The 57,671-nt window shown below is 41.0% G+C and carries 59 protein-coding genes and 1 riboswitch; of the genes, 20 read left to right on the plus strand and 39 right to left on the minus strand.

Annotated features, from left to right (window positions below; all coding sequences use genetic code 11):
- Together FQ085_RS18225 and FQ085_RS16195 are read right to left on the minus strand one after the other, a co-directional pair.
- The coding region (locus tag FQ085_RS18225) for a hypothetical protein (protein WP_223145210.1) at positions 1–205 on the minus strand (205 nt) is incomplete at its 3' end.
- Positions 206–690: 485 nt separating this feature from the next.
- Positions 691–1,557: a nucleotidyltransferase-like protein gene (locus FQ085_RS16195; protein ID WP_149457160.1), complete on the minus strand. Its 867-nt coding sequence runs from the start codon at positions 1,555–1,557 to the stop codon at positions 691–693.
- A gap of 263 nt (positions 1,558–1,820) precedes the next feature.
- On the opposite strand from FQ085_RS16195, the gene FQ085_RS16200 reads away from it, so the two are divergent.
- Positions 1,821–2,174, plus strand: coding sequence for a YgzB family protein (locus FQ085_RS16200; protein WP_058385990.1), 354 nt, complete (start codon positions 1,821–1,823; stop codon positions 2,172–2,174).
- Positions 2,175–2,270: 96 nt separating this feature from the next.
- On the opposite strand, the gene perR is transcribed toward FQ085_RS16200, so the two are convergent.
- The 4 genes from perR to bcp form a co-directional block, all read right to left on the minus strand.
- Positions 2,271–2,714 (minus strand): peroxide-responsive transcriptional repressor PerR, encoded by a 444-nt coding sequence (perR, locus tag FQ085_RS16205; protein ID WP_058385991.1) that lies wholly within the window; start codon positions 2,712–2,714, stop codon positions 2,271–2,273.
- A gap of 121 nt (positions 2,715–2,835) precedes the next feature.
- Positions 2,836–3,387 carry a cob(I)yrinic acid a,c-diamide adenosyltransferase gene (locus FQ085_RS16210; protein WP_058385992.1) on the minus strand — a complete coding sequence of 184 codons (552 nt, stop codon included), beginning with the start codon at positions 3,385–3,387 and terminating at the stop codon, positions 2,836–2,838.
- Between the two features lie 2 nt (positions 3,388–3,389).
- Positions 3,390–4,331 (minus strand): D-2-hydroxyacid dehydrogenase, encoded by a 942-nt coding sequence (locus FQ085_RS16215; RefSeq protein ID WP_149457161.1) that lies wholly within the window; start codon positions 4,329–4,331, stop codon positions 3,390–3,392.
- Positions 4,332–4,343: 12 nt separating this feature from the next.
- The gene (bcp, locus tag FQ085_RS16220; RefSeq protein ID WP_058385994.1) at positions 4,344–4,820 is read right to left on the minus strand and encodes a thioredoxin-dependent thiol peroxidase; all 477 of its coding nucleotides are present in this window, start codon (positions 4,818–4,820) and stop codon (positions 4,344–4,346) included.
- A 125-nt stretch (positions 4,821–4,945) separates the two neighbouring features.
- Here bcp and FQ085_RS16225 point away from each other — a divergent pair, with 125 nt between their 5' ends.
- Both FQ085_RS16225 and FQ085_RS16230 read left to right on the plus strand, forming a co-directional pair.
- Positions 4,946–6,232: a glutamate-1-semialdehyde 2,1-aminomutase gene (locus tag FQ085_RS16225; protein ID WP_058385995.1), complete on the plus strand. Its 1,287-nt coding sequence runs from the start codon at positions 4,946–4,948 to the stop codon at positions 6,230–6,232.
- 40 nt (positions 6,233–6,272) lie between these two features.
- Positions 6,273–7,361, plus strand: coding sequence for an FUSC family protein (locus FQ085_RS16230; protein ID WP_149457162.1), 1,089 nt, complete (start codon positions 6,273–6,275; stop codon positions 7,359–7,361).
- 34 nt (positions 7,362–7,395) lie between these two features.
- Here the strand turns inward: FQ085_RS16230 and nikC are convergent, their stop codons facing one another.
- The 9 genes from nikC to mutY form a co-directional block, all read right to left on the minus strand.
- A complete protein-coding gene (nikC, locus tag FQ085_RS16235; protein WP_058385997.1) occupies positions 7,396–8,283 on the minus strand; it encodes a nickel transporter permease in 888 nt (295 codons plus the stop codon).
- 17 nt (positions 8,284–8,300) lie between these two features.
- On the minus strand, positions 8,301–9,305 hold the full coding sequence (locus FQ085_RS16240) for an ABC transporter permease (RefSeq protein WP_058385998.1): 1,005 nt from the start codon (positions 9,303–9,305) through the stop codon (positions 8,301–8,303).
- Positions 9,306–9,396: 91 nt separating this feature from the next.
- Complete coding sequence (locus FQ085_RS16245) at positions 9,397–11,001, minus strand: ABC transporter substrate-binding protein (RefSeq protein WP_058385999.1); 1,605 nt, start codon at positions 10,999–11,001, stop codon at positions 9,397–9,399.
- Positions 11,002–11,030: 29 nt separating this feature from the next.
- On the minus strand, positions 11,031–12,014 hold the full coding sequence (locus FQ085_RS16250; RefSeq protein ID WP_058386000.1) for an ABC transporter ATP-binding protein: 984 nt from the start codon (positions 12,012–12,014) through the stop codon (positions 11,031–11,033).
- Entirely contained in the window at positions 11,989–13,008 is a 1,020-nt protein-coding gene (locus FQ085_RS16255; RefSeq protein WP_058386001.1) for an ABC transporter ATP-binding protein, read from the minus strand. The genes FQ085_RS16250 and FQ085_RS16255 overlap by 26 nt, the downstream gene beginning before the upstream one ends.
- 153 nt (positions 13,009–13,161) lie before the next feature.
- Positions 13,162–14,907 (minus strand): ABC transporter ATP-binding protein, encoded by a 1,746-nt coding sequence (locus FQ085_RS16260; RefSeq protein WP_149457163.1) that lies wholly within the window; start codon positions 14,905–14,907, stop codon positions 13,162–13,164.
- Between the two features lie 59 nt (positions 14,908–14,966).
- The gene (gene ntdP, locus FQ085_RS16265) at positions 14,967–15,512 is read right to left on the minus strand and encodes a nucleoside tri-diphosphate phosphatase (protein ID WP_058386003.1); all 546 of its coding nucleotides are present in this window, start codon (positions 15,510–15,512) and stop codon (positions 14,967–14,969) included.
- A gap of 103 nt (positions 15,513–15,615) precedes the next feature.
- On the minus strand, positions 15,616–16,362 hold the full coding sequence (gene fabL / locus FQ085_RS16270; protein WP_149457164.1) for an enoyl-[acyl-carrier-protein] reductase FabL: 747 nt from the start codon (positions 16,360–16,362) through the stop codon (positions 15,616–15,618).
- 2 nt (positions 16,363–16,364) lie between these two features.
- Positions 16,365–17,363: an A/G-specific adenine glycosylase gene (gene mutY, locus FQ085_RS16275; RefSeq protein WP_410477415.1), complete on the minus strand. Its 999-nt coding sequence runs from the start codon at positions 17,361–17,363 to the stop codon at positions 16,365–16,367.
- 197 nt (positions 17,364–17,560) lie between these two features.
- Here mutY and FQ085_RS16280 point away from each other — a divergent pair, with 197 nt between their 5' ends.
- Positions 17,561–18,541: a metal-dependent hydrolase gene (locus tag FQ085_RS16280; RefSeq protein ID WP_149457166.1), complete on the plus strand. Its 981-nt coding sequence runs from the start codon at positions 17,561–17,563 to the stop codon at positions 18,539–18,541.
- 447 nt (positions 18,542–18,988) lie between these two features.
- On the opposite strand, the gene FQ085_RS16285 is transcribed toward FQ085_RS16280, so the two are convergent.
- Genes FQ085_RS16285 through recX form a run of 3 tightly spaced genes read right to left on the minus strand, consistent with a single transcriptional unit; the run spans position 18,989 to position 20,375 of the window.
- Entirely contained in the window at positions 18,989–19,240 is a 252-nt protein-coding gene (locus FQ085_RS16285; RefSeq protein WP_058386008.1) for a YfhJ family protein, read from the minus strand.
- Between the two features lie 3 nt (positions 19,241–19,243).
- Positions 19,244–19,576 carry a YfhH family protein gene (locus FQ085_RS16290; protein ID WP_149457167.1) on the minus strand — a complete coding sequence of 111 codons (333 nt, stop codon included), beginning with the start codon at positions 19,574–19,576 and terminating at the stop codon, positions 19,244–19,246.
- Positions 19,569–20,375, minus strand: a complete 807-nt coding sequence (recX, locus tag FQ085_RS16295) for a recombination regulator RecX (RefSeq protein WP_149457168.1) — start codon at positions 20,373–20,375, stop codon at positions 19,569–19,571. Before recX ends, FQ085_RS16290 begins: the two co-directional genes overlap by 8 nt.
- Before the next feature lie 104 nt (positions 20,376–20,479).
- Here recX and FQ085_RS16300 point away from each other — a divergent pair, with 104 nt between their 5' ends.
- Together FQ085_RS16300 and rlmD (FQ085_RS16305) are read left to right on the plus strand one after the other, a co-directional pair.
- Positions 20,480–21,379: a TIGR01777 family oxidoreductase gene (locus FQ085_RS16300; RefSeq protein ID WP_149457169.1), complete on the plus strand. Its 900-nt coding sequence runs from the start codon at positions 20,480–20,482 to the stop codon at positions 21,377–21,379.
- A 41-nt stretch (positions 21,380–21,420) separates the two neighbouring features.
- The gene (rlmD, locus tag FQ085_RS16305; RefSeq protein WP_149457170.1) at positions 21,421–22,785 is read left to right on the plus strand and encodes a 23S rRNA (uracil(1939)-C(5))-methyltransferase RlmD; all 1,365 of its coding nucleotides are present in this window, start codon (positions 21,421–21,423) and stop codon (positions 22,783–22,785) included.
- Positions 22,786–22,831: 46 nt separating this feature from the next.
- Here the strand turns inward: rlmD (FQ085_RS16305) and FQ085_RS16310 are convergent, their stop codons facing one another.
- A complete protein-coding gene (locus FQ085_RS16310) occupies positions 22,832–24,007 on the minus strand; it encodes an MFS transporter (RefSeq protein ID WP_149457171.1) in 1,176 nt (391 codons plus the stop codon).
- A 79-nt stretch (positions 24,008–24,086) separates the two neighbouring features.
- Between FQ085_RS16310 and FQ085_RS16315 the strand changes: the two genes are divergently transcribed.
- From FQ085_RS16315 to FQ085_RS16325, 3 genes are all read left to right on the plus strand, one after another.
- Entirely contained in the window at positions 24,087–24,473 is a 387-nt protein-coding gene (locus tag FQ085_RS16315) for an OsmC family protein (RefSeq protein ID WP_058386014.1), read from the plus strand.
- A 328-nt stretch (positions 24,474–24,801) separates the two neighbouring features.
- Positions 24,802–24,996 carry an SE1561 family protein gene (locus tag FQ085_RS16320; RefSeq protein WP_058386015.1) on the plus strand — a complete coding sequence of 65 codons (195 nt, stop codon included), beginning with the start codon at positions 24,802–24,804 and terminating at the stop codon, positions 24,994–24,996.
- 183 nt (positions 24,997–25,179) lie between these two features.
- Positions 25,180–27,048: a heavy metal translocating P-type ATPase gene (locus tag FQ085_RS16325; protein WP_149457172.1), complete on the plus strand. Its 1,869-nt coding sequence runs from the start codon at positions 25,180–25,182 to the stop codon at positions 27,046–27,048.
- 28 nt (positions 27,049–27,076) lie between these two features.
- Here FQ085_RS16325 and FQ085_RS16330 read toward each other — a convergent pair whose 3' ends face one another.
- Positions 27,077–27,973, minus strand: coding sequence for a YihY/virulence factor BrkB family protein (locus tag FQ085_RS16330; RefSeq protein WP_058386942.1), 897 nt, complete (start codon positions 27,971–27,973; stop codon positions 27,077–27,079).
- A 13-nt stretch (positions 27,974–27,986) separates the two neighbouring features.
- Positions 27,987–28,475 (minus strand): YtxH domain-containing protein, encoded by a 489-nt coding sequence (locus FQ085_RS16335; RefSeq protein ID WP_058386017.1) that lies wholly within the window; start codon positions 28,473–28,475, stop codon positions 27,987–27,989.
- Between the two features lie 188 nt (positions 28,476–28,663).
- Between FQ085_RS16335 and FQ085_RS16340 the strand changes: the two genes are divergently transcribed.
- Positions 28,664–30,025, plus strand: a complete 1,362-nt coding sequence (locus tag FQ085_RS16340) for an alanine/glycine:cation symporter family protein (protein WP_058386018.1) — start codon at positions 28,664–28,666, stop codon at positions 30,023–30,025.
- 58 nt (positions 30,026–30,083) lie between these two features.
- The gene (locus tag FQ085_RS16345) at positions 30,084–30,305 is read left to right on the plus strand and encodes a DUF1128 domain-containing protein (RefSeq protein WP_058386019.1); all 222 of its coding nucleotides are present in this window, start codon (positions 30,084–30,086) and stop codon (positions 30,303–30,305) included.
- A 582-nt stretch (positions 30,306–30,887) separates the two neighbouring features.
- Here FQ085_RS16345 and FQ085_RS16350 read toward each other — a convergent pair.
- The 4 genes from FQ085_RS16350 to FQ085_RS16365 form a co-directional block, all read right to left on the minus strand.
- Positions 30,888–31,874: a class I SAM-dependent methyltransferase gene (locus tag FQ085_RS16350; protein WP_058386020.1), complete on the minus strand. Its 987-nt coding sequence runs from the start codon at positions 31,872–31,874 to the stop codon at positions 30,888–30,890.
- Positions 31,871–33,178 carry an FAD-dependent oxidoreductase gene (locus FQ085_RS16355; RefSeq protein WP_082707495.1) on the minus strand — a complete coding sequence of 436 codons (1,308 nt, stop codon included), beginning with the start codon at positions 33,176–33,178 and terminating at the stop codon, positions 31,871–31,873. Before FQ085_RS16355 ends, FQ085_RS16350 begins: the two co-directional genes overlap by 4 nt.
- A gap of 111 nt (positions 33,179–33,289) precedes the next feature.
- On the minus strand, positions 33,290–34,201 hold the full coding sequence (locus tag FQ085_RS16360; protein WP_058386021.1) for a pseudouridine-5'-phosphate glycosidase: 912 nt from the start codon (positions 34,199–34,201) through the stop codon (positions 33,290–33,292).
- Complete coding sequence (locus FQ085_RS16365; protein WP_058386022.1) at positions 34,198–35,292, minus strand: carbohydrate kinase; 1,095 nt, start codon at positions 35,290–35,292, stop codon at positions 34,198–34,200. The genes FQ085_RS16360 and FQ085_RS16365 overlap by 4 nt, the downstream gene beginning before the upstream one ends.
- A 149-nt stretch (positions 35,293–35,441) precedes the next feature.
- Here FQ085_RS16365 and FQ085_RS16370 point away from each other — a divergent pair, with 149 nt between their 5' ends.
- The 4 genes from FQ085_RS16370 to FQ085_RS16380 all read left to right on the plus strand — a co-directional run bounded on the left by FQ085_RS16370 (position 35,442) and on the right by FQ085_RS16380 (position 39,209).
- Positions 35,442–36,674: an aminopeptidase gene (locus FQ085_RS16370; protein WP_149457173.1), complete on the plus strand. Its 1,233-nt coding sequence runs from the start codon at positions 35,442–35,444 to the stop codon at positions 36,672–36,674.
- A gap of 85 nt (positions 36,675–36,759) precedes the next feature.
- Complete coding sequence (locus FQ085_RS18170; protein WP_169793158.1) at positions 36,760–36,900, plus strand: hypothetical protein; 141 nt, start codon at positions 36,760–36,762, stop codon at positions 36,898–36,900.
- Between the two features lie 258 nt (positions 36,901–37,158).
- Entirely contained in the window at positions 37,159–38,166 is a 1,008-nt protein-coding gene (gene mreBH, locus FQ085_RS16375) for a rod-share determining protein MreBH (RefSeq protein WP_058386024.1), read from the plus strand.
- Positions 38,167–38,642: 476 nt separating this feature from the next.
- A complete protein-coding gene (locus FQ085_RS16380; protein ID WP_058386025.1) occupies positions 38,643–39,209 on the plus strand; it encodes a beta-class carbonic anhydrase in 567 nt (188 codons plus the stop codon).
- A 7-nt stretch (positions 39,210–39,216) separates the two neighbouring features.
- Here FQ085_RS16380 and FQ085_RS16385 read toward each other — a convergent pair whose 3' ends face one another.
- The 3 genes from FQ085_RS16385 to FQ085_RS16395 form a co-directional block, all read right to left on the minus strand.
- Complete coding sequence (locus FQ085_RS16385; RefSeq protein WP_058386026.1) at positions 39,217–39,699, minus strand: DinB family protein; 483 nt, start codon at positions 39,697–39,699, stop codon at positions 39,217–39,219.
- Between the two features lie 85 nt (positions 39,700–39,784).
- Positions 39,785–40,333, minus strand: a complete 549-nt coding sequence (locus FQ085_RS16390) for a GNAT family N-acetyltransferase (RefSeq protein ID WP_058386027.1) — start codon at positions 40,331–40,333, stop codon at positions 39,785–39,787.
- Between the two features lies 1 nt (position 40,334).
- Positions 40,335–42,134 carry a M3 family oligoendopeptidase gene (locus tag FQ085_RS16395; RefSeq protein ID WP_149457174.1) on the minus strand — a complete coding sequence of 600 codons (1,800 nt, stop codon included), beginning with the start codon at positions 42,132–42,134 and terminating at the stop codon, positions 40,335–40,337.
- Positions 42,135–42,328: 194 nt separating this feature from the next.
- On the opposite strand from FQ085_RS16395, the gene FQ085_RS16400 reads away from it, so the two are divergent.
- Positions 42,329–43,060: a TspO/MBR family protein gene (locus tag FQ085_RS16400; protein WP_078080210.1), complete on the plus strand. Its 732-nt coding sequence runs from the start codon at positions 42,329–42,331 to the stop codon at positions 43,058–43,060.
- Between the two features lie 107 nt (positions 43,061–43,167).
- Here FQ085_RS16400 and map read toward each other — a convergent pair whose 3' ends face one another.
- Together map and thiT are read right to left on the minus strand one after the other, a co-directional pair.
- Positions 43,168–43,920: a type I methionyl aminopeptidase gene (gene map, locus FQ085_RS16405; RefSeq protein ID WP_058386030.1), complete on the minus strand. Its 753-nt coding sequence runs from the start codon at positions 43,918–43,920 to the stop codon at positions 43,168–43,170.
- A 134-nt stretch (positions 43,921–44,054) separates the two neighbouring features.
- Positions 44,055–44,630 (minus strand): energy-coupled thiamine transporter ThiT, encoded by a 576-nt coding sequence (gene thiT / locus FQ085_RS16410; RefSeq protein WP_058386031.1) that lies wholly within the window; start codon positions 44,628–44,630, stop codon positions 44,055–44,057.
- Between the two features lie 96 nt (positions 44,631–44,726).
- Positions 44,727–44,824: riboswitch (TPP riboswitch) on the minus strand.
- A 148-nt stretch (positions 44,825–44,972) separates the two neighbouring features.
- Between thiT and FQ085_RS16415 the strand changes: the two genes are divergently transcribed.
- Both FQ085_RS16415 and FQ085_RS18175 read left to right on the plus strand, forming a co-directional pair.
- Positions 44,973–46,046 carry a M20 family metallopeptidase gene (locus tag FQ085_RS16415; protein ID WP_149457175.1) on the plus strand — a complete coding sequence of 358 codons (1,074 nt, stop codon included), beginning with the start codon at positions 44,973–44,975 and terminating at the stop codon, positions 46,044–46,046.
- Between the two features lie 65 nt (positions 46,047–46,111).
- Positions 46,112–46,249 (plus strand): hypothetical protein, encoded by a 138-nt coding sequence (locus FQ085_RS18175; RefSeq protein ID WP_169793159.1) that lies wholly within the window; start codon positions 46,112–46,114, stop codon positions 46,247–46,249.
- A 122-nt stretch (positions 46,250–46,371) separates the two neighbouring features.
- Here the strand turns inward: FQ085_RS18175 and FQ085_RS16420 are convergent, their stop codons facing one another.
- The 4 genes from FQ085_RS16420 to FQ085_RS16435 form a co-directional block, all read right to left on the minus strand.
- Positions 46,372–47,283, minus strand: coding sequence for an SGNH/GDSL hydrolase family protein (locus tag FQ085_RS16420; protein WP_149457176.1), 912 nt, complete (start codon positions 47,281–47,283; stop codon positions 46,372–46,374).
- Positions 47,284–47,295: 12 nt separating this feature from the next.
- Complete coding sequence (locus tag FQ085_RS16425; RefSeq protein ID WP_071153266.1) at positions 47,296–48,525, minus strand: aminopeptidase; 1,230 nt, start codon at positions 48,523–48,525, stop codon at positions 47,296–47,298.
- Entirely contained in the window at positions 48,522–49,682 is a 1,161-nt protein-coding gene (locus FQ085_RS16430) for a DEAD/DEAH box helicase (protein WP_149457177.1), read from the minus strand. Before FQ085_RS16430 ends, FQ085_RS16425 begins: the two co-directional genes overlap by 4 nt.
- A 173-nt stretch (positions 49,683–49,855) precedes the next feature.
- Positions 49,856–51,325, minus strand: coding sequence for an MDR family MFS transporter (locus FQ085_RS16435; RefSeq protein ID WP_149457178.1), 1,470 nt, complete (start codon positions 51,323–51,325; stop codon positions 49,856–49,858).
- 168 nt (positions 51,326–51,493) lie between these two features.
- On the opposite strand from FQ085_RS16435, the gene FQ085_RS16440 reads away from it, so the two are divergent.
- Positions 51,494–52,354, plus strand: a complete 861-nt coding sequence (locus FQ085_RS16440; RefSeq protein ID WP_149457179.1) for a TetR/AcrR family transcriptional regulator — start codon at positions 51,494–51,496, stop codon at positions 52,352–52,354.
- Positions 52,355–52,643: 289 nt separating this feature from the next.
- On the opposite strand, the gene fbpA is transcribed toward FQ085_RS16440, so the two are convergent.
- From fbpA to FQ085_RS16460, 5 genes are all read right to left on the minus strand, one after another.
- Positions 52,644–52,808, minus strand: coding sequence for a Fur-regulated basic protein FbpA (gene fbpA, locus FQ085_RS16445; protein WP_143039503.1), 165 nt, complete (start codon positions 52,806–52,808; stop codon positions 52,644–52,646).
- A 133-nt stretch (positions 52,809–52,941) separates the two neighbouring features.
- On the minus strand, positions 52,942–54,306 hold the full coding sequence (rlmD, locus tag FQ085_RS16450) for a 23S rRNA (uracil(1939)-C(5))-methyltransferase RlmD (protein ID WP_058386038.1): 1,365 nt from the start codon (positions 54,304–54,306) through the stop codon (positions 52,942–52,944).
- Between the two features lie 73 nt (positions 54,307–54,379).
- The gene (gene cydS / locus FQ085_RS18505) at positions 54,380–54,490 is read right to left on the minus strand and encodes a cytochrome bd oxidase small subunit CydS family protein (RefSeq protein WP_410477416.1); all 111 of its coding nucleotides are present in this window, start codon (positions 54,488–54,490) and stop codon (positions 54,380–54,382) included.
- A 15-nt stretch (positions 54,491–54,505) separates the two neighbouring features.
- The gene (locus FQ085_RS16455) at positions 54,506–55,534 is read right to left on the minus strand and encodes a cytochrome d ubiquinol oxidase subunit II (RefSeq protein WP_058386039.1); all 1,029 of its coding nucleotides are present in this window, start codon (positions 55,532–55,534) and stop codon (positions 54,506–54,508) included.
- Positions 55,531–56,877 (minus strand): cytochrome ubiquinol oxidase subunit I, encoded by a 1,347-nt coding sequence (locus FQ085_RS16460; protein WP_058386040.1) that lies wholly within the window; start codon positions 56,875–56,877, stop codon positions 55,531–55,533. The genes FQ085_RS16455 and FQ085_RS16460 overlap by 4 nt, the downstream gene beginning before the upstream one ends.
- A 203-nt stretch (positions 56,878–57,080) precedes the next feature.
- Here FQ085_RS16460 and FQ085_RS16465 point away from each other — a divergent pair, with 203 nt between their 5' ends.
- Entirely contained in the window at positions 57,081–57,509 is a 429-nt protein-coding gene (locus tag FQ085_RS16465; protein WP_058386041.1) for an NUDIX hydrolase, read from the plus strand.
- Positions 57,510–57,671 lie beyond the last annotated feature (162 nt).

Consider the following 57,671-nt stretch of genomic DNA (forward strand, 5'->3'; position numbering starts at 1 on the left):
AGCGTTCGTCCTGAGCCAGGATCAAACTCTCCATTATAGAGTAGTGTTGATTGCTCAATACTGCTGGCGTATCGCCGTCCGAAGACGCACGATTCGCTTTGATCTGCGTGATGCTGATCAGTAAGTTGTAGTCACGAACACCGAGAAGGAAAACAACTTTGCTCTGATTGCCATAAGGCAAACTTCGCAAAAGCCGTTCTCGCACCGAAGTGCTCGTGACGTCTTTCGTTGACGTTTTGCTGTTCAGTTTTCAAGGTTCAATGTGTTCGTTCTGTAAAAGCAACTTCTCTAATTTAACATTGTCTTCCGAGAGAGTCAAGCTTTTTTATTATTGTAAAAAACTTAATTTCTCTTAGCGACGTGTATTATCATAATACAGATCCACTTAATATGTCAACGGTTAAAGCAAAATAATTTCAAAAATATTACTCGTCTTAATAAATAAGCTGTTAAATCATTATTCTTTAGTGAATTCTAGCAAAAAAAAGCTGTCACTAAAGTCCAAATATCCGACTTTCAGTAACAGCTATCAATTCAATTCAGTTCTTGGCACTTATTTTGTCTCTACATATCTTTGTAATCCCCTTAACTGCTCCAGTCTTCCTAACTTTATCGCTAAGGGAAAAGCGCAACAACGCGCATTTCATTTTTCTATCATTCGAAAGAGCATTCACTTCTCTAAATCACCCTTTATTTTTTTACGTAATAATACCTGTGGAAAATCCCTTCACTCTTGGTCGTTACCCCGTTAATAAAAATCAATTCTTTGTCTACTAAATATTCGATGAACACTTCAAGATCAGAAGAATAGTTTTTCAATTCTTCTTGCTCGTGTAACTCCTGTATCGTCCAGCTACTTTGTTTCTCCATAACTTCTCTTATATGAAGAGCACCGTCTTGTGTCCGCGAATGAATATAAAATTCACTCGCTAAAAATAACAATTCTAGCCGTTTATCAATAGGCTCATCACTCGAAATCAATTCTTCGTAGAGTTTGTAGATGGCGGGTTCCATTTGTTTAACTTGCGACCAAACAGTCACTTCTGGAGGCAAACCATTTTCTAGCACTGCCAATCGCGCTAAATGATGTAGCGACTCAACCATATGATTATAGGCATCCATGTAGTTCTTTTCTTCAAAAAACACTTTTCCTTCCATATAACGACGAATGAGTTTTGCAAATTCCATACCCATCTTGATTTTCCGTCCATAGAAAGGATAGTCTTTTAGCTCGGTCTTTAACTTTTCCATGAATTCGTTCCGGTCGTAGATTACGCGACCATAAAACAACCAGTCAACAATTTTTCGATTTGTCCCTAGCAGCAGCCATTTATGTAATTGCTTTTCGGTAACGATGTGCATTGCTGCTTTTTTAGCTAGATACGTATAATGTTTTGTAAATACGGGTGTCTCGTTTTCCTTGGTGATAATTAACAAGATCGAATCGAACGTATCTGTAATCTGACTTAGCTTTTCTCTTTTTTCAACTAAGATCACGCCAAGTGTACTTTCTTGGCTGGCACGTTCTTGATAAATAGGTCGTAGTATTTGTTCCATTTGTTTTCACTCCTTGCTGTCTCTATCGCATTCTGCTATAAAGCTGAACAGAGTCGTTAGTTATAAACTACAGCTTGTTTTCATTTCCCCATCGTCTGCTAGACTTTGCCATTCTCTTTTTCTCAAACCTTACTGTCACTTTCATTGATTCCTACCCTTCTTTATTTCGACATATTTATTACGGATTCCTTCATTTGAAAACCGATATCACTTTTTAAGAACATTTATGATATAGTATGATGGATGCAAGGAGGAAATAAATCATGAAACCTTATAAAAATAAAATCAATCGCATTCGGACGTTTGCGTTAGCGCTAATCTTCATTGGTATCGTCATTATGTATGTCGGCATCTATTTTAGAAATCACCCTATTGTCATGGTGATTTTCATGTTGCTTGGTGTTGTAGCGATTATTGGCAGTACAGGTGTCTATGCTTGGATTGGGTTGCTGTCTATGAAAACCGTACCCGTGGAATGTCCTAACTGTGGAAAACATACAAAAATGCTGGGTCGCGTAGATATTTGCATGCATTGTAACGAGCCATTGACAATGGATCGCTCTCTTGAAGGAAAAGAGTTTGATCAAGACTACAATAAAAAAAGTTCACAACATTAAAAACAACCAGCGAATGAACATTTCGCTGGTTGTTTTTCACTGCATAAAAAAGAGCTTACCGCTAATTGCAATAAGCTCTTTTTACTTTTTAGAAATTTATTGGGCTTTTGCCGTTTCGCTTAAGCAATTCTGGCATGTTCCATAAATTTCGAGACGGTGATAATCCACTTGGAATCCAGTCACGTGAGAAGCTAGATGTTCAACCTCATCAAGTCCGGGATAATGGAAATCAACAATCTTTCCGCAATCATTGCAGATAATATGGTAATGATCATGTGTCACAAAGTCGAAACGGCTTGAAGAATCTCCATAAGTCAGCTCTTTTACCAATCCCGCTTTTCTGAACACCCGTAAATTATTATAAACAGTTGCAACACTCATATTAGGAAACGTTTTTTCAAGCGCGCGATAAATGTCATCCGCTGTTGGGTGTGTTGTCGAGTGAATCATGTACTCCAAAATCGCATGGCGTTGGGGCGTGATTCTTACACCTGTTGACTTCAAAGCATCAAGCGCGTCTTTTAATTGTACTTCAGACATCGCCGTGCACCTCACTTCATAGATATTCTTACATTATAATCGTTATAAACAGTGTACCTAATGAAAGTGCTAGATGTCAAGAAATCACTATATGCCCACCGGTCGCTACGCATCTCTTACTTTATTTTTCATGTAGTCCTTTTTCTTTACGGCCAAGGCGCTGGTTAACAAGGCGTGCTGCAACAAACAAAAAGTCGGATAAGCGATTTAAATACGCCAAAACTAGTGGAGAAACGTCCGTTCCGGTGGATAAAACCGTCCGTTCCGCTCTTCTGACGACAGTCCTAGCCACATGAAGTGTCGCACCCGACGGATGTCCTCCTGGCAAAATAAAGTTAGTAAGTGAAGAAACTTTTGCATCGTAGTGGTCCACCCATTGTTCTAGCTTTGAAATATCTTGTTCTGTTAGTTTCCATTTTACTTGTTTGCCTTTTGGCGTAGCGAGTTCAGCCCCTACATGGAATAAGGTCGTTTGGATTTCATGGAAAACTTCACATAGTGCTTCTTTTTCTTCAAAAAACTCCGTAGTCATATGCCCTACCGATAAACCGATCAAGGAGTTTGCTTCATCACAAGTTCCATATGCTTCAACTATCGCATCATTTTTCGCCACTCGCACTCCATAAACTAACGAAGTAGTCCCGTTATCCCCCGTCTTCGTATAAATTTTCATGCTCAATACCCCTTTTCCATGTCAACCAGATTAGTTGGAACGGTTCTATTGACGAGCCATTTTTTGAGATTCGGTATAAATATATCTAAGGTACGCTCTACATACTTGCTAGATTTACTTGAGATGTGAGGTGACACGACGACATTATCCATTGTCCAGTAAAGATGATCCTCCGGAAGCGGTTCCTGCTCAAAGACATCTAAAACCGCAGAAGCAATCTCTTCTTTTTGCAGTGCATTCAAAAGAACTGCATCAGCGACTAAATCGCCTCTTCCGAAATTCATAAAGATGGCTGTTTTTTTCATTGCTTTGAAATGCTCTTCCTTTAATAGATATTTTGTTTCAGTTGTACTCGGCAAAATTGATATCACATAATCTGCCTGCGATAGTTTTTCAAGAATTGCTTCGAATGAGATCATTTCATCCATATGAGGTGCCTGTGTTCCTGAACGGTTGCAACCAATCGTTTTGACACCAAACGCCTGCAGCAATCGACCGATTTCTGAACCAATCGCGCCCGGTCCAAGGATCAACGCTGTCGAATCTTTCAATTCAACAGAACCTACTCTTCTATTCCAATCTTGGTTGCGCTGATTTTGATAAATTAACGGCAACGAGCGCTCGAGAGATAAAAGATGAGCCAGAACAGATTCAGCCATAGGGATTTTGTGAATGCCTTTAACGTTAGACACCGTAATGTCACGATTCTTAATAGCTTGATGAGGCAGTTTTTCGATACCGGCACTAGCTACCATAAGCCACTGCACATTTTTAGCAGCGTCAATATCTTCTGCCGTTAAATCTTCTCCATAAGTGACGATAACGTCTGCAGACGCTAAACGTGTTTTATCTTTATAGAGAAAATAGAACTCAATTTTGGGGAATTCAGCTTTCAACCTCTGTTGTTGATCTTCTTTTGGAACGAATGTAAACAGAATCTCCATAACTCTCTCTCCTTATTGATCGCTAATTGTTTTCAAGGTTTCTAAAACGTCTTGGATATGATTGGGTACTTTAACTTTGCGCCACACGTTAACGATTGTTCCTGTCGGATCGATTAAATAAGTCGCGCGTTCAATGCCCATAAACTTTTTCCCGTACATATTTTTTTCTACCCAAACCCCATACTCTTCTGAAACTTGATGATCTTCGTCGACCAACAATGAAAATGGCAAACCATGTTTTTCGATGAATTTATTGTGGAGATCTTCTGAATCTGCACTGACCCCGAGAATCACAGCGTTGAGTGCTGAAAAATCAGCTTGCGAATCGCGGAAGTCACAAGCTTGCGTTGTACAACCGGGCGTCATATCTTTCGGATAAAAATAAAGAACCACATATTTACTACCAGAAAAATCCTTTAGAGAAACAGTCTCTCCCGCTTCGTTTTTTAACGAAAAGTCTGGTGCTTGCACACCGGTTACTGCTGACATCTTCATCACTCCTTTTCTTTTCCTTATCGTACCGAACCCAAGCGCTAGTTTCAATTTCTTTGGCGTTTATGCACAAGATTGTCTACAATAAAGAATAGACTAACCAATAGGAGGCAATTCACCCAATGAATCATTCAACTTCAGAAAAGCTTCACGCAGAGGCATTACAGCACATTGTGGGTGGCGTCAACAGCCCATCAAGATCCTTTAAAGCAGTAGGTGGCGGATCTCCCGTCGCGATGGAACGTGGCAAAGGCGCTTATTTTTGGGACGTCGATGGCAATAAGTACATAGATTATTTAGCGGCATATGGCCCTATCATCACAGGACATGCACATCCGCACATTACGCAAGCAATTACGCGTGCAGCGGAATCCGGACTGCTTTACGGAACTCCAACGCGCCACGAAATTACATTTGCTAAAATGTTAAAAGAAGCGATGCCGAACATGGACAGAGTACGTTTCGTTAATAGCGGAACTGAAGCTGTCATGACAACAATTCGCGTTTCACGCGCATACACCGGACGAACAAAGATCATGAAGTTTGCTGGGTGCTATCATGGCCACTCTGACTTAGTACTAGTTGCTGCAGGATCTGGTCCGGCAACACTAGGCACTCCTGATTCAGCAGGTGTTCCAAAATCAATCGCAGAAGAAGTTATCACAATTCCTTTCAATGATATTGAAGCATTTTCAGAAGCCATGGACCGCTGGGGCGAAGAAATAGCTTGTCTTTTAGTCGAACCGATTGTCGGTAATTTCGGAATCGTTGAACCAAAAGAAGGCTACCTGAAAGAAGTTCATCGCATCGCTCACGAAAAAGGTGCGTTAATTGTCTATGACGAAGTCATTACAGCTTTCCGCTTCCACTACGGCGGTGCACAAGACATGCTCGGCTTAGTCCCAGACCTGACAGCACTCGGTAAAATCATCGGTGGCGGACTGCCAATTGGTGCTTATGGTGGAAAAAAAGAAATTATGGAAACGGTCGCTCCTTTAGGTCCCGCCTATCAAGCTGGAACAATGGCTGGAAATCCTGCTTCGATTCAAGCTGGGATTGCTTGTTTAGAAGTACTTGGCGAAGACGGAGTGTATGAAAAAATGGATCAACTGGGTGCACAGCTTGAACAAGGTATTTTGTCAGCTGCTGAAGAATTTGGTGTAACCATTACCGTTAATCGCTTGAAAGGTGCATTAACTATTTACTTTACGGATGTAACAGTGGAAAACTACGAACAAGCTGAAAAATCGGATGGTGAAATTTTTGGTCGCTTTTTTAAATTGATGCTCGCTCAAGGTATTAATCTAGCTCCATCAAAATATGAAGCTTGGTTTTTAACTACTGAACATACAGAAGAAGATGTAGAATTTTCTATCCAAGCAGTACGTGAGGCGTTTAAACAGTTATAATTAATGAAAATCATTTTTTAAGGAAGGAGTCCTTAAGTACATGAAATTAGGCGCACGTATTTTTAAAACTGGCGTGGCCATTTCTATGGCCCTGTATCTGGCCAATTTACTTGGATTGCCTTCCCCTGTTTTCGCAGGAGTGGCAGCGATTTTCGCTATCCAGCCATCTATTTACCGTTCTTACTTAACATTACTCGATCAAATTTATGGAAATTTGATTGGTGCAGCAATAGCCATTGTTTTTGTATTAACAATTGGCAGTAATTACTTCACTATTGGTGCGGCAGCGATTTTAGCAATTATTGTTATGTTGAAATTAAAGTTGGACAAACCTGTTCCGTTAACTTTAGTGACAATCATTATTATCATGGATTCTTCTCACTCCACCGACTTTTTAACTTTTGCTTCTTTACGATTTGGTACTGTGCTTCTTGGAATTATATCTGCCTTTATCGTGAACATGATATTTTTGCCACCTAAATACGAAACCCGTTTGTTTACGTCTATCCATTCGGTTAGTGAAGAAGTGATTCGATGGATTCGCGTTTCCATTCGTCATGCATCGGACCACGTATCTGTTAAAGAAGATATTGAGAAACTGACAGAGAACCTAGTACAAGTTGATCAATGGTATTCGTTTTACAAAGAAGAACGAAGCTATACTAAAAAGCAACAGTATGCGAAAGCACGAAAACTGGTGCTTTACCGTCAAATGATTGCTACATCGAAAAAAAGCCTCGAAGTATTAAAGCGACTCAATCGCTTTGAAAACGAATTGATGGAGCTTCCTCGACATTTTCATATGATGATACAAGAACGATTAGAAAGTTTAGCCAGTTACCATGAACAACTTTACATGAAGTATGTTGGCAAACTACGCCCTGAGCATAGCGAAGGTTCAGGCAAAGATGCCATTATAAAACGGACTGAAGTGATGACAATTTTTATAAAAGAAATAAACTTAGCACACGAAGAACAGGATGATGAATTTTCGGTTTATCATTTAATGCATGTGTTATCAGCTATTTTGGATTACGAAGAACAATTAGAGCATTTGGATTTGCTCATTATTGCGTATTTAAATTACCATTCCGAAGAAGTAGACAGCAATCTTGAAAACTCCATATAAAAAAAGTGTGAGGCAAAGTTGCCTCACACTTTTTTTATGATTTCATTCGTGGATCTAATGCATCACGCAAACCGTCACCCATCAAGTTAAAGCCAAGTACAGTTAGCATAATCGCAACACCCGGGAAAATCATTGTCCAAGGGGCATTCGTTAAATACGAACGTGAGTCTGCCAGCATTTTGCCCCATTCTGGAGAAGGAGCTTGTGCACCTAATCCTAAGAAACCTAGTGCTGCTGCTTCAATAATCGCAGTTGCAATTGCTAATGTTCCTTGAACAATAACAGGTGCCATGGAATTTGGTAAAATATGCGAAATAAGAATACGGTTATCTTTCATACCAATCGCTTTCGCAGACATAATGTATTCATCTTCTTTAATACTTAATACTTTCGAGCGAATCAAACGACCAAAGTTTGGCACGTTAATAATAGCGATGGCTATAAGTGCATTACGTAAAGACGGTCCAAGAACCGAAACAACTGCAATGGCCAATAAAATACTCGGAAACGCTAACATAATATCAAAGATACGTGAAATAATTGTATCTACCCAACGTCCGTAATATCCTGCTAAAATCCCTAAAATACTGCCTACAATGACGGAGCCAATAACTGCTAAAAAGCCAACCCATAACGAAATTCGGGCACCATAGACAACTCGCGATAAAATATCTCTTCCAAAATCGTCCGTCCCCATCCAATGCGCGGAAGAAGGGGGCAGAAGCCGTTGAGACAGATTTTGCTCATTGATGCCTTGCGATGTTAGAAGCGGCCCAAAAATTGCTAGCAGGATAAAGAAGATAACAATTCCCATTCCAATAACCGCAACTTTACTTTTACGGAAACCGCGCCAAGCCTCTTTCCAAGGGCCAGCAACTTTTTGCATTTTTACTTGATCTTGTTTGTCTACTGTTTCAGCCATAATACGTCTCCCCCTTCCTAGTCATATTTAATGCGTGGATCAACCAAACCGTAAAGCAGATCGACAAACAAATTAATCATAACGAAAATAAATGCAACGATTAATATACCTGACTGGATAACCGGATAATCACGGAAGCCAATCGCTTCGTAAATATAACGTCCGATTCCAGGCCAGCCGAAAATGGTTTCTGTCAAAATAGCACCACCAAGTAGCAATCCCATTTGAAGTCCAATAATTGTCAATACAGGAATAATCGCATTTTTAAGCGCGTGTTTGTAAACTACCCAAAACATTGACAAACCTTTCGACCGAGCTGTTCTGACGTAATCCGAACGCATTACTTCTAGCATGCTCGACCGAGTCATTCTAGCAATAATTGCCATTGGTATCGTCGCTAATGCGGTCCCCGGCAATACAAGATGTTTTAACACAGTCGATAATTGATTAAAATCTCCCGCAAGCAATGTGTCAATGACGTAAAAACCAGTCATAACATCCACAGGATCTCGAACATTTTCACGCCCTGTTGTTGGAAGAATTCCAAGTTCAATTGAGAAGATCCATTGGTTCATTAAACCCAACCAGAAGATTGGCATCGATACTCCGATTAACGCAATAATCATTGCTAAATAATCGAACCATGAATTTTGAAACCAGGCTGAAATAATGCCGGCATTGATTCCGATAATAACGGCAATGATAATAGCAAATAAAGAAAGTTCGATTGTTGCAGCCAAATATGGCCATACTTCATCTACAACAGGCGTTCGTGTACGAAGCGATTCTCCCAAATCACCAGTAACTAATCCTTTTAAATAATCAAAGTACTGAATATACCAAGGATTATCCAACCCCAAATTTGTTCGTAATGCCTTTATTGCTTCTTCGGATGCTTGCTGACCAAGAATAACTTGTGCAGGGTCACCAGGAATGGCACGGATGATCATAAAGACGATAAATGTCATACCGAGTAACACTGGGATCAACTGTAGAAGCCGTCTTCCGATATAGTGAAGCATCTTCTTCACCTCTCCATCTCTAACAATATGCAATATGTATAGCAGTAAAAAAAACGAGAGGAAATCATTCCGACTTCCTCCCTTGAATTGCCTACTCTAAATCTACTCCAGCCAACTTGTCAGAACCTGTTGGATGCGCTTTAAAATCAATTACGTTTTTCCCACCAGCTAATAGCGGTGTAGAATGTGCAAGTGGAACCCAAGGAGCATCATCATGGATGATTTCTTGAGCTTGCATGTATAATTCATTTCTCTTATCTTCCTCAACTTCTGATTGTGCTTGAATTAAGATATCGTGCAATTCCTGATTTTCATAGTACGTGTAATTGTTAGTACCAACATTGTCTTGGTCAAGTAATGCATACAAGAAGTTATCTGCATCGCCGTTATCGCCAGTCCATCCAAGTAAGAATGCATCAGCTTCTCCGTTTGCAGCTTTCTCTAGATAAGTAGCCCATTCAAATGACACGATTTTAGCAGTTACGCCAACGTCAGCCAAGTTCTTTTGAATCGCCTCAGCTACTTTTTGACCATCCGGCATATATGGACGGGGAACTGGCATTGCATAAAGTTCCATTTCAAATCCATCTGGAAGACCCGCTTCGGCTAATAATTCTTTTGCTTTTTCAGGGCTGTATTCGTAATCTTCAATACTGTCGTTATATCCACTAATAACTGGTGGAATCGGGTTTTTCGCTACTTCTGCACGTCCTTCAAAAAATGCGTCTACAATCGCTTGTTTATCGATTGCATGGTTGATCGCTTGGCGTACTTTTGGATCATCAAATGGTTCACGTGTTACAGTCATTCCAAGGTAGCCAACGTTCATAGATGGGCGTTCATACAATTGAAGATCTGCATTTCCTTCAATTGTTTTACCATCAGACGGTGTAATGCCGTCTGCCAAATCAATTTCACCTGACAGTAAAGCGTTTAAACGAGCTGAGTTATCTGGAATCGCGCGGAATACCACTTGATCTAGTTTCGGCTCGCCATCTACCCAATAATCATCAAATTTTTCGATTGTAATTGTATCATTGCGTTTCCATTCAACAAATTTGAATGGACCAGTTCCGACCGGATTGTCACCGAAAGAATCCCCTGCTTCTTCAAATGCAGTTGGCGATGCAATCGCGAACGGGCTCATTGCTAGGTTTTTAAGGAATGGTGCTTGTGGACGATTTAATGTGAAAACAACTTCATAATCGCCAGTTGCTTCAACAGATTTGATAACATGTCCTTCCTCATCACCATAACCACCGAACATAGAACCGTAATATGGGAATTTCTCGCCGTCACCAGCTGCCCAACGTTCAAAGTTTTTCACAACAGCTTCTGCATTAAAATCAGTGCCATCATGGAATTTAACGCCTTCTTCTAATGTGAACGTATATGACAATCCATCTTCAGAAGGTTCCCATTTAGATGCTAACGCTCCTTCGATTTCTGTGTCCTGTTCACCAAAATTCACTAATGTATCAAAAATGTTTTTTGTAACTTTAAAAGATTCCCCATCTGTTACAGTAATTGGATCAAGTGACACCGAGTCGCCTCCGCGTCCAAAGATCAATTGCTTCTCTTCAGCAGAGCCACCTCCGTCTTCTTTTGAACCTTCATCAGAACTACAGCCATAAAGAGCTGTTGAAACTAACAAAAGCAATAAAAATGTCCACGACAAGAACTTTTTCTTCCCCAAATTAACCCCTCCGTTTTTTCTATTTATTATCATTGCGGCCTGGATTCTTCGTAAAGATGACAGGCAACAGAATGACCTTTTTCAACTTCCGCAAAAATCGGTACGACTTGTGAGCAAATGTCCATTTTGAACGGACAGCGCGTATGAAATCTACAGCCACTTGGCGGATTTGCTGGACTTGGAACATCTCCAGTAATAACGACTTCTTCCCGGACAAATGCGGGATCTGGTACCGGTACTGCAGCCAATAGAGCTTGCGTATACGGATGCAATGGTTTTTCGTATAAATCTTCAGTATTGGCAAGTTCCGCCATTTGCCCGAGATACATAACACCTACGCGGTCACTAATATGGCGAACTACTCCTAAATCATGAGCAATAAAAATATAAGTCAGCTTCAGCTCTTTTTGTAGATCTTGCATCAAGTTTAATACTTGTGCTTGAATTGATACGTCAAGTGCCGAAACGGGTTCATCTGCAATAATCAGTTTTGGATTTGTCATTAAGGCGCGTGCAATCCCGATGCGTTGCCTTTGACCACCACTAAATTGATGCGGATAACGTTTAGCGTGGTAACTACTCAATCCGACAATTTCCAAAAATTCGTGCACTTTTCTTTTCCGTTCTTTTGGATCGCCTATATTATGAACATTAAGCGGTTCCATTAAAATCTTCTCAATGGTATGACGTGGATTTAATGAAGCGTAGGGATCTTGAAAGACCATTTGAATATCGCGACGGGCTTTGCGCATGTCGTGATTTGATAAACTGGTCAATTCCTGTCCATCAAATGTCACAGTGCCTTCTGTTGGTTCCAAAAGACGCATCAACATGCGACCTGTTGTGGACTTTCCACAACCTGATTCACCAACGATTCCCAGTGTCTCCCCTTCTTGAACTGTAAACGACACATCATCTACAGCTTTTACATGATTGCTAACTTTCCCTAAAATTCCCGATTTAATCGGGAAATACTTTTTTAATCCTTCAACTTTTAACAACGGTTCTGTCATGAGACTGTACCTCCTTCGGATCGAATAGGAAACAGCGTGTTTGATGATCTTCCGCTGTTTGGTACAGCTCTGGATTTTCTACGGTGCAGCGATCAAAAGCAAATTCACAACGTGCTGCGAATTTGCAGCCTGTTTTTATCGCTCCCGGTTTGGGAACGTTCCCAGGAATCGAATACAATCGCTCTTTTTTAAAACGCATATCTGGAACTGATTCAAGTAAGCCTTTTGTGTAGGGATGTTGTGGGTCGTTAAAAATCGTGTGGACCGGACCTTCTTCGACTACTTTTCCGGCATACATAACGACTACCCGCTCACAAGTTTCAGCTACTACACCTAAATCATGAGTAATTAATAGCACTGCTGTATTTAACCGTTCGTTAAGATTTTTGATCAATTTCAGAATTTGAGACTGAATCGTTACGTCAAGCGCTGTTGTCGGTTCGTCTGCAATCAATACTTTCGGATCACATAACAAAGCCATTGCAATCATGACTCGTTGACGCATTCCGCCTGATAATTGATGTGGATATTCTTTCATCAACCCTTCAGGTCGAGGCAAGCCTACCAAATTCATCATTTCAATTGCTCTTTCTTGCACCTGTTTTTTTGACCAATCTTTTTTATGAATTTTAATCGCTTCACGAAGCTGATTGCCAATTGTAAACAACGGGTTTAACGACGTCATCGGTTCCTGAAAAATCATTGCGATATCATTTCCTCGGATTCCTCGCATTTCTTTCTCGGATAATTTCGTTAAATCTTTATCCTGAAATAAAATTTCGCCGTTCGTAATTTTCCCAGGAGGACTTGGAACTAATCCCATTATGGAAAGTGACGTCACACTTTTACCACATCCGGATTCCCCAACAATTCCAAGCACTTCCCCTTCTCGTATATGAAAATCTACATTATCTACTGCTGGTATCTCTCCATCGTCTGTGAAAAAGGTTGTTTGTAATCCTTTAACGTCTAAGATGGTTTTGCGTTCATTCATGATGCTCCCCCTTTTACACAAAAATGATTCAGAACATTCTCCTTCTTTTAATTATACGTAATATTATTATTAATGCAATATCTTATTTGTATTTGCTGGAAGTCGAAGACATCACAAAAGAGCCTCCAAAATAATGGAGGCTCTTCGTGTCAATCAATTAAAATGTTGAACTTGGAATAAGTTGTAATATACTCCTTGCTGTTTCATCAGTTCTGCATGCGTACCATTTTCAGCAAGTTTACCATGATCGATGACCAAAATTTGGTCTGCATGAGTAATTGTTGAAAGGCGATGTGCAACAATTAAGGTTGTGCGGTCATGTGCCAAACGTTCTAGTGAATCTTGAATCAATGCTTCACTTTCAAGGTCTAGTGCTGAAGTGGCTTCGTCTAAAATAAGAATCGGTGGATTTTTCAAGAAGACACGTGCAATCGCGACACGTTGTTTTTGTCCACCCGACAATTTCACTCCGCGTTCTCCAACTTTGGTGTCGTAGCCTTCAGGCAGCTGCGAAATAAATTCATCTGCATTGGCAGCTTTGGCTGCTGCAATTACTTCTTCGTCTGTTGCCTCTGGTTTGCCCATCAGGATGTTTGCTTTTACCGAATCGCTAAAGAGAATAGAATCCTGTAGCACTAATCCAATCTGATCACGTAACGTATGAGTCGTGACGTCGCGCAAATCGTGACCATCCATGAAGATCCCACCACTCGTAACATCGTAGAATCTCGGAATCAAGGAGACAATCGTAGATTTTCCACCACCGCTCATTCCAACAAATGCGACAGTCTCTCCAGGTTTCACTGTAAAGTTCAAATTAGATAATACGTTATTTCCACCATCGTTGTAATGGAAAGAAACGTCTCGGAATTCCAATTTGCCGTCAACCACTGCTAAATTATGTGCTTGTTCTTTATCAGTCACGTCGTAGTCCTCATCGATCAATTCGAAAACACGATCCATAGAAGCTAGTGACTGCACCAAAGTCGTTGAAGAATTGACTAAGCGGCGAAGTGGACTATAAAGTCGTTCAATATAAGCAATAAACGCTACCATTGTCCCGAGTGTTAAATTGCCTTCAATTACTTGATAACCGGCGTAGCCGATAACCAATAGCGGAGCAACATCCGTAATCGTATTGACTACAGCGAATGCTTTAGCATTCCATTTCGTATGATCAATAGCTTTTTCTAGAAATTGATTATTGGTATCGTTGAAAATTTTCTGCTCGTGCTTTTCGAGTGCAAAACTTTTAATGATACTCATTCCTTGAACACGTTCATGTAAATAGCTTTGAACATTAGCTAAAGCCTGAGAACGTGCACGCGTCAAGTCGCGCAAACGACCAAAGAAATATTTGACGCTGAATGCATAGAACGGAAATGCCAGTAATGCAACAATAGTTAACGAAACGTCCATAGAAAGCATGATCGCAATGGCGATGAGAATCGTTGCCAGATCCAGCCACACGTTCATTAAGCCAATCATGACAAAGTTTTTGGTTTGCTCAACGTCGTTAATGATACGTGAGATAATTTCACCCGCTCGTGTGTTCGCGTAATAGCGCAGGCTTAACCGTTGCAAATGGCCATATAAATAGCCACGGATATCATAAAGAATCTTATTGCTGACATACTGCGCGTAATATTGACGGTAATATTCAATGGGTGGACGCAATAAGAAAAAGACGATTGCGGTTCCGCCAAGCCATAAATATAGCTGGTTCAACTTTTCGGCATTAGATAATGCATCCGCTCCAATAATGTCGTCAATGACGATTTTGATTAGTAGCGGAATAAAAAGTGGGATGGCAAATTTGAATATCCCAATGACAATTGTTAACGCAATCTGCCAATAATACGGTTTGACAAACTGCATATAGCGTTTCACACTACTCAAATTTCTCACTCCATTCTATTCAAAACGAAAAACCTGTTGGCAAGCAACAGGTTTTCATTTTAATCACGAATCCGATTTTGTCTATGAAATTCATAGCGATTCGTCCATACTTCGATAAAGTCCTGGGCAAATGGTCCTCTGCGCTGTTTGATCCAGCCAATCAGTTTTTCAACATTTCGATGAAGAATTTGATCGATCACATCAGGATAACCCATTTGTCGCTTATGGTCTTCATATTCGTCTTCATCCAACAGCGTGTAAGACATGTCTGGAAACACTTTGACGTCTAAGTCATAATCGATGTATTTCAACGAGCCATTATTATAAACGAATGGAGAACTGACATTGCAATAATAATAAACACCGTCGTCTCGGAGCATACAGATGATGTTAAACCAATGTTCTGCATGAAAATAGCAGATTGATGGTTCGCGCGTCAACCAAGTTCGGCCATCAGATTCTGTCACTAGCGTCCGTTCATTTGCACCAATTACAATATTATTCGTACCTTTCAGTACAGTTGTTTCCTGCCAGACACGGTGGATTCGGCCGTTGTGCTTGTAACTGTGGATTTGGATTGTTTCACCCTCCGCAGGAATCGCCATGTACTATCCCACCTTCTTGTCTAAGCCATTATTTATCTGCTATTTCAGTATTATATCAACCAATTCTGAAAACATACAGCAATAAGGCATAAGGACCAAAGGATTACATAACGACTGAGCGACCTCCATCGACAATAATCGTTTGACCACGGATCATATCCGAGTCGGGAGAAATCAAGAACAAAGCAGCTTTGACCATATCATCAACCTCAACCATACGGCCTGCTGGTGTATTAATCCGTGCATCATTCAATAAATCATCACGGTTTGGAAAATGTTTTAACGCGTCTGTATCGAGTGCTCCACCGGATACTGTATTGACCGCAATTCCAAGGGGCGCCATTTCTACAGCTAAATAACGTGTCAGTGATTCTACAGCTGCTTTTGAAACACCTATCGTCGTATAATTTTCCAAATAGCGAATTGAACCTAATGAACTAATACCAACAATTTTACCGCCTTTGTTCATTAACTTTGCAGCTTCTTGAGCACCAAATAACATGGCTCTTGCATTAATGTTCATCGTCCAGTCCCAATGAGATTCTTCTAGTTCCATAATCGGTCGTAAAACACCAGAAGCCGCATTGGATACGAAAACATCCAGTCTCCCAAATTCTTCTTTAATGGTCTGGAACATGCCACGCAGTTTCTCAACATCTCCTACATTAGCGCGAACCAGCAAAGCTTTTTGTCCTCGTGCTTCAATTTCTTTTACAGTTTCAAGCGCAGCCGTTTTGCTACGCGCGTAGTTGACGACGATATCGTATCCTTGTTCAGCCAGTGCGATTGCCAGTGCTTTGCCTAGCCCTTTACTGCTACCTGTTACTAATGCTACTTTTTGTTCTGTCATGACTATACATCTCCTCTTTGCTGTAAAGCTGTTTTCATTTTTTGAACCGGTCCTGCAACCGGCAATAACTCTAACTCTTCTGCCGTCACCCATCTCATGCGATCTAGTGCGACTATGTCTTTACTATCGGCAATAAAACCGTCCACGTTCCATGTTAAATGAGAAAAGACATGTTTGAAAGAAGTAATTTTTTCAGCTTTGTCCACGACGCCTTTTAACCTTTCGGACAATTGCTCTTCGATTTCTAGCGGTAGCGCATCTATGGCTGTTTCTAACAGCGGGAACTGCCACATATTCGCTAATAATCCACTTTCTGGTCGCTGTTCCATAAGGAATTTATCTTCATTGCGTATGGCTACCATTGCGTATTGCAATGATTTGGTTTTCTTAGCTTTCGTCTTAATCGGCAATTCATTTTGCTTTCCTTCGTGGAAAGCAGCACAATGCTCTCGCACAGGACATAACAGACATTTCGGCGAAGTGGGCGTACAGATCAAAGCACCCAACTCCATTAATCCCTGATTAAATGAAGAAGGATCCTCATGGCTGATAATTTCTGTGACGGCTTCTTCAAAAATTTTGCGCGTCTTTGGCTTCGCGATATCTTCTTCAATCAGTAAAATTCGCGACAACACACGCATAACGTTGCCATCTACTGCATGCTCTGGAATACCATAAGCAATGCTTAATACCGCTCCTGCTGTATACGGACCCACACCTTTTAAAGAAGAAATTTCTTTTCGACTATTTGGAACGATACCACCATAGTTCTCAGCTACTTCTTTGACTCCAGCTTGTAAATTGCGTGCACGCGAGTAGTAGCCTAGCCCTTCCCATTGTTTCAGTAAAATTTGTTCATCTGCTTGTGCCAAGTCATTCAAAGTGGGAAATTTTTCGATAAAGCGTTTATAATAAGGAATAACCGTATCTACACGGGTTTGCTGTAACATAATTTCTGAAATCCAGATTTGATAAGGATCTGCTGTACGTCTCCAAGGCAAATCTCTCTTTTCCGCTGCAAACCAACTAATCAAGTCATTTTGAAATTGCTTTTTTTCTATTTTAATGGTTATTTCCTCCGTTCAGCTTGATTATTCGAATCCTTTTCCGGGTATATATGACAATGAGGAATCTGTTTATTTTAACAAAAAAATTTAGTTTTTCATAAACATAACTTCTCTAGAGAGGAGATGAGACAATGGATACAGGTACTCATATTGTCATGGGTGTCGCCCTTGGTGGCCTCGCAATGGCCGATCCCGTCGTCGCCAGTCACCCCGTTACCATGACCGCTGTTATTTCTGGTGTTATTATTGGCTCGTTAGCGCCAGATGTTGATACTGTTTTAAAACTGCGAGATAACGCTGTTTATATTCGCCACCATAGAGGTGCAACTCATTCGATTCCGGCAGTATTGTTATGGCCGTTGCTTATAGCAGGTGCGATTTCTCTGATTTTTCCAGAAGCTAATCTACTGCATTTATGGCTTTGGTCTTTCTTGGCTGTCTTTATCCATGTGTTCGTCGATATTTTCAACTCGTATGGTACACAAGCCTTAAGGCCAATCTCTAACCGCTGGATTGCGCTTGGTGTCATTAACACCTTTGATCCGATTATTTTTGGTGCACACGTGCTGGCTTTAACGATATGGGCATTTGGCGCTGATCCTGTTTGGACCATTAGCATCCTGTATATTACCTTATTCTTCTACTATCTTGCACGTTTTGCGCTACAAGCCGCAATTAAAAAAGCCGTTCTCAACACCATCCCAGGTGCTTCTGCCGTTTTTGTGGCACCGACGATGCGTTTTTTTCACTGGCGTATTGCTGCCGACACTGAACGTCACCATTATGTCGGCCGTGCATATGGGCGAACAATCAACATCTACGATAAATTTATGAAAAAAGAAATGCCTGAAAATAACTTGATTCAAGCAGCAATGAAAGACAAAAACATAGCTGCATTCATTTCGTTTTCTCCATTGTACCGTTGGGAAATCAACGAGTACGGCGACATTTTCGAAGTGCGATTGATTGACCTGCGCTATCGCAGCAATGATTATTATCCATTTGTTGCTGTAGCTCATTTGGACAAAGAATGTAAAATTATCAATTCGTATACGGGCTGGATTTTTAGCGAAGACAAGTTAAGAAAAAAACTAGATTTTAGCCATAACTAGAAAACGCACACCCTAGGGTGCGCGTTTTCTTTTTTATGCTAACAACAAAAAACTTTCAGAAATGTACCGATTTGCGCTTTTCTTTGTCTAGGCTCCTGCGCCCAACACCTTGGGTCATAAGTCATCCCGGCTGTGCGGCCAAATGCGCCGCTCTGCCAGTCTGTCTTATGCCTGTCGGTGCTACACGGGCGCTTGCGCTTTTCTTTGCCCAGACTCCAGCGCCCAGATCCTCGGGTCATAAGTCACTCCGGCTGTGTGACAAAGAACGCCACTCCGCCAGCGCGTCTTATGCCCGTCGAATCTACACGGGCGCTTGCGCTTTTCTTTGTCCAGACTCCAGCGCCCAGATCCTCGGGTCATAAGTCACTCCGGCTGTGTGGCAAAGAACGCCACTCCGCCAGCGCGTCTTATGCCCGTCGAATCTACACGGGCGCTTGCGCTTTTCTTTTAGTCGTTTAAAAGATGTGCATATTTCGGATTCGTTCCGGCAAATTCATGAATTTTGTCGCCATAGCTGTCGATCCACTGTCGCATGACTTTTTCAACTACTGCGGTCCCTTGGTAATCGTATCCTGCTTTGGCGTAAGACGATTCAAAGTCAGATGCTAGTAGTTCAACCCATGTCCGTGCTTTCTCTTCTGTAAGATTCGGATTTTTTTCCTGTAACTCAATTGTTAGTTGATCGATAATTTCTTTCATCTTTTACTTCCCTTCTTTCAATGGACGCAGCATCGAAATAGGCAGCGCCTCTGTAAATTTTTCTCCACCCATTCGGTAACCCCAAGCAAAACGACCTTTTAAATAATCGATTTGAAAATAGACATTTGGGTCTCCTTCAATGCGGTATATCTCGCCTTGTTTAAAATCAGCGGGATCCAGCATATAAGCTGCTGCCATCATGGCTTTTCGCTCGAGTACTGCGAATTCATTGACGATGCCTAGTTGCTCAGCTTTTCTAGCTTTTTCTTTTAAGTTAGCAATTTCTCCGCGAAGTTCATGCTCTGTCATGTCACTGTATGGTTTTTTCTCAGTCATCTTCAAGCTCCTTCTTATCTAGATAGTCGTTGATTACTTCACTTGGAAATCCCTTTTGGTAAAGTCCTTGCTTAACTTTCGATTTCAAATCATAGCCGGACAGTTTTGAACTGTGCTTGCGCCATAACTTATCGCCTTGTTCTGCGACAATTTCCAACCACTGATCATCATTTTTCTCAAGGTCAAGTTCTTCAATTGCTAGTTTAATCAACGAATAGTTATAGCCTTTTCTCATCAGGGTGTCATTAATTTTTTGATGGATTTGGCTTGGCGTTTTCATCTTTTCTTTAAGTGCAATTTTCTCTGCAAGGCCTTTGGCAATTTCCAATTGCTCTTCTTCGGAATAGGAATCTAAGACGTCTTTTTGCGTCTGTTTATCAATTCCTCTCTTTTGCATATCTTGCTGGATTGCGCGCGGACCTTTTTTTCCTGATTTGATTTGGGTTCTCATCAGCGCTTCTGAAAATTGTTGATCATCTAAAAAACTATGGACATATAGTTTCTTAATCGCTTCATCTATTACGGCATCTCCGTATTCTTTTTCTTTTAACTTTTGGCGTACTTCTCCTTCGCTTCGCATACGGAAGCCAAGGTAATAAAGAGCTTTATTATAGGCTTTTCGGACTTCGTCTTCGAAGTTAACTTCTTCGATGGTCCATTGGTCCAGCTCTTTGCCTTTTGTCAGCTGATACCTAATAAGCACCGCCTCATCCACGCTAAAAGCATATTTATCTTCGAAAAAGATATTATACCTTTCAGGGTTTTTCTTTCCCTGTGTGATTTTTGAAATAATCGGCATTTACTGGCACCTCTCTTCTCCTTATATTATACACCTTCAGGACAAAAAATGGCATAGCTTAGAGCCATTAAGGGTATGCTAACAAGAAACAGGAGGAGATGGAAATGAAAGTAGCAATTACAGGTGGCACAGGATTCGTTGGCAAAGAATTGACTCGCTTACTACTTGATCGAGGCGATGAAGTAGTTATTTTGACGAGAAATCCAAAAACGACAGCCAATAAAATTACATACGTCAAATGGCTGGAGAAAGATGCTGTTCCAGAAAAACAATTAGAAGGCGTTGATGCTTTTGTTAATTTGGCTGGTACTTCTATTAACGATGGTCGATGGAGTGAAGAACAGAAAAAAATGATTTACTCAAGTCGGATGGATGCCACGAATGAATTATTGCGCATTATTCACAAGCTAGAGAAAAAGCCGAAAGTTTTAGTAAACGCCAGTGCTGTCGGTATTTACCCACCATCTCAAACGGTTACTTATACTGAGGCTTCTGCCGAACTTGGTTCAGACTTCTTGGCACAAACGGTTCGTGATTGGGAAATTTTAGCTCATCGCGCTGAAGAAGATGGATTACGTGTAGCGTGTGGGCGTTTCGGCATTGTTCTTGGGAAAAATGGAGGGGCTTTACCTTTAATGGCTTTGCCTTATAAAATGTTCGCTGGCGGCACTGTTGGGTCTGGTAAACAATGGCTGTCATGGGTTCATATTAAAGACGTCGCTCGGGCATTAGCTTTTGCACTCGATACTGATCAATTAAGCGGCGCCTTTAATGTCACCGCTCCAAGTCCAAAACAAATGAAGGATTTTGGCAAGGAAATTGCCCATACACTTGGACGGCCGCATTGGATTCCTGTCCCATCATTTGCTATGAAAGCTATCTTAGGGGAGAAGAGTCAGCTAGTTCTTGAAGGCCAACGAGTCCTGCCTACGGTTCTTCAGCAACATGGTTTCCAATTCAAGTTTTCTAATTTACGATCAGCACTGGCTGATATCTATAAATAAGACTATAATGGGGAGATGATTAACTGAAGGATGTGAGATCCATGAACGATAAACCTAGTATTGAAGAAGGCCAGAAAATTCCGATGACCATTAAACGACTCGGCATTAACGGCGAAGGCATTGGCTATTTTAAACGTAATGTCGTATTTGTTCCAGGAGCTCTTCCAGGTGAAGAAATCGTGGCGCAAGTAACTGTAGTCAAGCGCAACTTTGCACAAGCACGCATTATTAAAATATTAAGCGCTTCTCCCCATCGTCAGACACCACCTTGTCCAATTTATGAAGCATGCGGCGGCTGTCAATTGCAACACATGACGTATGATCAGCAATTAGTTGAAAAGCGGGATCTTGTCGTACAGGCATTGGAGCGCTACCTAAAAGGGACGACCGTGCATGTTGAGAAAACCATCGGCATGGAAGAACCGTGGCGTTACCGCAACAAGAGCCAATTCCAGACACGCTTAAAAGGCACAAAAGTTATCGCAGGATTGTTTGCAGAAGGCTCTCATCAACTTTTGGATATTGATGAATGTATCGTTCAGCACCCCGATACAACGGTCATTACGAACGCAGTCAAGCGAATTTTGGAAGAATTGAAAATGCCAATATACGATGGCAAGACGATGAAAGGCATTATCCGTACCATCGTTGTCCGCACTGGTGTTAGAACGGGTGAAATTCAGCTGGTCTTAGTGACGACACGTTCGAAGATTCCACAAAAAGAATTATTAATGGAACGTCTGAAAAAAATCGATACAAACTTAGTATCAATCGTTCAAAACATCAATAAAGAAAAAACTTCTTTGATTTTTGGAGACGAAACGATTACATTGTTCGGCAAAGATACGATCCACGAAGAGTTAGGCGAATTGGCATTCGATTTGTCAGCACGTGCCTTTTTCCAACTAAATCCGACACAAACCGTCAAACTATACGATGAAATCAAACGCGCTGCTGAATTAACTGGACAAGAAACGGTCGTCGATGCTTATTGTGGCGTCGGAACGATTGGACTTTGGTTAGCAGACCGTGCTAAAGAAGTTCGGGGCATGGACGTTTTACACGAAAGTGTGGTTGACGCTAAAGCCAATGCCAAAGCACAAGGCTATACAGCAAAATATGTTACAGGTACAGCCGAGAAATGGTTGGAGCTTTGGAGCAACGAAGGATTTGTTCCGGATGTGTTAACCGTAGATCCACCACGTACTGGACTTGCCGATTCACTTTTGCAAACTATTTTAAAAGTAAAACCGAAGCGTTTTGTTTATACGTCTTGCAATCCTTCCACTTTAGCAAAGGATTTACAGCAATTAACTAAAATCTACCGCATTGAATACATTCAACCGGTCGATATGTTCCCACAAACAGCGCAAGTAGAATCTGTTACAAAATTAGTACTGAAATAAAAAAAGCTGATGCTAGAGGTATACCTCTAGGCATCAGCTTTTTTTGTTAAGCATTACTCGTTTTCACTGGATTTTTCAGGGCAATCGGTACTGTAATTATTAGTAAAATACCAGCGATGAGCAGCAGAAAACTTACCCCTCCTGAGAATTGAACAAATAATCCACCCATTGTAGGTCCTGCTAAGCTGCCAATACTAAATCCGATTCCACATAACAAGTTCCCTGTTGGCAATAACTCTTTTGGCATCAAATCTGCCATATAAGATATACCCAGTGAAAATGTTGAACCAACAAACATGCCCGCTACTGCAAAAAATCCAACAGTTACCCAAGCATTCGATTCATAAAAGCTAGCAGTGGCAAAAACTAGCGCTCCACCGGCCAATGCTACTAACAGTACTTTTTTTCGACCGATGCGATCACTCAAATTCCCAAGTGGCAATTGCGTAACAATCGCTCCTGCTGAAAAAGCGGCTAGCATAATCGAAACCATTTCAACTTCAATAGACTGACGAAGCGCATAAACTGGATAAATGGCATTGAGTGAAGCTTCTAAAAACCCATAGCCCAGCGGTGGAAGAAAGGCAACCCAAGCAATGAGGATGGCTGCTTTAAATCGTCCTACCGTACCTTTTGCTGTCATGGCACTTCCCGTAACTTCAGGAAAATCATTTCTAAGCAAAAAAACCAATGACCAAGCTAGCAAACACAATAAACCTGAAATGATGAATGGAAGAGCTTCAAACACTTCCACCATCGGAACAAATAGTGGACCCGCTCCAAAACCGATACTGAAAGACATCCCATAAATCGCGATATTACGTCCTAACCGGTGGTGTGGCGACGTACTCGTAATCCAAGTTTGCGTTGAAAAATGTAAGGCTTGATCACCAATACCAATTAAAATACGCAACACAAACCAAAACAACACTGATTTCCATAACGGAAAAAGAAAAAGCGATACAACAACTAATCCTCCGCCTACTAAAATCAACGGTTTGTAACCAAATTTTCGCAATTGCGGTTCCATAAAAGGCGCGATTACTAATGTTCCAATATACAAACCTGTGGCACTCAAGCCATTTAATGCGGAAGATACACCATCCTGTTCAAAAATAACTGCGATTAATGGCAGCAGCATGCCTTGTGAAAAGCCTGAAATCGAGACAATGGCAACAAGAATCCAAAATCGGCCACGCTCACTTTTTGAAAATTTCTTCATAATGCCTCCTCGAACAAGCATGTTCTTTTGTATTTAATAAGATTTCAGATACAATTCTAACATAGGGAGGCGTTACAAGATGAACTATTCAATGAATGAAAACGGCTTTACAGGGCATTTGCCTTTTGGTGACATCCAAATTTCAGGCGACGAGGAATATGGTTTTAGACCTTATCAATTATTGATCTCTTCGTTGGCTGTATGTAGTGGTGGGGTTATGAGAAAAGTCCTCGATAAAATGAGGATGCCTGCTAAAGATATTCAAATCGAAGTAACAGAAGTTGTTCGCAATGACGAAGAAGCTGGTCGTGTGGAAAAAATTCATTTACACTTTACGATTACTGGTGACATTGACGAAAAGAAAATGGCGCGTGTTATGGAATTAACTCGAAAAAACTGCTCAATGGTTCAGTCGGTAAAGGATTCTATCGAAATCATTGAAAGCTTTGAAGTTCGTCAAACATGATAAAAGGCTCAGTCTATATCTGATGTCAGATTAAGGATGAGCCTTTTACAGTTTATATACAGTTAAGTTATCTTTCATAAATGCCATTTTCGGCTAAGACGCCGGTGAAATGTGCGAACCGCCTCCTTCGAATTTTCTGATGCTGTGATGTGGTTTCGCTGATTCCCTTCGGCCTCCCCTCTCTTTTGATTAACCTTAACTTAACACAAACTTTATATTAAGTAAATATTCAAAATAGTAAAACTAGTAAAATAATTAGTTCTACCTATAGTTATTGAATTCGTCTCCATTATCCGTTACGATTAATAGGCGAAATGAGGTGTATCAAATGGGAAAATCCATTACGAATAAAGAGCAACAAGTTTCTTATATGAAACAGCGCTTAAGCATGTTTTTAGAAGTATTAGATGCTATCGAACCTGAAAACACAGAACTCGAAGACATTGATCGGTTAATCGCGATGGTTGATGATTTGGATGATAAAATGAAACAATTCCAGTCACGTCCTTCTGAAGATCGATAAGCAGTAAATCCGTTGCCTTTTGGCAGCGGATTTTTTTGTCTTTTACTGTAGTGATAGCTGCTCTATTGCTTAGAAGTAATGTGATAGACTACACAGTAATAGAGTTTTAGTTTTTCCTTTCTGCACCTCCGTCCTTCAGAATTTTTAATTCGACAAATCGATTTAGAAAGGCAGGTATCGCTCATGCTATTTTTAAAAACTCATATCGAATTGATTGCCTCGTTGTTTTCAGGATTTTTAATTGTCATCGCGTTTATACTAGATCTGCAACAGTATTCCACTTATTCAGTCACTACCTTTTTACTAGCTTTTGTAATTGGTGGTTATGCCAAAGCCAAATATGGCATATTGAAAACTTTAGAAGATAGACAATTAAATGTTGAAATCTTAATGATTTTAGCAGCAGTTGGCTCTTCTATCATTGGCTATTGGGCAGAAGGCGCCATCCTAATTTTTATCTTTTCTTTAAGTGGCGCGCTAGAAACGTACACAATGAACAAAAGTCGGAAAGAAATTACCTCGTTAATGGAAATACAGCCCGAATCAGCCTGGCGCGTTCAAAATGGACAAACACTGCGTGTCCCTTTAGGTGACTTGGACATTGGTGATTATATCGTCGTAAAGCCTGGTGAGCGAATACCAGTTGATGGGGTTTTACATACTGGCCAAAGTGCTGTAGACGAATCAGCCATCAGCGGTGAAGCTCTTCCTGTCTCGAAGTATGAAGAAGATGAACTATTTGCAGGGACAGTCAATTTGTCAGGTGCCATCACGATAGAAATGACGAAGCCCAGTTCTGAAACTTTGTTTCAAAAAATAATTGATTTGGTTCAGTCGTCACAAAGTGAAAAGTCCCCTTCTCAGCAATTTATCGAACGCTTTGAAGGTCGTTATGTAAAAGCCGTTCTTGTAGGTTTTGTCATCATGCTATTTGCGCCACATTACGTTTTCGGTTGGGATTGGAACACAACACTTTATCGCGCTATGGTCTTACTTGTAGTAGCTTCTCCTTGTGCACTTGTCGCTTCTATTATGCCAGCCACGCTTGCGGCCATTTCTAACGGCGCAAAAACAGGAATTATCTTCAAAGGTGGCATGCATTTAGAAAACCTGAGCTTGGTTCGTGCTATCGCTTTTGATAAAACGGGCACATTAACACGCGGTCAACCTGAAGTTACAGACTTTGTTATTCGCAAAGGCGCAGATCCTCAACTGACAATGGCAAGAATTGCAGGAATTGAGACACAATCGAATCATCCTTTAGCAAAAGCTATTAGTGATTTTGTTGTTTCTAAAGGAATTGTTCCATTGCCTAACTTATTAATTGAAGATATTCCAGGTAACGGCTTAAAAGCAATAATTGAACAAGAAGAATTTCTCGTCGGTAAGCCGAAATTTGTTGGCGAACAGCTAGCAGAAGTTTTTGAAAATGGGCTATTGGCGAAACTAGCCAATCAAGGAAAAACGGTGACCTTCGTTCGAGACCGCGAAGGAATTCTTGCCGCTATGGCGTTAAAAGATACAGTTCGTACTATTACCAAGGCAACGATTAATGAGTTGGAAAAACTAGGGGTTTACTGCATTATGCTAACAGGTGATAACCACAAAACAGCAGCGGTGATTGCCAAAGAAACTGGAGTCACTGACTATGTCGCAGAATGCATGCCTGCTGATAAAGTAGAAGAAATAAAGAAGTTGTTAAAAAAGTATAAATACGTTGCGATGACAGGTGATGGCATAAATGACGCACCTGCTTTAGCAACGGCAACAACTGGCATTGCGATGGGTGCTGGAACCGATATTGCACTGGAAACCGCTGATGTTATTTTGATGAAAAACGATTTATCGCGCATAGTCTACGCAATCAAGCTTTCACGCAAAATGCAGCGGATCGTCAAACAAAATATTTTCTTTTCTGTTTCAGTCATTATTTTATTGATCATCTCAAATTTTTTTCAGACGATTACTTTGCCCATTGGCGTCATCGGACATGAAGGCAGTACCATTTTAGTTATTTTAAATGGGTTGCGTATGTTGAATCGCAGCATATAAAAAGAAGGCATTCTGAATGAGTGACAATTCAGGATGCCTTCTTTTTGAAATGTCGCCGTTCTTTCATGACAGCGTTAATCTGCCCACCAATTATTAATACCATAGCCGAAATATAAAGCCAAAGCATTAAGATAATCACGCCTCCGATGCTACCGTAAGTTGCTGAAAAATTACCGAAATTGCTGATATAAATTGAAAACAGATAGGAAATCACCAACCAACCAATTGCGGCAAATGCAGCGCCTCCTAAGACGCTTAAAATATTCATTTTTACGTTTGGAGCTAGCCAGTAAATGATGGCACAAGCAACAAATGTAATAATCGTTGGGATGGTAAAACGGATTGAGCTCCAAAGCGCAAGAAACCCTTCTTCCAATCCTAGAAACGAAAAAATCAACAAGCCAAGCTGTTCACCGAAAACGGGCAATGCTAAAGCAATAATCAAAATAAAAATTAGCAAAATGGTCATCAAAATAGACATACCACGCGCGATGAGAAGCGGACGATTTTCTGTTACTTTATAAGACGTATTCAACGACTTGATTAACGAATCCATCCCTAAACTTGCTGACCAAATCGTCGCTAAAATCCCAAAGGATAACAATCCCGTGTTTTGACTTGTCAAAATCTCTTGTAATGTGCTTTCAATCAGCACATAAACCTCTCCAGGTACCACTTCTTGCATATAACTAAAAATTTGCTCTTCTGACAAAGATAAATACGGTAAAAGGGTTACTAAGAAGATCAGTAGAGGGAAAATGGACAATAGGAAAAAAAACGCCAACTGTGCTCCTAGTCCTGGCACGTCGACGTCTTTAATCCGTTGCAACAATTCTTTTAAAAACCCGCTAGTCGTTGTTACATCAAACCTATTTAAACGGGCGCGTTCTTTACTATTAGTTGGTTGTTGCCCTGCAGGTTTCATCGGGACAAACAGCCTATAATCGATTTTGGGAATTTGAACTCCCATTAGCTTGATTTTTTGTGTGGCCGGCATCGTTTGATGATGATCCAGAAGTGCTATCGTTGTCTCCTAAAGAAGTGCTTGGTGATGGATTGTCTTCTTTGACGGCTGATATTACATCATCTTTTGTTTCAACAACAGCCGCTTTTGTATCCATAAATACCTCTTTTGTTTCGAGTGCCATTTCTTTTACTTGTGGTGTCATTTCTTTCAATTCATTTACTTTACTGCCAACGTAAGAAGCATCTTCAGAAATACGAGAATATAGGTTTTGTGCTCTTTCAGCTTGATGCTGGAAAGCCTGTACCAATTCATCTCTATTTGATGCATAGTATTTTGCGCTATTGCTTGCTTTTTTCGATTTTTGAACAACATCGTTTCTAGTATTACTGTCGAGTAATGAAACAATAATTCCTACTGCTGCCCCTACTAATAAACCTGTCATTAACTTGTTTTGACTCATCCTAAATTCCTCCTAAGATAAAAATAATTTTTCACATCTGTTTAGAATTTTCCCTAATCTTAAAAATTTTAAACGCTAATCTAAAAGTTATTTTTAAAAAATAGCTTGACTATCTTTAAAAAATTTCGGAATATTATGTTTACGGGAGGTTTTACAGATAAAAAGGAGAGATAGAAGGGGGAGAGATTATGTCACAAGTTGAAGAGTTATTGGGCACAATTAGCGGTTACATATGGGGACCGCCTTTATTGATTTTATTAGTAGGTACTGGAATTTTCTTAACTGTCCGTCTCGGTGTTCTACAGCTTCGTCTATTGCCCTATGCCTTGAAACTAGTTTTCACTAAAAATACGGATAAAAGCTCTGAAGGGGATATCAGTCACTTTCAGGCACTCTCCACTGCCATGGCTGCTACAGTCGGTACCGGTAATATTGTTGGTGTCGCAACAGCGGTTATTCTCGGCGGACCAGGTGCTATTTTCTGGATGTGGTTCTCAGCATTCTTCGGGATGGCCACGAAATACGGTGAAGCGGTTCTCGCAGTCAAATACCGTGTAGTGGATGCTAAAGGTCAAATGGCTGGAGGACCTATGTATTACTTGGAGCATGGATTAAAACAGAAATGGCTAGCTGTTTTATTTGCTATCTTCGGTGCCCTTGCTGCTTTTGGTATTGGTAATGGCACACAGTCAAACTCAGTTGCTTCGGTTGTTCGTGATACGTTCAGCGTGCCCACATGGATTACAGGCATTATTTTAACCATTTTTACGGCGTTGGTTCTGCTCGGTGGAATTAAGAGCATTGGACGCGTTACTTCATTCTTTGTTCCTTTCATGGCATTGTTTTACATAATCGCAGGAATTATTATTATGATTTTGAACATGGAATTGATTCCAGGAGCTTTTGCTACAATTTTCAGTGCTGCCTTTACAGGTGAAGCAGCAGTTGGTGGTGCTATTGGTGCCGCTATCCGCTACGGTGTGGCACGCGGCGTCTTCTCCAACGAAGCAGGACTTGGTTCCGCTCCGATTGCAGCAGCTGCTGCCATAACAGATCTTCCGGGACGTCAGGCATTGGTGTCTATGACACAAGTGCTTTTCGATACAATCATCATTTGTTCGATTACAGGTGTCACCATTGTCATGTCGGGTCTTTATAAAGACGAGTCACTGGAAGGCGCTGCTTTAACAACTGCTGCTTTTGAACAATTTTTAGGAAGTGCCGGTCCACTTGTAGTGGCGATTGGCTTAATTTTCTTTGCATCCTCTACGATTATTGGATGGTCTTATTACGGAGAGAAATGTTTCCAGTATTTATTCAAAAACCCAGCATTGTTAGTCGTTTATCGCATTGCTTTCGTAGCGATGGTTTTCGTCGGTGCAACCGTTTCACTTGATGTTGTTTGGACGTTCTCTGACGTGATGAATGGTTTGATGGCGTTCCCGAACTTAATTGGTCTTCTTGGTTTGTCTGGTGTTATTGTCTTCGAGACAAAACGCATCGTTGCCAAAATCAAAGAAGAAAAAGAAGCAGAACGCTCTGGCAATTGACATTGCATTTGAATAATGAAATGATAAAGTATACCCATCCGAAAGGCAGGAACTTATCATGGACTTATCAACACCTTCTCCAGAGAATGTTAGCTTTATGATTGAAGAAATAAAAGCAAAATTACGCATGGTTAATGTAGATGCAATGAAAGCTGAGCATTTTAATGCATCTCAATATGAAGACTTGCATGAGCTTTACGAAGTTGTCGCAAATCGCGATAAATTTAGTACGAGCGAAATGCAGGCCATTGCTACTGAGCTTGGTTCTTTACGTAAATAAGATAGTTAAAATCCCCTGAAGGAGACTCCTTTAGGGGATTTTTGATTTGATGCTGTTAATGTGCCTGTCGGAGCAAAACGGTCGTTTCAGCTTTTCTTTTTGGCTAGCTTCAACGACCTGCTCCTCGGGTCATAAGCCATCCCGACTATGCGCCTGTAAACATGCCGCTTCGCCGGTCTGTCTTATGCCTGTCGGTGCAAAACGGTCGTTTCAGCTTTTCTTTTTGGCTAGCTTCAACGACCTGCTCCTCGGGTCATAAGCCATCCCGACTATGCGCCTGTAAACATGCCGCTTCGCCGGTCTGTCTTATGCCTGTCGGTGCAAAACGGTCGTTTCAGCTTTTCTTTTTGGCTAGCTTCAACGACCTGCTCCTCGGGTCATAAGCCATCCCGACTATGCGCCTGTAAACATGTCGCTTCGCCGGTCTGTCTTATGCCTGTCGGAGCAAAACGGTCGTTTCGGCTTTTCTTTTTGGCTAGCTTCAACGACCTGCTCCTCGGGTCATAAGCCATCCCGACTATGCGCCTGTAAACATGCCGCTTCGCCGGTCTGTCTTATGCCTGTCGGTGCAAAACGGTCGTTTCAGCTTTTCTTTTCATAATGTACGACATACCAGCCGCCTTCTTTTATAACAGTTTGGATGCTGAGTAGTTCGAGTCCTGCTTGTTCTCCCCATTCAGCTAGTTCTTCGCGTTCAGGCAACCGGTATAGGTTGTCGAATGATGAGAAAAAGCTATTAAAGACATTGGCAAAAGGTGGGCTGTCACTACCTCCGGCAATAGGTGTAATGATGGATAACATGCCTTCTTCTCTAACCCAGCTAGCCAATTCGTTGAAAAGTTCTTGACGTTTTTCAAGGTCGATATAGTGAATGACGTTGTTCATCATGACCATGTCTTGTGGGTTGTCAGGTTTGTATTTCCAAAGATCTGCTTGTTCGATTGTAATGTTTTTGTTTTTTTCCGTTAGTTTCTTCGCAACTTCTATTACTGAAGGGCTGATTTCAATGCCTGTGAAATGTGTATTGGGGAAGCGTTCAGCTAACTTTTTGATGTAGCCACCTTCGCCGCAGCCAATATCTAATACTGAATCCGCATGTGTTTCTTTTAAGCGTCTAGCTATTTTAGGTAAGGCCAATACTTCTAACAAACGACTTGTTTCTGCTACTGTCGACGCATGTTTTTCTTCATCGTAATGAAGACGCTCTTGGTTACGCATCATGTCTGGATAACTTAAAAGTGTTGGAATGTGCAATTCCATCATTTCTTTCAGTAGCACACCTGAAGAATTATTGCCCTTTGGTTTTGGCAATTTCCAGGCATTCCACGTTTTGTAGCGATTTCTTTCCATCTCTTTTAAATGACCGATAGAAACCCCAATACTCACCCACTGCGTTAAAAGATCTTCATCAAGTTGCAACGCATCTGACACGTCAAATTTTGTCATGGGTCGATCAAACGCTTTAAACAAATCTAGCTCATAGCCAACATATGCGTGCCAGCTATACAAAAAAGGTTCGTTCCGTTTCATATACATCCTTGCCTTAAACATCTTCATTACATCAATCATGTGAGTCCCTCCGTTTTCCATGGATAATCTTCTTCCGGTGTATAATACCTTAATTCTTTCGTATCTTTAGCTAAGTCTTTTATACGGACTGGCATAATGCCTCCTTGAATAAATCGGTCTCGAACGTTTTCTTTCCACATGCCTAGTCCTGAAACATTCAGCATTTGTTTAAAATGAAGAATTGGATCTTCTTCCATTCGTTCAAATGTTCGCTGACGTAAGTAACTCACCGGTTTAAATGGAAACGAATAAGCCAGTGCGGCTAAATGACTTAGCTGGATAACATGGTCCGCCCGTTTATAGCGAACCTTTTCGTACCATTTTAAATTAGTAAGATCGGTTTGTTGCCGTTCAAACATATCTGCCGTTAGTTCGCCGAGAACATCGGCATCTTGAATTGCCATGTTCATGCCTTCTCCTGCCATTGGATGAACCGCATGACTGGCATCTCCAATAATAGCCTTATTGTCTTTTACATATGAATCAGCATGATACATTACAGGAATCATTAATTGTATTTTTTTCCAATCAAGCAATTGCTGTACATAGCCGTCTACTACAGGTGCTAAGTCTGTATAGAGTTTATGAAAATGACTAATTGGTTTTTCTTTTAATGCTTTGTAATCTCCAGGGGGTATTAAATAAACACTGCGAACCTGATCGTCCGGCAGTGGAAAAAGGCCCAAAAAGCGATTGTATGTAGAAATAATTTTACCATCTGTAAAATCTTCTGCACGTGGAAACGTCACTGTTAGAAAGTGGTGGTTGTAAGTAGTTTGTTTGACCTCAACTTCCATCGCTTTACGCGTAACCGATGAACGCCCTTCTGCTCCGAAGAAAAACTGTGCTTCTACTTCAAATTTTTCTGTCCCTTTTTGAAGCAAAGCTGTTCCCTCTCCATAGCCTTTACAAGCCACACCCTTTAAATAGTGGAAATTATCAAACGCACAAGCGGCTTTTAAAATGACGGACTTTAATTCTTCATGATGCATCATATAAGCTGCATTGTACTTACCCGGCAGCACACTATAATCCATGAACGATTGATCTTTTACTTGCAAGGAACTTGAAAGTTCCAGCATATCTAAAACTTTTATTTCATTTGAGCGATTGCATATTTGTTCGTACAGTCCAAGACTATCGAATATTTGCATACTTTTTGGCTGTAGCAGTTCTCCCTTATAAGTAGGTGCCTTAACAGCCATCCGTTCAGCGAGAACTACATTGACACCACGTTGCACCAATTTCAAAGCAAGCGTCAATCCTCCAATGCCCCCACCGCCAATGAATACATCTGCTTTCATCCGCATCATCCCCTTGTGGCTCTTTACCCTAAATTCAATGGAATGAAAACCCATTAAATGCTTCAACTAAAAAAAGAAGCCCACGAATGGACTTCTCTACACAAGCTATTTTTAAAGTTTATTGTAAGCTACAGCAAGTTCTGCTCCAACTTTTGCATTATGCTTCACTAATTCGATATTAGCGACCAAGCTTTTTCCTTCAGTCAATTCTTTCACTTTACCTAGAAGGAAAGGAGTTACTTCTTTACCAGAAATGCCGTTGTCATTTGCTTCAGCCATTGCCTGTGCAATGATGCCGTTAATGAATGACTCTTCTAGAGCATGTTCTGCTGGAATTGGGTTGGCAATAACTGCTCCGCCTTTGATTCCTAAATCCCATTTCGCTTTTAAGACTTGTGCAAGTTCTGCTGCATCGTCACTGCGGAACGTTAAGTCAAATCCGCTTGAACGCGTGTAAAATGCCGGCATTACATTTGTCTGATAGCCGATAACTGGAACGCCTTTTGTTTCAAGGTACTCCATTGTTAAGCCGATATCCAAAATCGATTTTGCACCTGCACACACAACAGCTACTCCCGTATTGGATAACTCTTCAAGATCAGCTGAAACATCCATCGTCGTCTCAGCGCCTCTATGCACCCCGCCTATGCCGCCTGTTGCGAAAACACGAATGCCCGCAAGTTCTGCACAAATCATCGTCGCAGCCACCGTTGTAGCACCGATTTTTTTTGTAGCGATTAATTGGCCGATATCTCTTCTTGAAACTTTAGCAACACCAGGTGTATTGCCGAGCAATTCAAGCTCTTCTTCGGATAAACCAATTTTAATCTTGCCATCCATAATGGCAATGGTTGCTGGAACTGCTCCATTGTCACGGATAATTTGCTCGACCATACGAGCCGTTTCGACATTCTGTGGATAAGGCATACCGTGTGAGATAATCGTCGATTCAAGTGCTACGATCGGTTTTTTGCCCTCTAGTGCCTGCTGTACTTCAGTTGAATAAGATATCATGTTTGTCATTGTAATTCCTCCAGTTCTTTTTGTAGTTGTACTGCCGTCAATTCGTGCCGTACTGTGTCGTTACTTGCTAGCGTTTTTGCTGCATTCATCATACCTGTACGGATAATTGTTTCGAATTCTTGATCCTCCATGACACTGTGGACAATGGCACTTGAAAATGCATCGCCAGCCCCTGTTACATCGGTAACTTGATCGACTTGCATAGAAGGATAATAACGAATGCCGGTAGAATTCCCAGCCATTGCTCCTTCTTTTCCAGCTGTAATAACTACAGCTTCCGCTCCTCGATTTACTAATTGTTGAACTGCTTGTTGCCAGTCATCTAGTGAATCGATGGACACTTGCAAATATTTACTTGCTTCGTCACGGTTTAAGATTAGCCAGCTGATTCCAGTCAAATCTTCACTTAACCGATCCATTTTTGGAGCAGATACGGGAATGACCGCCAGCGGGATTTTATTGGCAGAAGCTAACTGTCTTACATATTCAACAGTTTCCAGAGGACAATTTAAATCGATGACGAGAAAAGCAGCTGATAATAGCGTACTGTCATTTTTAGAAATATACTCCGGTGTCAGAAAATCGTAAATTTTCATATCAGCCATCGCCAACAGCATTTCACCATCGGGTTCTAAAATGGCTGTGTATGTTCCCGTCGAAAATCCTTCGACAGCTTTGGTTAGTTCAGTCGACATAAATGAGTTTGACGCTGACTCGATTAACTTCCATTCTGAATCATTGCCTACAATGGACAAGAGTTTAACAGAATGACCGAGTCTTCCTAGATTCTCGGCTACATTTCTTGCCACTCCACCAACACTACCGGATACTGATGCAGGATTTGACGTTCCCATCTGCGCTCGATGTTGAATCAGAAATTTTCTGTCGACATTGGCACCACCGATGCAGATCACCGTTTTTTCTTCTGGCAACACATAAGCACGTCCTAAAATCTTTCCTTGTTTCATTAAGTTCGAAATAAAGTTGGCAAGCGACGGTCTAGACATATTCAAGTGTTCTGCCATCTCCTGCTGTGACAAATAAGGGTTTCGCCGGATCAATTCCAACACTTCTACTTCTTTTTGATTCATCGTAACACCTCCAACTTAAACATTTGTTTAAATCATAAACTTTTATAACTAAAATAGCAAGTAAAAATAGTAATTCGAATATCGTTATAAATTGTTGCAGGTAGTAACTGAAAATTGCTACTATAGATAGGATGAGAGGAGAGATTTATTTGACATCATTTAATGAAAAGTTATCTCGCTATGCTGAACTGGCTATAAAAGTGGGAGTAAATATCCAACCTGGTCAACAACTTTATATTGCTGCAACCATTGATTCGGCACCATTCGTTCGTTTACTTACAGAAAAAGCATATCAAACAGGGGCTAAACAAGTCTATATTGATTGGGCTGACGATACCGTTACACGGCTGCGCTTTGAATTAGCGCCAGAAGAGGCGTTTACTGAATTTCCTGCCTGGAAAGTACAAGAGCGTGAACAATTAGCAGAGCAAGGTGCTGCATTTATTAGCATCGTGTCACAGAGCCCGGATCTATTGACGGGAATTGATGCGACACGTATTGCAGCTTCACAAAAAGCTACAGGTCAAGCATTGAGTAAATATCGGCAGTATGTCCAATCAGACAAAATTAGTTGGACAGTTCTTGCAGCACCTTCCCAAAAATGGGCAGCTAAAGTATTTCCAGACGTACCAGCAAATCAGCAAGTTGACATGCTATGGGATGCCATTTTCAAAGCTGTACGTGTAGACTTAGATCAACCAATTGAAGCATGGGCTGAGCATGATCGCTTATTGCATACCAAAGTCGATTATTTGAACGACAAAAAATATGCGAAACTTCATTACACATCACCGAAAACAGATTTGGAAGTTGCTCTTCCAGCAGGACATCTTTGGTGTGGTGCAGGTTCAGTTAACGAAAAAGGCGATACGTTCATGGCAAATATGCCAACTGAAGAAGTATTCACCGTTCCTCATAAAACGGGTGTAAACGGCTATGTTTCGAGCACAAAACCACTGAGCTATGGCGGCAATATTATTGATGACTTTAAAGTAACGTTTAAAGATGGGAAAATCATCGACGTGACTGCAGCACAAGGAGAAGAAGTCTTGAAACAATTAGTTGCTACTGATGAAGGTTCACACTTCCTTGGTGAAGTGGCGCTGGTTCCTCATCAGTCACCGATTTCTGATTCGAATATTCTTTTCTATAACACATTGTTTGATGAAAATGCTTCAAACCATTTCGCTATCGGAAGTGCTTATGCATTCTGCCTTGAAGGTGGGAAAACCATGTCACCAGAAGATTTGTTGAAAAACGGCTTGAATCAAAGCATCACACATGTTGATTTTATGGTTGGGTCTTCTGAAATGAATATTGATGGGATCTTGGAAGATGGTTCCCGTGAGCCGATTTTCCGCAACGGCAATTGGGCATTTTAAGTATCGATAATTCGACACTTATTTTTTGCTTCGATATCGGGTATACTTAATATTGATAATTACAGTTTAGAGAGGAGTTATCATTATGTTTTACGATCTTACCGTAGTACTTGGCTTTATGGCCGTAATCTTCATGTTTTTCTTTACGCTTCTTCACTTTCTTGGGAAAGAGCTCCACACGCACGACGCAGAACATGTAGATCCTATTCCTGAAAAAAAATACTAAGCGATAAAAGCCGGTTTCTTCATTGAAGCCGGTTTTTATGTTTGTTACTATATCTCTTGTTCTATACGAGCAGAAGGTTTTAATAAAATACCTGTTACCAGATCATTAAGTAGTCTAGCCACTCAGTCTACTCTGTATGAAAACAACTGTATTTTTCCCTTCCGCTATGTTTTAGGTTCCTTCGACACTTTCACTTAGTCTTCTATAATGGTAAAATCCGTACTAGTTAGCGTCTTTATTTATAGGAGGAATTCACGTATGTTTTCTGCAACAGCTATTGGGATTGATTTAGGAACTGCAAATATATTAGTGTATACAAAAGAAAAAGGCATCATCATAAATGAACCTTCTGTAGTCGCATTGGATGCGAAAACTCGGAACATCTTAGCGGTTGGTAATGAGGCGAAAGCCATGCTTGGCAAAGCTCCTGACTCTATTGATGTGATTCGCCCTTTAAAAGACGGCGTTATCGCAGATTTTGATGTAACAAGAGAACTTTTAACAATTATTATGCAAAGAGCTGCTAAGCAATTAGGCAGCGCTTTTCGTAAGCCTAACGTTATGGTCTGCACACCTTCTGGAGCTACCACGGTCGAACGCCGCGCTATTCACGATGCAGTGAAACAAGGCGGTGCTAAGACCGTTCACTTAATCGAAGAAACTGTCGCAGCAGCTATTGGTGCGGATTTACCAATTAGTGAGCCGGTTGCAAGCGTTATTGTAGACATTGGTGGCGGCACAACAGAGGTTGGCATCATTTCTTTTGGTGGTGTGGTTTCTTCAAATACAGTAAAAGTGGCAGGCGATCGCATGGATGAAGATATCATTCATTATGTCCGCAAAAAGTACAATGTCTTAATCGGCGAACAGACTGCTGAAAATATCAAAAAAGAAATTGGCTATGCACCTGTTCCACATGAAGCTGAATACATGGATATAAGGGGCCGCGATATCTTAACCGGATTGCCGAAAACCATCAACTTAAGTTCTCACGAAACACAAGAAGCGCTAAAAGAATCGCTATCTGCCATTTTAGAATGCATCCGTGCGACCTTGGAAAATTGTCCTGCTGAATTATCAGGCGATATGGTTGACCAAGGTGTCGTTATTTCTGGAGGTGGTGCATTGCTAAAAGGCATGCAAGAATGGTTATCAAAAGAAATTTCGGTACCTGTTCATATCGCGCCACACCCTCTTGAGTCTGTCGCTATTGGCACAGGCCTATCACTTGGCATGATTAAACAACTCGAAAAAATGTCACGTTGATCAGTAAAAGCTAGGAGGCTGTCCCAAAAGTCATAAAAAAAGACTTTTGGGGACAGCCCCTTTTTTTATTTGTGAGAAAAGACGATTTTTATGTGAAATCTGGAGATGACTTTCCCGATAGTACGGAGAAAGTGTGTTCAGTCCTATCCAAGAGCAATCGGTCGTTCAGGCGATTCCTCTTCCTGGGCCTCGATAAAGTGCATACGACGTTCGGGATTGTGGCATGGACCTACAATCTCCTAGAAAGTAGCGGGCATTCGGCAACTGCTTTCAAGGGACTTATGAGACACCCCCCTGTTTTTCTTCGGTTCGAGAACCTGTTTTCTAAATTTTTTATAAAAGACAAGCTGTTAACAAAAAAAGAAAGTTAATAGATGACTTTTTTCCTGATTTTTTGCATTATGTCAGTTTCAATTCGTATTTTTCAGACATTAGGATTAAACTTAATAAGTATCAGTCGATAAGGGGGAACTATAATGGCTTTATTAGACCAAATCTTAGAGTACAACGAAGTGTTCGTAAAGGAAAAGCGTTACGAGGAATTTATAACGACTAAATTTCCGGATAAAAAATTCGTCATTTTAACATGTATGGATACACGACTTTTAGAAATGCTACCGAAAGCGATGAATTTCAAAAATGGGGATGCGAAAATTGTTAAAAGTGCCGGAGCTGTCATCAACCACCCATTTGGTGGTATTATGCGCAGCCTACTTGTAGCTGTATACGAACTGAATGCAGATGAAATTTATATTGTTGGCCATCATGACTGCGGCATGTCTGCTATAGATCCTGATGTAATCCTTGATAAAATGAAAAAACGAGGAATAGATGAAAAGACCATTGAGATGATGAAGTATTCAGGAGTCAATTTAGAAGGTTGGCTTGGTGGATTTGACGACGTAGCAGAAAGTGTCGCTCATAGTGTCGACATGGTACGTCATCATCCCTTACTAGTCAATACAGTCCCAGTTCATGGCCTGGTTATTGATCCAACTACTGGAAAATTAGATGTTGTTGTTAATGGAAACGAAAACCGCTGAGAGTTTCTCAGCGGTTTTGTTTTTGGTAATAGATGTAATCAAGCGCCATGCCTTCTTTCCCGAATTGCCGTAGCAAAGACGTTACCTGCCCCCTGTGATAGCTAGCATGATTAACAAAAGTGAATAGCATTTCTTCTCTAGTTGTGGAAAAATCATCTCCGCGCATATTTCGATAATGGAGCGTTTCTTGCCACTGCGCTTCAGGTAAAGAGGCGAAAAATAATTCCATTTCAGCATGAAGCAACATAAAACTTTCTGCTGCTTGTTCCGTTGTTTCTACATCGAAATGTTCAAATGTCGGATTCGCTACACCTGACATTCGAAGCAACCACAGTTTTTCCACGCCTAAAACATGCTCTGTTGTTTCTTGAATCGAAGCAAAAGAATTGATTCCTTCTGTTTTGTAAAGTTCTTCGCCTAAATCTCTAACGTGTTGCAGGCAGGCTAATGTGGCCCATTTGTGATAGGAGAACATTTTGTCTTTGTTCAATTTACACACCTCTCTCTACCGCTACTCACGATTCAAACCAACGTCGCGCATCTTTCCACCATTTTTTATAGGTGGCCTTGCCCTTTCAAAATTCTTCCTCAATTACTGAATAATAAAAATGGTCTTTCCACTCACCATTTATATAGAGAAAACTCTTCAACAAGCCTTCTTGTCGAAAACCCGTTTTCTCCAACACGCGAATAGAGCCCACATTATCCGGAGAAACATAAGCTTCGACTCGGTGAAGACGAAGCTGTTCAAAACCAAAGACCGTCATTAAGTTGACTGCTTCTGTAGCAATCCCTTTACCCACATACACCTTATCAATCGAATAACCGATCAAAGCACTTAAAAAAGGCATCCGTTTCACGCTGTACACGGAGATGTGTCCAATCAACTTATTGGTATTGTGTTCAAAGATCCCAACGCTGTATTCTCGATTTTCTCTCGCTTGATAAATCGATTCCCGAATTTTTTCTCGCTGAACGCTCGCTGAGAAATAGCTGTCTCGATGACGTGGTTCGTAGACAGACCAGTATTCTCGGTTACGAAGCAGCAATTGCACCATTTCCTCTGCATCTTCAACCGCTAAACTGCGCAGATAGCATGTCTGCCCTTCAAAAAGCAAATTCACACTAGGCCTCAGTAGATGTCAATGAAATGAATTCCTTGGCATCTTGAACACATAAGGCAATTCCTTTTTCCCAAAACGCCTGTTGTGTAATATCTTCGCCTAAATGCTTCATTGCTAAGTCTTCTGCTGACATTACCGCTGTATCACGAAGTAAAGCCATGTACTTTCCTTCAAAACTATCCCCTTCTTCTAAAGCTTTTGCGTATACGCTCAAAGAGAATAAATAACCAAAGGTGTAAGGGAAATTGTAAAAAGGTACTTGGGTAATATAAAAATGCAATTTGGATGCCCAGAAATGTGGATGCGTTGACGCCAATCCGCCCGCAAATCCTTCTGTTTGAGCCTGCTCCATTAATTCATTTAATCTAGCTGCAGGAACAACACCATTTTTACGTTCTTCATAAAAACGAGTTTCAAAAAGGAAGCGCGAATGAATGTTCATGAAGAAAGCAACACTACGCTGAACTTTATCTTCTAGCAACGCAATTTTCTCTTCATTGGACTGGGCATTTTTCACAGCTGCATCTGCCACAATCATTTCTGCAAATGTAGACGCTGTTTCTGCGACATTCATGGCATACGAACGGTTTAACGCGTGAACTGGACGAAGAGCGAAAGAATGAAATGCATGCCCAAGTTCATGAGCCAAAGTTGCCACATTAGACATCGAGCCACTATAAGTCATGAAAATACGCGATTCTTCACCTAATGGCAAGCTTGTACAAAATCCACCAGGTCGTTTGTTCGGACGATCTTCTGCTTCGATCCAGCCATTTTCAAAAGCTTGCTGTGCAAATTGCTCTAGTTCCGGACCAAATTTTCCAAATTGCTTAAGGATAAATTCTGCCCCTTCTTGATAAGAAAATTGTTGCGTACTTTCCGTTACTGGTGCATCCACGTCATACCAATCCAGTCCGTCTTTTCCAAGTAGTTTTCCTTTTTGGTTTAAATAATCAACAAAAGGCTGTTTGTTTTTACTAATAGCTCCCCACATGGCATCTAAGGTTTCTTGCTTCATGCGATTAATGTGTAAGGGTTCTTGAAGGGGATTGTCCCATCCACGTTTTTTATACGTTTCCAAACGAAAGCCACCAATGGAATTCAAGGTTTTGGCAAAGAATTCTTCTTTCTCTGTCCATGCTTCCTCTAATTTTTGGTAGGACTCTTTTCGAACTGCTGCATCTTTATGAGAACTCAGATTATTCGCTTGTCCTACCGATAATGACTTCTCTTCGCCGTCCACTGTGACTGTAACGTTAATTTCGCCAACTAGCATATCGTATAATTGGCCCCAGCTGTGATACCCGTCAATACTTAACGCGGTAATCAAGCCTTCCTCTTTTTCAGAAAGTAACATTTTTGCCTCGTCACGCCACTCGTTTAAGACAAACGTAAATTTACGTAAAGACTCTTCGTTTACTAGTTCGTTCCATATGCCATCCTCGGTCTTTACTAAATCTTGTTGGATTTTCTGAAAAGAGTTTTGGAAACGTGCAGATAAGGTCGAAGCTTCACTTTCTAAAATACCTGCTTTTTTATCTTGTGTATTTTGTGCCATCAAACAGCCAATAAATGAACCTGCTTGACTGAGATGGCGCATTACATGGCTCATTTGTTCAAGCAAGTCAGCAACTTTTGGTGCATCTTCTTTCGTCGTTAGTACTTCAAATTTTTGGACGTGCTCTTCAAATTCAGAGAGTTTGTTTACTGCCTCGTCCATATGTAGCCGCAATTCCCGCGATTCACTTCCTCCTGGAAATAGCGTGTCCAAATCCCATTGTTCTGGATAGGTAACTGTCATAATTTCTCCTCCTGATAAACTAAATTTTCTAAAAACACTTCTTTAGTATATCATTTTTCTTTCCGAAACCGGAACAATATTCCACTCTTCAAGCTAATACTTCACCTTATCGACATGTTTAGGGATTTTTTTGGAAAAGGTTAATTGTTGATTGAAACGACGACAGGTATACTAAAATGAAGGAGGGATTCTGCATGATTCGTATTTTACTTATGACAATTTCTTTTATTGCTGTCGTTGTCATGAATACTTTGGCAAATACCTTGCCGTTAAACGATCAAACTACAGGTGACGTGTCTAACCGACTGTTAGTCTTGTTTACACCAGCCGGTTACGTATTTTCAATTTGGTCCATCATCTATCTTTTGCTGGCTGTTTGGATTGTTGCTTTCTGGATACGTTTAAGAAAAGGACAGACCCCTTCACACAAGATCACTTTGTTTTTCGTCTTAAGCTGCCTGTTCAATATAAGTTGGCTCCTGTTATGGCATTATGAGTTTTTTGCCTGGTCCATTGTCGCCATGCTTGGCTACTTGATAGCGTTGATTGCTCTTTACCTGCAATATGGAAATTCGGAAAGATCGTTTACTGAACGGCTGCCTATTTCAATCAATATGGGATGGATTAGTGTAGCCACTATAGCCAACATCAGTTTCGTCTTAACTTTTTACAATTGGAGCGGTTGGGGGTTGAGCGATCAGCTGTGGACAGTTATTATGTTGACAGTCGCGACTGCAATCGCTTTGCATATTCGGTTTCATCATATGGATATTCCTTTCGCTTTGGTCTTTATATGGGCGTTCATTGGAATTGCTGTTAAACACGGTACAGACGAAATGTTAGTAACAACCGCATCTCTTTTCTTGAGCGGCGTTATCTTAACCGGTATTTTGCTCATAAAAAAAAGAACGGCACCTACTCAATAAATCTGCGAGAGACTCGATTAGAGCGAGCTTGTCTGCAGATTTTTTGCATTCACATTCAACTAACATAAAAAAGAGATTCGGCTATTCCACCGAATCTCTTTTTTATGTTAGCTGTTTAGTTTAGTCAATAAAATCGGTTCACCTTTTGTTACCAATACAGTATGCTCGATTTGCGCGACCAATGATTGATCCGGTGTTATAAATGTCCAGCCATCACCTGACTCGATAATGTGCTCGGCTTTTTGAGAGATAAAGGGCTCTACTGCAAGTACCATGCCTTCTTTTAAAATCGTCGTCTCCCAAGCATCGTAATAATTTAAAATATGTTGAGGCGCTTCGTGAAGTGATTTACCAATGCCATGTCCAGTCAAGTTTTTGATGACGAACAAACCTTGCTCTTTCGCTTCACGTTCAACAGCCTTACCAATTTGGTTGAGTTTTGCACCGGCTTTGACTTTCGTCATCGCGCGGTCAAATGCCGAAGCGGCTGCTTCACAAATTTTTTCTTTTTCAGCATGTCCTTCGCCTACGACAAATGAAATTCCTGTATCAGAGAAGAATCCTTCATATGACCCCGAAACATCGATATTCACAATATCTCCATCTTGGATGACACGGCTACCTGGAATACCATGAGCCACTTCTTCGTTGACGCTGATACATGTATACCCAGGAAAATCATATTCTGATTTTGGACCGGAAACGCCACCCAGCTCCTCAAATAATTGACCGCCCAGTTCGTCGATTTCTTTTGTCGTGACTCCAGCTTTTGTGGCAGCTTTCATCGCTTCCCGAATTTCAGCCACCATTTGGCCAGCTTTTTTTAACATTTCAATCTCTTTTTCATTAGTTGCTATCATCAATGACCCTTCTTTCAAGCTTTTCTATTCAAGAATTATACCACAAAATTAAAAGGGATTCTCTTCTACAGGTCTAACTAGTCCTGAATCCAAAGATTGAAAAGAAGGCTGTCAAAAGACAGCCTTCTACCATTTCAAGCTTCTGCATCTACCAATTTCGGTGCAGCCGCAAAAAGCGCAGCACAGACAAAAGCAGCAAGCAAGAATACCGGTATCATGTAAGTTGCATTATAGATGACCGAATAGATGATCACATTGCCTTCAGCAAACATGCCGAAGAACAAAATACCTGTAATAACATGGACCAAGTAGCGCAACACAGAAGCGATTAGCACTCCTACTACTATAGCCGTTATCATTTTACCCGTTTGCTTAGCTTGCGCATGTTGCATATACTTTGCACGCATAACGCCCGCTACCCCAACAACTCCATACGCTAAAATATAATCCAGCAAGACCTGCATGACAACAAACCCAAACGATAATGGGGTGACAGAGATAAATCCAGAAACGATTTGCAGGAGCCCGACTAAAATCCCAGTTAGAATTCCGGCACCTGCACCTCTTCTAAAAGCAATTAAAACAATTGGAATCATTACCAAGCTGACCGAGCCGCCTTGTGGCATCCGGAAAGAAATGAAATCCAACACAAATCCAAGAGCCGCGAAAATTGCAATTTCTGTCATCAACAATACTTTTTTATTTCTCATGACTTCCTCCTTAGGTGTTGTGTACATCACCAGAAGGGTCGTGAATAAAACCATATTAAAAACGACGTCAGGACAGAGCCTGGCGTCGTTGTAAGAGCCGGTTTCCATCCACATCCCTGCGCAAGTGTTAACTTACAGGTTCAAAGGGTAAGAACAAATGTTCACTCTCAGCAAAAGCTCCCCTTGTGGTGTATACAACTATATTAACAGTCACCTGTATTGTACACAACGCTGTTCTTTTATGCAACATCGTTTTAAGATGATGTGATAGGGTAAAGATGAGAATAGTTACGATACTTGAAAGGTGGTGGAGGCAGCCGGGATATTAGGCTTGCCAAAAGGATGATTGAATTGTTAAAAGAATTGATAAAGATTCAAAGTGATACCAAAGAGGGTGCCAACAAAGCTCTTCTTTTCTGTGCCGATTGGCTAAAAACCAAAGGAGAATCCGTGAAGGTTCATGACAATAAAGGCTACTTGATGTTGACAGCTGTTAAAGGGCAAGGAGAAGAGACGATTGTCTGGAATGGTCACGTTGATGTAGTTCCGGGTCATAAAGAGCAATTTGTACCTGTTGAAGAAGGAGATCGACTTTACGGGCGAGGCGCTGCTGACATGAAAGCCGGAGTTGCAGCCATGATGCAGGCGTTTGTCGAACTCGACAGTTCCCTCGTAACTCGCGAAGTGCAGTTACATATTGTCACTGATGAAGAAATTGGCGGACGCCATACATCCAAGTGGCTCGTCGAACAAGGATTCCACGGTGATTTTGTCATTTGCGGAGAACCTACCGGATTAAAAGTCGGGCTTCAATCTAAAGGGATTTTGAGAATGGATATGGTTTTTAAAGGAAAACCTGCTCATGGTAGTCGTCCATGGGAAGGAATTAACGCCATTGAATCTGCGATGAAATTCCATCTGGCTGTCGCCGATTTACCGTTCCGAAAAGAATCCACCGAATATTACGAGCAACCTTCTGTCAATCTGCCCATCATCAAAGCAGGACAACGCTATAATGTCGTTCCTGAAGTTTGTGAAATGTCTTACGATATCCGTTTTATGCCAGGACAGCAAAAAGAAGAGATCGTTCGACAATTGGTGGACTTGGCTGAGACTTTGAACGTTACTATGGATTATAAAGCTTCGGGATCTACACCTCCTCTGACAACTACAAAAGACAATCCATTTATTCAAAGCTTGCAAAAAGCAATTACAGCTACTACACAACAACAAGCTGTTTTGTTTGGTCAGCACGGCGCAGCCGACACACGTTATTATGCAGCTGTAAACGGCGGTGAAGGTGCCATTGAATTCGGACCAAGTGGTGACGACTGGCATGGCAATGCGGAATATGTAACGATTTCAAGTGTTCACGCATACAAAAACATCTTGCTGGCACATGCGCAACTGACGTAAAAGGTTTGCATTATAGAGAACTCGGGAAAACAACAATCACTACGATTATGAATGGAGAGATTTAAATGGCAATTGGAAGACTACTGAAATCTGCAATCAAATATGGCCCTATAGCATATCCCATTATTCGCAAAGTATTAAACAAAAGAAAACAAGGCAAAGCAGGTCAATCCCCTACTAAACAGCCTACTAAAAAACGCTAATAAAAAACGTTCTGGCATATATGCCGGAACGTTTTTTATTAGCATGAAACAGCTACTCTTCTTCCATAAAAAAGTGAACCTCTCAGTATTTAGAGAAAAGTGAATATGCATTTTCGCACATTTTAAACGTAAGGGATTTCTTGCTGTAAAGCCAAGTACCCTGTTTTGTTTTGATCAGAAGGTCGCTTCGCCGTTTCTTCAGCTTCGCTATCTTTTGGTTTCTTCTGTTCTTGCTGTTCTTGTGCTTCTATAATTTCCTCAAAAGACAGCGGGTTTGCTGGTGGCAGTTCAGAATTTTCTATAGTCCACGCTTCTTGATAGTTTTCGAAAAATGCGTTTGCCATCGCCTGGTAACCAATTACGTTCGGATGAACATCGGCTGGATTTGGAATTTTATCCACGCCGTTTGCACCAAATGGTTGGTCTACTGACACAAAAACAGCACCCGCTTTTTCAGCTGACAGTCGAAGAATTTCATTAAGCCGATCCAGTTGTTTGGACGTGCCATTTTTTTGACTTTCACGGACGTGAGGGTATGCAAAATAATAGCCCATCACATAAACAGTGGCATCTGGAGATTTTTCGGTAAGCTCAGACAAGATTAAGTCCATATTTTTTCTTGCTCCATTGAGCGCAAAATCTACTTGACGTTGTTGAAAAGTCAAAGAACCTTGTTTCGAGTCGTTTTGTACTAAACGCAACAGATCATTTGCTCCAGCTGATATCGTTATGAGATTAGCTGACCCAAGCACTTTTTCCGCCTCATCTGTTTGTATACTGTCTAACACATCAGCCGTTGTAAATCCAGGAAATGCCAAATTTTTCGAATAAAAGGCCACGGGTTGATTGCGTGTTAGTTCTTGATGGATCAAATCGGTATAACCCGTATCTATTTGTTGATTGGGTGTTTGTCCTGCTGCAAGTGAATCCCCGATTGCCACATACGCGGCAGGGATTTGTATCGCTGCTTGCGCAGAGACCGTTCCACTAAACAATAGAAAACCACCCATTGCTGCCATCCAATACTTCTTCATCTCCATCACCTCTTAGAATGCCCAGTTTCCGTTTCGGAAGATAGGCTCTTTTGAACCATCAATCGTGATGCCATCAATATTCATGTGCTCACTGCCTATCATGAAATCTTCATGGACAATTGATGTGTTAAGGCCGATAGCTGCTAGTTGATTGCGCTCTAAATCGCGTGCACCTTCGTAGCAAGTAGGATAAGAATCGCCAATCGCTAAATGATTTGAAGCATTTTCATCGAATAAGGTATTGTAAAACAGAATATTCGAATCGGAAATTGGAGAATGGAATGGCACTAATGCCACTTCTCCCAAATAAGCTGCCCCTTCGTCGGCGCTAATCATTTCGTCTAGAAGTTCTTGTCCTGTTGCTGCTTTGGCCTGAACAATTTTCCCTTTTTCAAAAGTCAGTGTAAATCCATCAATCACATTGCCTTGGTAGACCAGTGGCTTTGTGTTCTGAACGATGCCATCTACTCCATGCTTCAACGGAACGGTGTAAACTTCTTCGGTCGGCATATTCGCAATAAATGGATTTCCTTGAGGCGTTTTTGACGCACCAGACATCCAAATGTGCTTGTCTGGAAGTTCAATAGTTAAATCCGTTCCAGGTGCACTATACTGCAATTTCACGTAACGTTTATCGTTTAATTGCGTAGCTCGTTTCTCTAACAAGGCGATGTGGTTTTTCCAAGCTTCCACTGCATTGCCTTCACCGATTCGTACAGTTTTGAAAATAGCTTGCCATAAAGACTCCATTTGTTGTTCAGCCGGCAAGTTGGGAAACACTTTTTGTGCCCATTTTGAGGACGGAATTGCAACAATCGACCATGCTACTTTGTCCGTTCCAACTGCTTGACGATAGCGCTCTAACGCTGTTCCTGAAGCTTTTTGCCAATCGGCCAAACGTTTTGCTGGAATTCCAGTTAGCAAATCCGGATCTTCCGCATCAATCCACAGGAAAGCCCCACCCGTATTAACAACTTCATCTCGCTGTAAGACAGACCATTCTGGATATTCTTTAAATGTGTCATCAGGAGCTAATTCAAAATGCGTTCGTGTCAATACCGGATCTTCGTAGTTAACCTGTACACGTTTAGCACCTGCTTCATAAGCTTTTCTAACGACAATCCGCGTAAATTCAAGCGTGTCAATTGTTGTATTAATGACGACCAATTGTCCTTTTTGAACATTTAATCCGACATAAACCGTTAATTCAGCGTATTGTTCAAGCTTTTCATGAAAATTCATCGCTTATTCCCCTTCGCGGCAATGGTTTTGCTAGATCCTTCGATTAACTTACCACCATGAACAATTTTTTGAACAGGCTTAGAAGGCAATTCTTTCGTAAATTTTTTATAATGACGTTCATCAGCATACGCCAACAAAGTCAATACTTCACCATCAGCCCCAGCTCTTCCGGTTCTCCCTGAACGATGTAAGTATTGCTCAACGGTTTGTGGAACATCGACGTGAACCACATGCGTCACCAAATCGATATCCAATCCACGTGCCGCTACTTCTGTTGCAATCAAAACGGCTACTTCCCCTTTACGAAAAGCATCTAATGCTTTTTTACGTTCATCTTTTTTCATTTCAGAATGCAATGTGACGATTTTCGCGTCACGGAATTTCAATTTATTTTCCTTCATTAGCAACTGATCTAAGTTATTCACAAACGCTAATGCTTTCATGCCTGGAATATGCGAAATGCTGCGCAGTAATTCCGTCTTATCACGTTCATCCACTTTTATGAATGAATGCGTCACTTTGCCAAACATCGGTAAATCTGCAGCTGTTACTTGCAGACGCGTTGGATGTTGCATTAACCGTTCGGCAACTACTTCTATTTCTTCCGTAATGGTCGCAGACACAAGAACCAATTGGCGATCATGTTGCGTTTTTTCAATCAAGTCTTTCATAATCCCACGGTGCTCACGCGCCATTAACTGATCGCCTTCATCCAATACCAACATACGGATTTCATGCATTTTCAATTTTTTTGTTTTCACTAATTCATTTAGACGTCCCGGAGTTCCTACTACAATCGTTGGCTTTTTCTTTAGCTTTTCTAATTGACGCTGCATATTTGCACCACCAATCAACTGCGTAACAGTTACGTCTGTTCCTTCTGTCCACTCACGTAAGACATTAACGATTTGCATAGACAATTCCTGCGATGGCGCAACGATCATTGCTTGTATTGCTGGTTTTTCTGGATTTACTCGTTCTAATATCGGCAAGACATATGCCAAAGTTTTACCAGAACCTGTTGGAGATTCTGCTACGATATCATTACCTGCTAACATTTCTGGAATCATCTGTTCTTGAATGGGCATTGCCGTTTCAAATCCAGCCTTCTCCCATTTTTCTTGCCATATCGGGCTTAGTTCTTTTATAAAAGTCATTTGCGATTCCACCTTTTTTTCAATGCTTTTAGTGTACCATATTTGCTGTTTTATCGCCTTTTTGAAACTGGAAAAGTGTAAGCCTCCGTAGCATCCAATCACGATCAAAGTGCAGTCATTTCTATTTTCTTAAATTCAAAAAGCCAGCCCGGATACCGGACTGACTCAGTCAATTATTCAGTTACTTCTTTTCGTCTGTAGACAATTTCTTTTTCGGCTTCAGTGACTGGTCGAACAGGCTTTTTAATAAAGAAAGCCAGTACCAATGATACGAGCGCGATAAAAGTAGAAACGAAAAACGCGAAGTTAATGCCGTCAAGCATGGCTAAGTTCAAAATACTCTCCGGAGAAGTTCCACTTGCCGCCAATTCTTTCGCTGACGATTCGGTGCGTGTGTTCATGATGGTAATTAAGAAAGCAGATCCAACAGCCCCTGCCACTTGCTGCAATGTATTATTGATTGCTGTTCCGTGGGGGTAAGATTTTATCGGCAAGGTATTCAAACCGTTGGTCATAACCGGCATCATAACCATTGAAATACCAAACATCCGTAATGTGTAAATTACCATAATACTGACGTAACTAGAGTCTAAGCTCAATTGGCTAAACATATACGTCGTTAAGACAACTAATGACAACCCAGGAATGGCCAACACTTTAGCGCCAAAACGGTCGAAAAGTCGGCCAGTAATCGGCGACATAAAGCCCATAATTAAAGCACCCGGCAACATTAACAACCCCGAGTTAATCGGTGAAATTCCTTTGATGGTTTGGATATAAATCGGCATTAAAATCATTGCTGAGAACATAGACATGGAAAGAGAAATTGAAATAGCAGATGATAAAGCAAACATCGGATATTTATAAATTCGAATTTCCAGTAAAGGCTCATCTAATTTTAATTGGCGGAACCCGAAAACAATTAAAGATATCACACCTATTGCGATTGTCACTATGACAGTGGCATTGGTCCAGCCGAGCGTTCCGGCTGAACTGAACCCGTATAAAACACCGCCGAATCCTAAACTTGAAAGAGCCAACGAAGCTTTATCAAGTGATATATCTCTATTTTGGAATGTTAGGTTCTTTAATTTGAATATCCCTAAAGTAAGAGGAACTAGTGCGATCGGTAAGACAATCCAAAAGAGAACACGCCATGAGTAATGTTCGACGATAAATCCAGAAAGAGTTGGGCCAATTGCAGGTGCAACGACCATAACCAGTCCGAATATCCCCATTGCAGATCCTCGTTTTTCAACAGGAAAAGCAGCAAGCATAACGTTCATTAATAATGGCATCATCAATGCTGCCCCAGAAGCTTGGACCATTCTGCCGATTAGCAGAATGCTAAATGTTGGCGAAATTGCCGCCAATAACGTGCCGAGTGCAAATAATGACATCGCCATAATGAAAATCGAACGATTGGAATAGCGCTGAATGAAAAAAGCACTAGCAGGAATCAAAATCCCGTTAACTAGCATATAGCCTGTAACTAACCATTGTGCTGTAGAAGCGGCTATATTTAAATCGATCATAATTTCAGGCAATGCAATGTTCAACAAAGTCTGATTAAAAATCGCTACGAACGCGCCGGTGAAGAGAATGGCAATAATGCCATAAGGTGGTTTTTTCTGTTCTGTCATATTTTCATTTCCTCCATACATCTTACGCTTTTTCTATTTCTTCATTTGATTATTCTATACCGGTTGTATATTTTTTTCAAGTCAAATGTTTTATTCATCTTTAATCATTGATTTGAAAGCGTTTTTAACTTATTATAAAGATAGACTAACGGTATAAAGGTGAGGTATATGAATCCGAAAAAACAACAAATTTTAAGCGCAGCCTACAAGCTGTTCATCAATAAAGGCTATAACCCCTCTTCTATCCAAGACATACTGGATGAAGCTGGCGTGTCTAAAGGAACTTTCTACAACTATTTCGGTTCCAAATCTGAGTGCCTTATGGCAATCATGGAATCTATTGGCAGTGAAATTCGCCAGCAACGATTAGCCGCAGCACTTGGAATGCTAACCAACGATCCAGAGGTTCTGGCAGAACAACTGTATATTCGCATCAAGCTGAACCTTGAAAAAAATCTATTTTCTCTCTACGAAAGCATCTTTTATTCACAAGATCCGGAACTAAAAGCATTTTCCATTAAACAATATACGTTAGAAATGGAATGGATTTCTTCACGAATCGTAGATGTTTTTGGCAAAGAAGCAGCTCCTTACGCATTAGAAAATGCGGCTTTTGTCCACGGTTATGTTCAGCAACTGATCCATTTATGGCGTCTCGTTTCTGTGGAGGAATTACCGGCAGAAAAACTCTCTTCTTTTGTCGTCCGCCGCTTACAAGCAACGATAACTCTTCAAATAGCAGCGAAAGACAGTTTTATTGGCAAGCTCAAATTACCAATCGCCACTTTAGCAGATCACGTTAGCATTGAAGAACTTGCTATGCTATTAGAAGCTTATGCTCAAAACTTAAAAGATCATGCCAACACACGGCAATTAGTGCAGTTTCTAGCAACAGAGCTCGCCACAGAAGCGCCGAGAAAAGCGTTAATTGAAAGTGTCCTAACGACTTTAGCTAATGACAAACGGATCGAAGCTGAACTGTCGATACTCATAGAACAAGTATGGAAGCATTTAGACGAGTTGGCATAAAAAAAGCGAAGCCAGTTTTGGCTTCGCTTTTTTCGACATTTGCTTTTGTGTGCATTTCATCACTAGTAGCTATATTGTCTTCCAGCAAAATGGGGATGCCATGCAAATGTGAAATCGTTTCTTTGTACATTAAAACTGATTTTTTCTGAAGTTAAGTTATCAGCTGTCAGTTCTTGCTACATTTCGGCAATCGTCAGTTCAACTAATCGATTCTTGCGATAGGTTGCTAATTTTTCATCACACATGAACATGGCTCCTACTTTGTATCAACCATTAAAAAAAGCCAGAATCAACCGGCTTTTTCATTGTCTGTATAAGTTTTCATTAATTCATAAAGTGAAGTTTCATATAATTGTCTGCCATTGATCTTAAATACATTTTGTTCGACTAACCCTTGAATGATGGTTTCACGTTTATCTGTGAATTTTGACTCGGGCACTTGTTTCATTTTCATCGTTATCTCCTTCTGGAAGTATTCTTTTATCTTTACCCTATGATTTATCTCTTTAAAACCTGTAACTCAGTAAAGTTGTGTCAAAAATAAAAAAAGAGTTTAATCAGCGCGTTTCGCCAATTAAACTCTTTTTTTATTTTTCTAGCTCTAGCCAAGCCACTGCTTCACAATGCGTTGACTGTGGGAACATATCAACAGGCTGTACTTCTTTTGTGCGGTAGCCACCATCTTCTAATATGCGCAAGTCACGCGCAAGTGTAGCCGGGTTACACGATACATAAACAACACGCGATGGACGCTGCTTGAGAATAGTCCGTAGCAACTGCTCATCACAGCCTTTACGTGGTGGATCGACCACTAAAACATCCGCCTGCTTGCCTTCTTTGTACCAGCGCGGAATCACTTGTTCAGCAGGTCCTGCTTCAAATAATGTATTTGTTAAACCATTTAGTTCCGCGTTGCGTTTAGCGTCTTCAATTGCTTGCGGCACAATTTCAACACCCATGACAAATTTAGCTTGCTTTGCAAGGAACAGAGAAATGGTCCCAATGCCACAATACGCATCAATGACGGTCTCCTGTCCCGTTAATTGAGCGTATTCAAGCGCTTGACCGTAAAGAATTTCTGTTTGTATCGGGTTGATTTGATAAAAAGAGCGTGCTGAAATTTCAAAACGAACGTTACCGATCCGATCTTCAATCACATCTTTGCCCCAAAGCGTTACGGTTTCATCACCAAAAATAACATTGGTTTTTTCATGGTTGATGTTTTGGACAATCGATGTCACTTCCGGAACAGTTGCTTGAATCAATTCAATTGCTCGTGCTGAATGAGCAAACTTCTTTTTCTTAGTGACTAAAACGACCATAATTTCTCCAGTCGCTCGAGCTTTCCGAACCACTACGTGGCGAAGCATACCGCGGTGTGTAGCTTCTTCGTAAGGTTCAATGCCTATTTCCACTAAGTTGTTTTTCAAAGCGACCATAATCGCATCTGCTTCAGGTGTTTGAATCAAACATGTATCCGTATCTGCAATGTCATGAGAACGCGGCTGATAAAATCCAGCGACCACTTTGCCGTCTTGTGTACCAAAAGGAATTTGAGATTTATTGCGGTAGCGCCACGGATCTTCCATACCTTTAACTGGATGTACCGGCACATCTGGTAATTTACCGATACGTGTAATCGCGTCGCGCACTAATTTTCGTTTAAAAGTCATCTGTCCTTCGTAGGACAAGTGCTGAATTTGACAGCCTCCACATGTATCAAACACTGGACACGGAGCTGTAACACGAAAAGGTGAAGCTTGCTGTATTTCGATTAGCTTTGCAAAGCCATAAGATTTCAAGGTTTTTAACACATGGACCGAGACATCTTCTCCTGGCAAAGCGCCTGGGATAAACAGCGGATAGCCATCAACTTTTGCTACGCCTGCACCGTCATGTGTCAAATCTTCTACATGGACTGTTAGTCGATCGTTTTTGTTTACTGGTTTCAAAAAAATTCACTCCATTTCACATCTACTTATCATACAACAAAAAAACGCGTCAGGCAAAAGCCTGTACGCGTTCCTAATTTTTTTCTTTTCTAGCGGGACCATCTTTCAGAGAGAACCAGAAACCAAAAATAATGGCTCCGAACAACACTAGAAATGGTGCATAAAATATCATGAAATCCTGCATGAATAATGCCTCCTCTTATGCGTGGTAATCTGATTTGCCTTCCACGTAGTCCTTATCGAACAAGAACAGACGGAACAACAAGTAAAGCGATGGCAACAACAAGAACAGCCCTGCGATAAATGCAATGATCAAAGCAATCGCCATGGCTTCATTTGTAAAGCTGTCATATATCGTCAAATACGGATAAAGCAAGTACGGGTAATGGGATGCACCATAGGCGAAGAATGCTGTAAAGAACTGACCCATTAACAAAATAAAAGCCCAACCGTAATGACGCTTTTTCCAAATTAGGTAAACCGTTCCAGCAAACAATAAGAACGACAATGCGAATGCCCACCATAAATCAAGAATACGAGCGTAATGCTCTGGATTGTGGCCACGCAGTTCGTAAATAATCCCGGTTGCAGTAACGATTGCGGGAGCTGCCCAAACGAGTGCATATTTACGCATCAAATCAGTCGCTTTCGCATCACCAGCTTTCGATGAGTACCAAGTTAAAAATACCGACGAAATATAAAGAACTGCTGTTAAACTCAAAACGACAATACTCCACATTAACGGACTGGTGAACAATGCCCAGTAATCCAAGTAAGGCTGGCCATTATCAAGTTGGATAAAGCCACCTTCAGACATGGCAAGAACTGGTGATAATGCCGCTGGTAACAACAGCCCAGACAACCCATACATATAGATATACCCTCTATGATTGATTTTTGCTCCGTAAGTCGCAAAAGCGTAATAGGAACCTCGAATCGCCAGCAGTATCAATGCTAGACTAGCTGGAACTAATAAGGTTGTACCGTAGTAAAAAGCGGTTTGCGGAAAAAATCCGATAATCCCGACAAAGAAGAAAACAAAAAATACGTTGGTAACTTCCCAAACTGGTGACAAGTAGCGCTGAATAACCCCTGTCAAAATATGTTGCTTGCCAACAAACGAGCTATAGGCATTAAAGAAGCCGGCGCCGAAGTCAATCGACGCCACGATGACGTATAGAAACAGAAACAACCATAAAACAGAAATCCCAATAATTTCTAGAGTCATTCTTCTTCACCGCCTTTGCCATTTTCACGTGCTGCTAATTCTTTTTCAACGGGGTTGCGTCTATACATTCTCGAAAGAACAACAACCGTCCCGATTCCTAGAATCAAATACAAGCCAGCAAACAAAACAATCATCAAGTCCACATGACCACTAGTAGTTGCCGCTTCATCAATCTTCATATGACCTCGAAGAATCCAAGGCTGGCGTCCTACTTCTGTAAACCACCATCCTGCTTCAATAGCCACGAGTGCCAAAGGACCTCCTGCTACTGTTAGCCAACGGAACCATTTTGTCCGTATAAACGACCAGTTACGCCAAGCCGCCACAACATAGACAAAGGAGAAGAAGGCTAGCCACATCCCAATAGTGACCATCGTATCAAAAAGATAGTGGATCCATAATGGTGGAATTTCGTCCTCTGGGAACTCATTAAGACCTGTTACTTCAGCAAATGGATTACTGTGCGCCAGTATGCTTAAAGCATATGGAATCTTAATGGCGTACTTCACTTCTTCACCATCTAAAACTCCAAACATGACCAAACCAGCATCTTCTTCGGTTTCAAAATGCCACTCAGCAGCTGCCAATTTTTCCGGCTGATACTCTGCCAAATACTTACCAGAAAAATCACCAATTAAAGCCGTAGCGACAGAAAATACCAATGCTAACTTCATCGTCAAGAACAAAGCTTTTTTGTGATAAATATGCGTAGAGCCACGTAACATTCGGAAAGCCGCAATAGAAGCCAGTAAAAATGCGCTGGTCATGAAAGCTGTCGCCATAACGTGCGCTACTTTTGTCGGTACTGCAGGACTAAACATCGCCAGTAGCGGGCTGACGTTAACCATTTCACCATTTAGTATTTCAAAGCCCTGTGGTTGGTTCATAAAGGCGTTGACAATGGTGATAAAAACGGACGATGCGGCTGCACCCAGTGCAACCGGAATCAGTAGCAGGAAATGCTTCCGCTGATCTTCAAAGCGATCCCATGTATAAAGGTAAATCCCGAGGAAAATTGCCTCGAAGAAAAACGCAAAAACTTCCATAAACAATGGCAACGCAATGACGTTCCCTGCTAATTGCATAAAATTCGGCCACAACAGCGATAACTGCAAGCCGATCGCCGTACCGGTTACAACTCCTACAGCTACGGTTATAACAAAGCCTCTTGCCCAACGGCGAGCCATCAAAATATAATGTTCATCTTTTTTCTTAATCCCCACCCACTGGGCGATCATAATCATGAGTGGTACCCCTACGCCGATTGTTGCGTAGAGAATATGGAATGATAAAGTCAAAAGCGTTAGAATACGACTCAGAAAAGCTGGATCTTGGAATTCCAATCTACTCGTCTCCTTTTTTCAAACATGTAATTTACTGTTCCCTTAGTTCCTATTGTACATCAAACGCACTTGCCAAAACTCTTCCTAAGCCTTGGTATCACAACCAACTTTGAATAAGCTGTGACAAAAACGAAGTAAAAAGAATTGAAATTTTTCTCAATTTTTAGTATTCTATAAAGAACAAAGAAAAAGGGTGATTCATCATGAGAACAAAACGGAAAGTATTTGCTTATATCACAAGAGGCGATGATGAAAATCGTGAATTGCTTGTATTCGAATACAAAGGAGAACCAGAAGTTGGCCTGCAAGTTCCAGGTGGCACAATCGAAGACGGCGAACTATTGATCGATGCATTATACCGAGAAGTAAAAGAAGAAACAGGTTTGCCACGTGAAGTTCTTGACTTTGTAGGGAAAATCCACAAGTATACGTATTATCCTGAACATCAGGATAAGGCATACGAACGGAATATTTTTCAATTTGAATATACCGGAGAACCTATTGAATTTTTTGAACACATGATTAAAAGCCAGGGCCGTGATAACGGCATGACGTTGTTATTCCGCTGGGAATCGATTAAAAGTCTGCCGCAGCTTGCAGCAGAACAAGACAAAGCAATCGAACTACTTTAGAATGTCGCAAAATAGTAACTAGCAAACGGGGCTGTCCCAAAAAGTCATGAACAATGACTTTTTGAGTACGGCCTCTTTTGCTTCTAAAAATGCACACCGAGTTCTATATTCTTGGCAGCAATCCAAAAAAAACAGACGGTGGAAAAAGAACTCTTTTTCCAC

Source organism: Planococcus sp. ANT_H30 (genome assembly GCF_008369335.1).
In the GTDB taxonomy this organism is placed as follows: Bacteria; Bacillota; Bacilli; order Bacillales_A; family Planococcaceae; genus Planococcus; species Planococcus kocurii.

Excerpts from the sequence above, each read along its gene's own strand:
- FQ085_RS16195 (WP_149457160.1), bottom strand. The coding sequence starts at position 1,557 with ATGGAACAAATACTACGACCTATTTATCAAGAACGTGCCAGCCAAGAA.
- FQ085_RS16200 (WP_058385990.1), top strand. The coding sequence starts at position 1,821 with ATGAAACCTTATAAAAATAAAATCAATCGCATTCGGACGTTTGCGTTA.
- perR (WP_058385991.1), bottom strand. The coding sequence starts at position 2,714 with ATGTCTGAAGTACAATTAAAAGACGCGCTTGATGCTTTGAAGTCAACA.
- FQ085_RS16210 (WP_058385992.1), bottom strand. The coding sequence starts at position 3,387 with ATGAAAATTTATACGAAGACGGGGGATAACGGGACTACTTCGTTAGTT.
- FQ085_RS16215 (WP_149457161.1), bottom strand. The coding sequence starts at position 4,331 with ATGGAGATTCTGTTTACATTCGTTCCAAAAGAAGATCAACAACAGAGG.
- bcp (WP_058385994.1), bottom strand. The coding sequence starts at position 4,820 with ATGTCAGCAGTAACCGGTGTGCAAGCACCAGACTTTTCGTTAAAAAAC.
- FQ085_RS16225 (WP_058385995.1), top strand. The coding sequence starts at position 4,946 with ATGAATCATTCAACTTCAGAAAAGCTTCACGCAGAGGCATTACAGCAC.
- FQ085_RS16230 (WP_149457162.1), top strand. The coding sequence starts at position 6,273 with ATGAAATTAGGCGCACGTATTTTTAAAACTGGCGTGGCCATTTCTATG.
- nikC (WP_058385997.1), bottom strand. The coding sequence starts at position 8,283 with ATGGCTGAAACAGTAGACAAACAAGATCAAGTAAAAATGCAAAAAGTT.
- FQ085_RS16240 (WP_058385998.1), bottom strand. The coding sequence starts at position 9,305 with ATGCTTCACTATATCGGAAGACGGCTTCTACAGTTGATCCCAGTGTTA.
- FQ085_RS16250 (WP_058386000.1), bottom strand. The coding sequence starts at position 12,014 with ATGACAGAACCGTTGTTAAAAGTTGAAGGATTAAAAAAGTATTTCCCG.
- FQ085_RS16255 (WP_058386001.1), bottom strand. The coding sequence starts at position 13,008 with ATGAATGAACGCAAAACCATCTTAGACGTTAAAGGATTACAAACAACC.
- ntdP (WP_058386003.1), bottom strand. The coding sequence starts at position 15,512 with ATGGCGATTCCTGCGGAGGGTGAAACAATCCAAATCCACAGTTACAAG.
- fabL (WP_149457164.1), bottom strand. The coding sequence starts at position 16,362 with ATGACAGAACAAAAAGTAGCATTAGTAACAGGTAGCAGTAAAGGGCTA.
- FQ085_RS16280 (WP_149457166.1), top strand. The coding sequence starts at position 17,561 with ATGGATACAGGTACTCATATTGTCATGGGTGTCGCCCTTGGTGGCCTC.
- FQ085_RS16285 (WP_058386008.1), bottom strand. The coding sequence starts at position 19,240 with ATGAAAGAAATTATCGATCAACTAACAATTGAGTTACAGGAAAAAAAT.
- FQ085_RS16290 (WP_149457167.1), bottom strand. The coding sequence starts at position 19,576 with ATGACTGAGAAAAAACCATACAGTGACATGACAGAGCATGAACTTCGC.
- recX (WP_149457168.1), bottom strand. The coding sequence starts at position 20,375 with ATGCCGATTATTTCAAAAATCACACAGGGAAAGAAAAACCCTGAAAGG.
- FQ085_RS16300 (WP_149457169.1), top strand. The coding sequence starts at position 20,480 with ATGAAAGTAGCAATTACAGGTGGCACAGGATTCGTTGGCAAAGAATTG.
- rlmD (WP_149457170.1), top strand. The coding sequence starts at position 21,421 with ATGAACGATAAACCTAGTATTGAAGAAGGCCAGAAAATTCCGATGACC.
- FQ085_RS16310 (WP_149457171.1), bottom strand. The coding sequence starts at position 24,007 with ATGAAGAAATTTTCAAAAAGTGAGCGTGGCCGATTTTGGATTCTTGTT.
- FQ085_RS16315 (WP_058386014.1), top strand. The coding sequence starts at position 24,087 with ATGAACTATTCAATGAATGAAAACGGCTTTACAGGGCATTTGCCTTTT.
- FQ085_RS16320 (WP_058386015.1), top strand. The coding sequence starts at position 24,802 with ATGGGAAAATCCATTACGAATAAAGAGCAACAAGTTTCTTATATGAAA.
- FQ085_RS16325 (WP_149457172.1), top strand. The coding sequence starts at position 25,180 with ATGCTATTTTTAAAAACTCATATCGAATTGATTGCCTCGTTGTTTTCA.
- FQ085_RS16330 (WP_058386942.1), bottom strand. The coding sequence starts at position 27,973 with ATGAAACCTGCAGGGCAACAACCAACTAATAGTAAAGAACGCGCCCGT.
- FQ085_RS16335 (WP_058386017.1), bottom strand. The coding sequence starts at position 28,475 with ATGAGTCAAAACAAGTTAATGACAGGTTTATTAGTAGGGGCAGCAGTA.
- FQ085_RS16340 (WP_058386018.1), top strand. The coding sequence starts at position 28,664 with ATGTCACAAGTTGAAGAGTTATTGGGCACAATTAGCGGTTACATATGG.
- FQ085_RS16345 (WP_058386019.1), top strand. The coding sequence starts at position 30,084 with ATGGACTTATCAACACCTTCTCCAGAGAATGTTAGCTTTATGATTGAA.
- FQ085_RS16350 (WP_058386020.1), bottom strand. The coding sequence starts at position 31,874 with ATGATTGATGTAATGAAGATGTTTAAGGCAAGGATGTATATGAAACGG.
- FQ085_RS16355 (WP_082707495.1), bottom strand. The coding sequence starts at position 33,178 with ATGAAAGCAGATGTATTCATTGGCGGTGGGGGCATTGGAGGATTGACG.
- FQ085_RS16360 (WP_058386021.1), bottom strand. The coding sequence starts at position 34,201 with ATGACAAACATGATATCTTATTCAACTGAAGTACAGCAGGCACTAGAG.
- FQ085_RS16365 (WP_058386022.1), bottom strand. The coding sequence starts at position 35,292 with ATGAATCAAAAAGAAGTAGAAGTGTTGGAATTGATCCGGCGAAACCCT.
- FQ085_RS18170 (WP_169793158.1), top strand. The coding sequence starts at position 36,760 with ATGTTTTACGATCTTACCGTAGTACTTGGCTTTATGGCCGTAATCTTC.
- mreBH (WP_058386024.1), top strand. The coding sequence starts at position 37,159 with ATGTTTTCTGCAACAGCTATTGGGATTGATTTAGGAACTGCAAATATA.
- FQ085_RS16380 (WP_058386025.1), top strand. The coding sequence starts at position 38,643 with ATGGCTTTATTAGACCAAATCTTAGAGTACAACGAAGTGTTCGTAAAG.
- FQ085_RS16395 (WP_149457174.1), bottom strand. The coding sequence starts at position 42,134 with ATGACAGTTACCTATCCAGAACAATGGGATTTGGACACGCTATTTCCA.
- FQ085_RS16400 (WP_078080210.1), top strand. The coding sequence starts at position 42,329 with ATGATTCGTATTTTACTTATGACAATTTCTTTTATTGCTGTCGTTGTC.
- map (WP_058386030.1), bottom strand. The coding sequence starts at position 43,920 with ATGATAGCAACTAATGAAAAAGAGATTGAAATGTTAAAAAAAGCTGGC.
- thiT (WP_058386031.1), bottom strand. The coding sequence starts at position 44,630 with ATGAGAAATAAAAAAGTATTGTTGATGACAGAAATTGCAATTTTCGCG.
- FQ085_RS16415 (WP_149457175.1), top strand. The coding sequence starts at position 44,973 with ATGATTGAATTGTTAAAAGAATTGATAAAGATTCAAAGTGATACCAAA.
- FQ085_RS18175 (WP_169793159.1), top strand. The coding sequence starts at position 46,112 with ATGGCAATTGGAAGACTACTGAAATCTGCAATCAAATATGGCCCTATA.
- FQ085_RS16420 (WP_149457176.1), bottom strand. The coding sequence starts at position 47,283 with ATGAAGAAGTATTGGATGGCAGCAATGGGTGGTTTTCTATTGTTTAGT.
- FQ085_RS16425 (WP_071153266.1), bottom strand. The coding sequence starts at position 48,525 with ATGAATTTTCATGAAAAGCTTGAACAATACGCTGAATTAACGGTTTAT.
- FQ085_RS16430 (WP_149457177.1), bottom strand. The coding sequence starts at position 49,682 with ATGACTTTTATAAAAGAACTAAGCCCGATATGGCAAGAAAAATGGGAG.
- FQ085_RS16435 (WP_149457178.1), bottom strand. The coding sequence starts at position 51,325 with ATGACAGAACAGAAAAAACCACCTTATGGCATTATTGCCATTCTCTTC.
- FQ085_RS16440 (WP_149457179.1), top strand. The coding sequence starts at position 51,494 with ATGAATCCGAAAAAACAACAAATTTTAAGCGCAGCCTACAAGCTGTTC.
- fbpA (WP_143039503.1), bottom strand. The coding sequence starts at position 52,808 with ATGAAAATGAAACAAGTGCCCGAGTCAAAATTCACAGATAAACGTGAA.
- cydS (WP_410477416.1), bottom strand. The coding sequence starts at position 54,490 with ATGCAGGATTTCATGATATTTTATGCACCATTTCTAGTGTTGTTCGGA.
- FQ085_RS16455 (WP_058386039.1), bottom strand. The coding sequence starts at position 55,534 with ATGACTCTAGAAATTATTGGGATTTCTGTTTTATGGTTGTTTCTGTTT.
- FQ085_RS16465 (WP_058386041.1), top strand. The coding sequence starts at position 57,081 with ATGAGAACAAAACGGAAAGTATTTGCTTATATCACAAGAGGCGATGAT.